Annotated in this window: 47 protein-coding genes and 2 pseudogenes (1 of these 49 running past the window's edge); 19 read left to right on the top strand and 30 right to left on the bottom strand. The window is 43.0% G+C overall.

From position 1 onward, the window contains the following. The 4 genes in view from ccoP to ccoN are tightly spaced (at most 11 nt apart) and all read right to left on the bottom strand, a layout consistent with a single transcriptional unit that may run on beyond the window. Window positions 1-952, bottom strand: the 5' portion of a protein-coding gene (gene ccoP / locus AB6E54_RS09255; protein ID WP_017063857.1) for a cytochrome-c oxidase, cbb3-type subunit III. Its footprint begins 23 nt before the window's first position; only the first 952 of its 975 coding nucleotides appear in the window; it begins with the start codon at window positions 950-952; the stop codon falls past the left edge of the window. Then, complete coding sequence (locus tag AB6E54_RS09250; RefSeq protein ID WP_004733679.1) at window positions 952-1,125, bottom strand: CcoQ/FixQ family Cbb3-type cytochrome c oxidase assembly chaperone; 174 nt, start codon at window positions 1,123-1,125, stop codon at window positions 952-954. Before AB6E54_RS09250 ends, ccoP begins: the two co-directional genes overlap by 1 nt. Window positions 1,126-1,134: 9 nt before the next feature. Then, a complete protein-coding gene (ccoO, locus tag AB6E54_RS09245) occupies window positions 1,135-1,755 on the bottom strand; it encodes a cytochrome-c oxidase, cbb3-type subunit II (RefSeq protein WP_017059643.1) in 621 nt (206 codons plus the stop codon). A gap of 11 nt (window positions 1,756-1,766) precedes the next feature. Next, window positions 1,767-3,200 carry a cytochrome-c oxidase, cbb3-type subunit I gene (gene ccoN / locus AB6E54_RS09240; protein WP_009846707.1) on the bottom strand — a complete coding sequence of 478 codons (1,434 nt, stop codon included), beginning with the start codon at window positions 3,198-3,200 and terminating at the stop codon, window positions 1,767-1,769. 252 nt (window positions 3,201-3,452) lie between these two features. Here ccoN and AB6E54_RS09235 point away from each other — a divergent pair, with 252 nt between their 5' ends. The 4 genes from AB6E54_RS09235 (at window position 3,453) to AB6E54_RS09220 (ending at window position 7,706) form a co-directional block, all read left to right on the top strand. Then, complete coding sequence (locus AB6E54_RS09235; protein WP_372106293.1) at window positions 3,453-3,818, top strand: hypothetical protein; 366 nt, start codon at window positions 3,453-3,455, stop codon at window positions 3,816-3,818. A 114-nt stretch (window positions 3,819-3,932) separates the two neighbouring features. After that, window positions 3,933-5,117, top strand: coding sequence for an FIST signal transduction protein (locus tag AB6E54_RS09230; protein ID WP_017070551.1), 1,185 nt, complete (start codon window positions 3,933-3,935; stop codon window positions 5,115-5,117). Then, window positions 5,117-6,838 carry an ATP-binding protein gene (locus AB6E54_RS09225; protein ID WP_372106294.1) on the top strand — a complete coding sequence of 574 codons (1,722 nt, stop codon included), beginning with the start codon at window positions 5,117-5,119 and terminating at the stop codon, window positions 6,836-6,838. Before AB6E54_RS09230 ends, AB6E54_RS09225 begins: the two co-directional genes overlap by 1 nt. A 445-nt stretch (window positions 6,839-7,283) precedes the next feature. After that, window positions 7,284-7,706 carry a phage protein gene (locus tag AB6E54_RS09220; protein WP_102333346.1) on the top strand — a complete coding sequence of 141 codons (423 nt, stop codon included), beginning with the start codon at window positions 7,284-7,286 and terminating at the stop codon, window positions 7,704-7,706. A gap of 80 nt (window positions 7,707-7,786) precedes the next feature. Here the strand turns inward: AB6E54_RS09220 and AB6E54_RS09215 are convergent, their stop codons facing one another. The 4 genes and pseudogenes from AB6E54_RS09215 to AB6E54_RS09200 form a co-directional block, all read right to left on the bottom strand. Continuing rightward, entirely contained in the window at window positions 7,787-8,086 is a 300-nt protein-coding gene (locus tag AB6E54_RS09215; protein ID WP_229647984.1) for a hypothetical protein, read from the bottom strand. 2 nt (window positions 8,087-8,088) lie between these two features. Continuing rightward, on the bottom strand, window positions 8,089-8,709 hold the full coding sequence (locus AB6E54_RS09210) for a nucleotidyltransferase domain-containing protein (protein ID WP_102333409.1): 621 nt from the start codon (window positions 8,707-8,709) through the stop codon (window positions 8,089-8,091). A 54-nt stretch (window positions 8,710-8,763) separates the two neighbouring features. Further along, window positions 8,764-9,173, bottom strand: a pseudogene (locus AB6E54_RS09205) (hypothetical protein). After that, window positions 9,170-9,418, bottom strand: a pseudogene (locus tag AB6E54_RS09200) (M15 family metallopeptidase); the annotation flags it as partial. The pseudogenes AB6E54_RS09205 and AB6E54_RS09200, both read right to left, overlap by 4 nt. Window positions 9,419-9,662: 244 nt before the next feature. Between AB6E54_RS09200 and AB6E54_RS09195 the strand changes: the two are divergent. Then, the gene (locus tag AB6E54_RS09195; protein WP_102333349.1) at window positions 9,663-10,337 is read left to right on the top strand and encodes a hypothetical protein; all 675 of its coding nucleotides are present in this window, start codon (window positions 9,663-9,665) and stop codon (window positions 10,335-10,337) included. Between the two features lie 449 nt (window positions 10,338-10,786). Next, the gene (locus AB6E54_RS09190) at window positions 10,787-11,389 is read left to right on the top strand and encodes a DUF2971 domain-containing protein (RefSeq protein WP_102333350.1); all 603 of its coding nucleotides are present in this window, start codon (window positions 10,787-10,789) and stop codon (window positions 11,387-11,389) included. A gap of 100 nt (window positions 11,390-11,489) precedes the next feature. Here AB6E54_RS09190 and AB6E54_RS09185 read toward each other — a convergent pair whose 3' ends face one another. The 4 genes from AB6E54_RS09185 to matP all read right to left on the bottom strand — a co-directional run bounded on the left by AB6E54_RS09185 (window position 11,490) and on the right by matP (window position 14,059). Further along, window positions 11,490-12,710 carry a hypothetical protein gene (locus AB6E54_RS09185; RefSeq protein WP_017066879.1) on the bottom strand — a complete coding sequence of 407 codons (1,221 nt, stop codon included), beginning with the start codon at window positions 12,708-12,710 and terminating at the stop codon, window positions 11,490-11,492. A gap of 144 nt (window positions 12,711-12,854) precedes the next feature. Beyond that, window positions 12,855-13,166 (bottom strand): hypothetical protein, encoded by a 312-nt coding sequence (locus AB6E54_RS09180; protein WP_017059671.1) that lies wholly within the window; start codon window positions 13,164-13,166, stop codon window positions 12,855-12,857. 105 nt (window positions 13,167-13,271) lie between these two features. Further along, a complete protein-coding gene (locus AB6E54_RS09175; protein ID WP_017059672.1) occupies window positions 13,272-13,580 on the bottom strand; it encodes a DUF3634 family protein in 309 nt (102 codons plus the stop codon). 23 nt (window positions 13,581-13,603) lie between these two features. After that, on the bottom strand, window positions 13,604-14,059 hold the full coding sequence (gene matP, locus AB6E54_RS09170) for a macrodomain Ter protein MatP (RefSeq protein ID WP_017059673.1): 456 nt from the start codon (window positions 14,057-14,059) through the stop codon (window positions 13,604-13,606). 189 nt (window positions 14,060-14,248) lie between these two features. Between matP and AB6E54_RS09165 the strand changes: the two genes are divergently transcribed. After that, complete coding sequence (locus AB6E54_RS09165) at window positions 14,249-15,901, top strand: Lon protease family protein (protein ID WP_048615970.1); 1,653 nt, start codon at window positions 14,249-14,251, stop codon at window positions 15,899-15,901. A 70-nt stretch (window positions 15,902-15,971) separates the two neighbouring features. Further along, window positions 15,972-16,487 (top strand): bifunctional 3-hydroxydecanoyl-ACP dehydratase/trans-2-decenoyl-ACP isomerase, encoded by a 516-nt coding sequence (gene fabA / locus AB6E54_RS09160; RefSeq protein ID WP_017059675.1) that lies wholly within the window; start codon window positions 15,972-15,974, stop codon window positions 16,485-16,487. A 252-nt stretch (window positions 16,488-16,739) separates the two neighbouring features. Here fabA and rmf read toward each other — a convergent pair whose 3' ends face one another. From rmf to AB6E54_RS09090, 14 genes are all read right to left on the bottom strand, one after another. Further along, complete coding sequence (gene rmf, locus AB6E54_RS09155; protein WP_017059676.1) at window positions 16,740-16,913, bottom strand: ribosome modulation factor; 174 nt, start codon at window positions 16,911-16,913, stop codon at window positions 16,740-16,742. A 161-nt stretch (window positions 16,914-17,074) separates the two neighbouring features. Then, window positions 17,075-18,844, bottom strand: coding sequence for a DUF3466 family protein (locus AB6E54_RS09150; RefSeq protein WP_102333351.1), 1,770 nt, complete (start codon window positions 18,842-18,844; stop codon window positions 17,075-17,077). 9 nt (window positions 18,845-18,853) lie between these two features. After that, the gene (locus AB6E54_RS09145) at window positions 18,854-20,770 is read right to left on the bottom strand and encodes an ABC transporter ATP-binding protein (RefSeq protein WP_102333352.1); all 1,917 of its coding nucleotides are present in this window, start codon (window positions 20,768-20,770) and stop codon (window positions 18,854-18,856) included. Then, on the bottom strand, window positions 20,748-21,008 hold the full coding sequence (locus AB6E54_RS09140) for a glutaredoxin family protein (RefSeq protein WP_019823251.1): 261 nt from the start codon (window positions 21,006-21,008) through the stop codon (window positions 20,748-20,750). The genes AB6E54_RS09145 and AB6E54_RS09140 overlap by 23 nt, the downstream gene beginning before the upstream one ends. A gap of 25 nt (window positions 21,009-21,033) precedes the next feature. After that, a complete protein-coding gene (rlmKL, locus tag AB6E54_RS09135; RefSeq protein WP_372106295.1) occupies window positions 21,034-23,154 on the bottom strand; it encodes a bifunctional 23S rRNA (guanine(2069)-N(7))-methyltransferase RlmK/23S rRNA (guanine(2445)-N(2))-methyltransferase RlmL in 2,121 nt (706 codons plus the stop codon). 507 nt (window positions 23,155-23,661) lie between these two features. After that, on the bottom strand, window positions 23,662-24,210 hold the full coding sequence (locus AB6E54_RS09130) for a cell division protein ZapC (RefSeq protein ID WP_017063848.1): 549 nt from the start codon (window positions 24,208-24,210) through the stop codon (window positions 23,662-23,664). A 206-nt stretch (window positions 24,211-24,416) separates the two neighbouring features. Then, window positions 24,417-25,427 (bottom strand): quinone-dependent dihydroorotate dehydrogenase, encoded by a 1,011-nt coding sequence (gene pyrD, locus AB6E54_RS09125; RefSeq protein ID WP_017063847.1) that lies wholly within the window; start codon window positions 25,425-25,427, stop codon window positions 24,417-24,419. Between the two features lie 330 nt (window positions 25,428-25,757). Next, entirely contained in the window at window positions 25,758-30,599 is a 4,842-nt protein-coding gene (locus AB6E54_RS09120) for an NAD-glutamate dehydrogenase (RefSeq protein ID WP_017066961.1), read from the bottom strand. A gap of 228 nt (window positions 30,600-30,827) precedes the next feature. Beyond that, window positions 30,828-31,046: a DUF2835 domain-containing protein gene (locus AB6E54_RS09115; protein ID WP_081325156.1), complete on the bottom strand. Its 219-nt coding sequence runs from the start codon at window positions 31,044-31,046 to the stop codon at window positions 30,828-30,830. A 219-nt stretch (window positions 31,047-31,265) separates the two neighbouring features. Beyond that, complete coding sequence (pepN, locus tag AB6E54_RS09110) at window positions 31,266-33,872, bottom strand: aminopeptidase N (RefSeq protein WP_102333354.1); 2,607 nt, start codon at window positions 33,870-33,872, stop codon at window positions 31,266-31,268. A 218-nt stretch (window positions 33,873-34,090) separates the two neighbouring features. After that, complete coding sequence (locus tag AB6E54_RS09105; RefSeq protein WP_017059686.1) at window positions 34,091-34,774, bottom strand: hypothetical protein; 684 nt, start codon at window positions 34,772-34,774, stop codon at window positions 34,091-34,093. Window positions 34,775-35,096: 322 nt separating this feature from the next. Beyond that, window positions 35,097-37,091, bottom strand: coding sequence for a carboxy terminal-processing peptidase (prc, locus tag AB6E54_RS09100; protein ID WP_102333355.1), 1,995 nt, complete (start codon window positions 37,089-37,091; stop codon window positions 35,097-35,099). 17 nt (window positions 37,092-37,108) lie between these two features. Continuing rightward, complete coding sequence (gene proQ, locus AB6E54_RS09095; protein ID WP_017057223.1) at window positions 37,109-37,732, bottom strand: RNA chaperone ProQ; 624 nt, start codon at window positions 37,730-37,732, stop codon at window positions 37,109-37,111. 97 nt (window positions 37,733-37,829) lie between these two features. Continuing rightward, window positions 37,830-38,321, bottom strand: coding sequence for a GAF domain-containing protein (locus tag AB6E54_RS09090; RefSeq protein WP_019823239.1), 492 nt, complete (start codon window positions 38,319-38,321; stop codon window positions 37,830-37,832). An 89-nt stretch (window positions 38,322-38,410) separates the two neighbouring features. Here AB6E54_RS09090 and AB6E54_RS09085 point away from each other — a divergent pair, with 89 nt between their 5' ends. The 4 genes from AB6E54_RS09085 to rsmF all read left to right on the top strand — a co-directional run bounded on the left by AB6E54_RS09085 (window position 38,411) and on the right by rsmF (window position 45,760). Then, the gene (locus AB6E54_RS09085; RefSeq protein WP_102333356.1) at window positions 38,411-40,207 is read left to right on the top strand and encodes an ABC transporter ATP-binding protein; all 1,797 of its coding nucleotides are present in this window, start codon (window positions 38,411-38,413) and stop codon (window positions 40,205-40,207) included. Window positions 40,208-40,261: 54 nt separating this feature from the next. Then, on the top strand, window positions 40,262-41,545 hold the full coding sequence (locus AB6E54_RS09080; RefSeq protein WP_102333357.1) for a paraquat-inducible protein A: 1,284 nt from the start codon (window positions 40,262-40,264) through the stop codon (window positions 41,543-41,545). Then, a complete protein-coding gene (locus AB6E54_RS09075) occupies window positions 41,532-44,189 on the top strand; it encodes an MlaD family protein (RefSeq protein ID WP_372106296.1) in 2,658 nt (885 codons plus the stop codon). Before AB6E54_RS09080 ends, AB6E54_RS09075 begins: the two co-directional genes overlap by 14 nt. Window positions 44,190-44,338: 149 nt before the next feature. Continuing rightward, window positions 44,339-45,760: a 16S rRNA (cytosine(1407)-C(5))-methyltransferase RsmF gene (gene rsmF, locus AB6E54_RS09070; protein WP_017063836.1), complete on the top strand. Its 1,422-nt coding sequence runs from the start codon at window positions 44,339-44,341 to the stop codon at window positions 45,758-45,760. Between the two features lie 297 nt (window positions 45,761-46,057). On the opposite strand, the gene AB6E54_RS09065 is transcribed toward rsmF, so the two are convergent. After that, on the bottom strand, window positions 46,058-46,966 hold the full coding sequence (locus tag AB6E54_RS09065; RefSeq protein ID WP_017059694.1) for a S1 RNA-binding domain-containing protein: 909 nt from the start codon (window positions 46,964-46,966) through the stop codon (window positions 46,058-46,060). Window positions 46,967-46,994: 28 nt separating this feature from the next. Here AB6E54_RS09065 and AB6E54_RS09060 point away from each other — a divergent pair, with 28 nt between their 5' ends. After that, on the top strand, window positions 46,995-48,350 hold the full coding sequence (locus AB6E54_RS09060; RefSeq protein WP_017063834.1) for a hypothetical protein: 1,356 nt from the start codon (window positions 46,995-46,997) through the stop codon (window positions 48,348-48,350). Between the two features lie 108 nt (window positions 48,351-48,458). Here AB6E54_RS09060 and AB6E54_RS09055 read toward each other — a convergent pair whose 3' ends face one another. Both AB6E54_RS09055 and AB6E54_RS09050 read right to left on the bottom strand, forming a co-directional pair. Beyond that, complete coding sequence (locus tag AB6E54_RS09055) at window positions 48,459-48,944, bottom strand: PaaI family thioesterase (RefSeq protein ID WP_017059696.1); 486 nt, start codon at window positions 48,942-48,944, stop codon at window positions 48,459-48,461. Window positions 48,945-49,103: 159 nt separating this feature from the next. Then, window positions 49,104-49,991, bottom strand: coding sequence for a putative PEP-binding protein (locus AB6E54_RS09050; RefSeq protein ID WP_017066315.1), 888 nt, complete (start codon window positions 49,989-49,991; stop codon window positions 49,104-49,106). A gap of 207 nt (window positions 49,992-50,198) precedes the next feature. On the opposite strand from AB6E54_RS09050, the gene AB6E54_RS09045 reads away from it, so the two are divergent. Continuing rightward, window positions 50,199-51,257 carry a 3-deoxy-7-phosphoheptulonate synthase gene (locus AB6E54_RS09045; RefSeq protein ID WP_017059698.1) on the top strand — a complete coding sequence of 353 codons (1,059 nt, stop codon included), beginning with the start codon at window positions 50,199-50,201 and terminating at the stop codon, window positions 51,255-51,257. A gap of 12 nt (window positions 51,258-51,269) precedes the next feature. Further along, window positions 51,270-51,752, top strand: a complete 483-nt coding sequence (locus AB6E54_RS09040; RefSeq protein WP_017063832.1) for a YajQ family cyclic di-GMP-binding protein — start codon at window positions 51,270-51,272, stop codon at window positions 51,750-51,752. Between the two features lie 187 nt (window positions 51,753-51,939). On the opposite strand, the gene AB6E54_RS09035 is transcribed toward AB6E54_RS09040, so the two are convergent. Continuing rightward, complete coding sequence (locus tag AB6E54_RS09035; protein WP_017059700.1) at window positions 51,940-52,881, bottom strand: bifunctional precorrin-2 dehydrogenase/sirohydrochlorin ferrochelatase; 942 nt, start codon at window positions 52,879-52,881, stop codon at window positions 51,940-51,942. Window positions 52,882-53,361: 480 nt separating this feature from the next. Between AB6E54_RS09035 and AB6E54_RS09030 the strand changes: the two genes are divergently transcribed. From AB6E54_RS09030 to AB6E54_RS09015, 4 genes are all read left to right on the top strand, one after another. After that, window positions 53,362-54,390: an amino acid ABC transporter substrate-binding protein gene (locus tag AB6E54_RS09030; RefSeq protein WP_017059701.1), complete on the top strand. Its 1,029-nt coding sequence runs from the start codon at window positions 53,362-53,364 to the stop codon at window positions 54,388-54,390. Between the two features lie 71 nt (window positions 54,391-54,461). Continuing rightward, complete coding sequence (locus tag AB6E54_RS09025) at window positions 54,462-55,667, top strand: amino acid ABC transporter permease (protein ID WP_017066316.1); 1,206 nt, start codon at window positions 54,462-54,464, stop codon at window positions 55,665-55,667. Between the two features lies 1 nt (window position 55,668). Continuing rightward, window positions 55,669-56,766, top strand: coding sequence for an amino acid ABC transporter permease (locus tag AB6E54_RS09020; RefSeq protein WP_017059703.1), 1,098 nt, complete (start codon window positions 55,669-55,671; stop codon window positions 56,764-56,766). Between the two features lie 22 nt (window positions 56,767-56,788). Next, on the top strand, window positions 56,789-57,553 hold the full coding sequence (locus AB6E54_RS09015) for an amino acid ABC transporter ATP-binding protein (protein ID WP_017059704.1): 765 nt from the start codon (window positions 56,789-56,791) through the stop codon (window positions 57,551-57,553). Window positions 57,554-57,671 lie beyond the last annotated feature (118 nt).

Below are 57,671 nucleotides of genomic sequence, written 5' to 3'. Positions count from 1 at the left end.
GGCTCCAGACGTAGGCAGAGACGAGCTGAACCTTATCCTCACCGAGGATGTCCTTCCAAGCCGGCATTACACCAGAACGTCCGTACATGACTGTTTCCGTCACATCAGCGCGAGAATCGCCGAATAGCCAGTCGCGGTCAGTCAGGTCAGGGGCGCCAACAGCAGGGTTACCCTTACCATCAGTACCGTGACACGCTGCACACACTACAAAGCGAGCTTTACCAGCCTCTGCTTCACGTGCGTTTACGCTACGACCAGAAAGGCTAAGCGTGTAGCTAACTACTTCTTTTACGCCTTCTTCGCCAAGAGCGTCTTTCCAACCTGGCATTTGACCGACACGACCATGCATGATGGTAGTAACGATAGCTTGTGGTTCACCACCATATAACCATGCGTCATCAGTTAGGTTCGGGAAACCTTTCTGACCACGTGCATCAGAGCCGTGACACTGAGAACAGTTTTGTAGGAACAAACGTTGGCCCACTTTGATTGCATCAGCATCTGATGCAATGTCAGGGACGGAACGTAGACCATTTTCGTCGTGAGCTAGCTTTCTGAATGCTTCACCAAAGTAGGTGTCTGCATCATCAAGCTCTTTCGCGTATGCGTCTAACTGTTTATTTGCTTGCGCAGCAGCGATTGCAGAGCGAGACTCTTCTACGCTACGAACTGTTTGGTTTGAACTCGTCCAACCTAGTAGACCTTTAAAGTTGCCAAGGCCTGGGTATAGAGCTAGATAAACAGCTGCAAACACAATTGTGCTAACGAAAAGGTATGTCCACCATTTAGGTAGCGGGTTATTAAGCTCACGAATACCATCGTATTCATGGCCCATATCCTGACCTTCTTCTACACCTGTTTTATCGTTGGAACACCAACGAAGTAAGGCTGCACAGCCAATCAATGTACCGATTGTGATTACTGTTACCCAAATACTCCAGAATGTACTCATTACTTCGTCACTCCTTGATTTTTATCTTTCGCAGGTGCTTCATCAGCGAACACTAGGTTTGCATCTTCGTCGAAGCGCGACTTACGATTTTTACCGAAAGCCCACCAAACGATGCCGATGAAACAAGCAAAAACAGTAACAGTCCAAACACTTTGAAATGTAATAATGTCCATAATTATTCCTTATTTCATTGCGTGGCCAAGCGATTGAAGGTAAGCGATGATTGCATCCATCTCTGTTTTTCCTTCAACATCTTGTTTAGCGTTAGCAATTTGTTCGTCTGTGTAAGGAACACCAAATTGATTACGGAAGATTTCAAGCTTCTGTTTAGTCAATTTGCCATCAAGTACATTCTCAGCAAGCCATGGGAAACCAGGCATGTTTGATTCAGGAACAAGTTCGCGAGGGTCGATAAGGTGAACGCGGTGCCACTCATCAGAGTAACGATCACCAACACGCGCTAAATCAGGACCAGTACGCTTAGAACCCCATAGGAATGGGTGTTCCCAAACGCTTTCGCCAGCTACAGAGTAGTGACCGTAACGTTCAGTTTCAGAGCGGAAAGGACGAATCATTTGGCTGTGACATACGTTACAACCTTCGCGAATGTAGATATCACGACCTTCCATTTCCAGAGCAGAGTAAACACGTAGATTTTCTACAGGTTCAGTAGTCTGCTTTTGGAAAATAAGCGGGGTAATTTCTACTAAAGCACCAAAACTGATAGCAATAACGATAAGAATCGCTAGTAGGCCAACATTCTTCTCTACCAACTCATGGCGATTATTTGAATTTGAGCTCATTCTAAATCTCCTTAAGCCGGTTGAGGGATAGCTTTAAGGCTATCTTTAGGTGCAGAAACAGTTTTGTACGTGTTGTATGCCATTAAGAACATACCAGATAGGAAGATGAAACCACCTAAGAAACGTACAAAGTAGAACGGGTAAGACGCTTCTACAGATTCAACGAAGCTGTAAGTTAATGTACCGTCAGAGTTAACTGCACGCCACATCAGACCTTGCATCACGCCAGAGATCCACATTGCTACAATGTAGAAAACCGTACCAATCGTTGCTAACCAGAAGTGAACATTGATTAGGGATACAGAGTACATACGCTCTTGACCAAATAGTTTAGGAACTAAGTGGTAAACCGAACCGATAGAAACCATTGCAACCCAACCTAACGCACCAGAGTGAACGTGACCGATAGTCCAGTCCGTGTAGTGAGATAGTGCGTTAACCGTTTTGATTGCCATCATTGGGCCTTCGAAAGTCGACATGCCGTAGAATGATAGAGAAACGATTAGGAAACGTAGGATTGGGTCGTAGCGAAGCTTATGCCACGCACCAGATAGAGTCATAATACCGTTGATCATGCCACCCCAAGATGGAGCAAACAGAACCAAAGACATAACCATACCTAGAGATTGAGTCCAGTCAGGAAGTGCAGTGTAGTGTAGGTGGTGAGGACCAGCCCAGATATACAGAGACACGAGAGCCCAGAAGTGAACAATCGACAAACGGTAAGAGTAAACAGGGCGACCAGCTTGTTTAGGAACGAAGTAGTACATCATGCCTAGGAAACCAGCTGTCAATAGGAAGCCTACCGCATTGTGTCCGTACCACCATTGCACCATTGCATCGATCGCTCCGGAATAAATCGAGTACGATTTAAACGCAGAGACAGGAACAGCTAGGCTGTTAACGATGTGCAACACGGCAACCGTGATAATGAAGGCTCCGAAGAACCAGTTTGCTACGTAAATGTGCGATGTCTTACGTTTAATCATGGTTCCGAAGAACACGACCGCATAAGCTACCCACACAAGAGTAATAGCAATATCGATTGGCCATTCAAGTTCTGCGTATTCTTTACCAGAGGTTAAACCTAACGGTAAAGTAATTGCAGCGGACAGGATAATCGCTTGCCAACCCCAAAAGGTAAAGGCTACGAGAGGGCCACCAAAGAGACGCGTCTGACAGGTACGTTGTACAACATAATATGATGTTGCAAACAGCGCACTTGTACCGAACGCAAAAATAACCGCATTAGTATGCAGGGGACGTAAACGACTGTACGTCAACCACGGCGTATCAAAGTTTAGCTGTGGCCAAACTAATTGAGCGGCAATCAAAACACCAACGCCCATACCGACAATACCCCACAAAATTGTAACTAGGGTAAATTGACGGACGACCGTATAGTTGTAGTTTTGTTCAAGCTGCTTTTCTTGGCTCATTTGCATGCTTCCAATTTCTTATTTACTACACTTTACTTCCAACACGACTCACGTCGTAATGCCACCCAAATTAGAAAAGGAAATTCAGCCTATTCAGGGCTTTATTTCCACTTGCTGATTTTAAAAAAAAGTGGCATTTTCAACGCGACACTATACTTGAATTAACAAATCAATGACAGAGTAGTAACCTTACGCTTGGTCTGGAATTGGATTTTTATTTAAAAACTTTGAACTTTGTAACAAGGAGTAAAGATTATAATGGCGGCACAAAAGCTAACAAAAGGCAGGCTTGTTCAAATTATCGTCATGTTGGTTATTTTAATAGCTGCATTTACTTGGAGAACAGTAACATACGATAATAACGAAACAGTAAACTGTATAGTTTCAAAACCTTGTAAATTTCGTATTGATAATCATAATGTTTCAGTTTCAAGCAATAACCTAGGGTATTCGATCGAAACATCTAAAACTGGCAAATTTATCATTAGCTATAATGAAAGCGGAATTCTGGAAGAAAAAGGACCATCAAATTGGCTGTTACAAACTAGTGATAAGACCTCCTCAATAACGGTTACATTTCCACAACAGGTGAGCACGTTTTCTGTAAACCTTTCTAAGGAGTAACAGAGAGAAACTGGGGCACACCTCGGTTCTTTTGATAGAAACATGTACCAAATCAGTGAAACACAATGCATTAAAGTGTTATAAAGAGAGCATTAATAAAGTTACCCAGAATCTATGAAATTTCTATCAAAAGTCTCTTACTCCCTAGACGATAAAATCGCAGTAGATGAGTTGCTCAGCGGGGTGGAAAACCCTGACGATATTGCTTGTCTTATTTGCTACTGCACAGAAGAGTATTCGACACTCGCTGTGCAGAGATATTTCGTAGATGCTCTCCCGAACACTCCCATACATGGCTGTACTACTTGTCACGGCATTATGACCGAAACTGGTTTTCATTCTGGTCCAGTCATTGGCGTCCTCATTATTTATGACTCGGGGATCAACGCCTATGGTACGGGAATCGAACATTTCAGCGACTCCATAGACCGCAGTACCTTCAGCGCGATAGACAAAGCACTCAAGAACGCCAACCGAGAAGGTGAAATTCCTGATCTTATCTTGCTGCATTCCACACCGGGTAACGAAGAAAAGGTGATGGCGGCTATCGATAAGAAATTTGGTACTGAAGTGCCAATTATTGGTGGCAGTGCTGCAGACAACCAGGTTTCCGGAAATTGGAGTATCTTCACCGAAGAGTCGCTGTCTATAAATGGTGTGTCTTTAACGGTAGTGTTTGCGTCTCAGTCCATCTATTCCTCTTTCAGCGCGGGTCATACGCCTACGCGGTATTCAGGCACCGTGACCAAAGTAAGAAACCGAATTTTGTTGGAGATAGACCACAGGCCAGCCGTCACCGTTTACAACGAATGGACTAATTTCCACTTAGATGGCAGTGATGATGGCTACATATTCGAAAAGTCGTCAGTCTACCCATTAGGCAGGAAAGTCGGCTCTTCTTACGATTACCCATATTTCAAATTGTCTCATTCGATCAGAGAGACGGAGTGTAATGGGATTGAGCTGTTCACAGACATCAGTGAAGGCGACACCATCTACCTGATGCAAGGGTCTAAGCAGCAGTTGATTAGCCGCGCCGCGAATATCATTCACTCCTCATACTACAACGACATGGATCTTGAAGAGAAACTAGGGGCGATCAATATCTTTTGTGCAGGCTCAATGTTGAACCTTAAACAAGATATGGATGAGGTTTGTGACCAAATAAATCAAGCACTTAATGGGCTCCCATACATATGTCCATTTACGTTTGGTGAACAAGGCAGGCTCTCTGGTGGCGAGAATGCACACGGGAATTTAATGGTATCGTCTGCAACGTTTTATAGGTTGAAAAAGTAATGGGTTCTGAAGGTCAAGAAGCGCTGCAAGAAGCACGTATTGAACTGCAAAAACTAAAAGCCCGTGAGCGAAAGCTGGCTGAAGAGAACAGGGTGATCTTATCAACCATCTCTGCGATCAGTAAGGCAAGTAACATATCTGAGATATTCTCCAGTCTCGAGTTCGTGCTCAAAAAATACATTAAGTTTGATGACTTTATCGTGGTATCAAGGGTAGGGAACGAAGGCAGTTTCAAAACCCTGCTAAGCAATAACAAAGTCTTCGAACAGATGAATTGGAGTGATTGTGGCAAGTTATCTCGAGTGATCAATGGAGAATGCGCCATCCTTTTTGAACCCAAGTCTCTGGGTGAATTCAATTCCTTACATCCCATTATCCTCGATCAAATCAACTCTGTTCTAATTACTGGTATCGATAGCGGACTAACACAATCCGTCATCATCTTTATCCACTCGAATACCAAGCACTTTAGTATTGAAACTAAGGCCACACTAAACCGTTTTCGACCGTTGATAGAGCGTGCTGTTTTCGATATTGAGAACAAAGAAAAGCTTGAAGCAACCGTTCGAGAACGTACCGCAGAGCTTGTCACAGCAAGAAAAGACGCAGAAAGAGCCAACAAGGCCAAGTCTGAATTCCTCGCGATGATGAGTCATGAATTAAGAACACCGCTAAATGCCATAATTGGCCTAATAGACGCCCTAAAATCCACATCATTGAACGAAGAACAACAGTCTATACTGCTTAATATGAGCACATCATCTGAGCTATTGCTGGCAATTATCAGTGACGTATTGGATTTTTCTAAGATTGAATCAGGGTGTTTCTCGTTGGCTCCTCGATGGAGCAACGTAAGAGACACTGTAACTTTTGTATTATCTGAACAAAAGAAGACAGCAGACGATAAAGGTTTGCCGCTAACAGTAACTAGCGATATCCCTGAAGGTGAACTTCATTACATCGACCCAAGTCGCTTGGCACAGATCCTATTTAATTTGATCGGTAACGCGATTAAGTTCACTGAGCGTGGGCATGTCCATGTTTCTATAAAGTACCAGCAGAGCTCTTTCTATATAACGGTGGAAGACACAGGGATTGGCATTAGCTCGCAACAACTTTCGTCGCTGTTCAGTCCATTTGTGCAAGCTGATAGCACAATCACACGTAGATTTGGTGGCACAGGTTTAGGCTTGGCCATCACTAAAAGACTGGTTGAACTGATGCGCGGGCGCATATCGGTAGAGAGTGAGCCTGGAAAAGGCTCCAAATTCGAAGTACAGTTGCCAGTGCTTACTAGAGTTACGAATAATCTGGCTAACAAAGAAGACGAATCTTCACGAGAGTTAAGAAGCCGTTATTCCGTGTTAGTTGTCGAAGACAATCCAACGAATCAAATGGTGATAAAGTTAATCCTTACAAGACAAGGCCACGAGGTTTTCATCGCAAGTAATGGTGAAGAAGCGATTGGCTTTATTGAAAGAGGCAACGAATCAATAGACATTATCTTAATGGATGTGTCGATGCCGGTCATGGATGGATTAACCACAACCAAATACATGAGAGACGCAAACATCAAAACACCAATCGTTGCGCTAACAGCACACACATCAGTAGAAGACAAATGTTCGTGCTTAGATGTCGGCATGAATGATTTCGTGACCAAGCCAGTAAGAACTAAAGAGATCACAGAAGCAATTGATCGATTAATGCTTGAAGTCTAATAAACGTATTCTTAATCGAAGATTAGGAAATATGTTTATTAGGTATTTTATGGTAAATAGCCTTACTGTTAAATAGAACATCGATTTGGTAGATAAACAAGAGGCAGGGCATCGCACAAAGATACCTGCCTTATAAATACCAAACACCATTTAACATAATATACATAATACGCAGTCACTGTATGTGAAATCTGAGGGGTTTCAATGCCTTAGTCCTTGCAGATTTTGCACACGGCGCCGGACTAAGTCCTTAATGTCGTTGGTTTTATGGATTTTATCTGCACGTTTATGCATGTTGAGTTCAATATTGTTGGCTATACTTTGTTTTCGTGTCTCTGATTTTTGCGCTCACGTGTTGCCGTTTCCAGAGACTTTCTACTACAAACACACTTTATAAGGAGAAAAAAAACTTTGCGCGCTTGTCTTAATTTTTGAAGGAGATCACATGCTCACGCCACACTTTGCGGATCTCGTGCACGATCACTTTGGTGATATCCACGACGCCGCGGCCTTTTTTCACGTTCAACCAATCACAGTCCAACGATGGCTCTCAGGTGAAGTCCCTGTGAACCCGATGGCCGAAAAATTGATGAACATCCACGCTCGCGGTTACTTGCCGTTAGACTATCGTTGGAATGGATTTAAGGTGCACTTTGACCGTGCTACCTTGATCACGCCTGAACGACGCGAGTTTAATCCGAAAGAATTGCTCAGTTTTGCGTATTGGCGCGACGAACATCGTCAGCTCGTTGAACGCCACGGCCGAATTGATTCCCCAAAGTTTTACCCACCTAAAGAGCATCCTTTGCCATTTCGTGGCGGTCGTCGTATGCCAGCGAAGCCTTGGGTGCCTACCAAATTCAAATAACAACAACACCCACACGTGATAAATTTCTCGCTCTCCAAGGAGTAATTCTCGACATAATGTAAAGTTGTTGACTTGCCAGCCTATGCTAAGCGCTTCATTTCTTTATTTATTTCTGTAAAAATCAGTTCAACATCTTTCGAAAGTTTTTTGTAATCTTCAGTGATTTGTTCCTGACTTTTGTTAGCTAAAAAGAACAATTTCTTAGATGCTTGCATAATCAAATCCACATGTTTAGCTTTAGGGTCGATCAAATTAGCGGAGGTCCATCTTATTATTGACTTTTCGGTAAGACTAAAAAGAGGCTCTTTATATAAATTAAAACTATTCACGATTTTTACAGCATCACGCTGAGATTCAATTCTATTTTTAAATTCACTCATGATCACTTGATTCTACTTATTAAGGACTTCATCCATGTTTCTATCTGTGGGATGACTTCAATTGCGATATCGATTTGAGATTGAGTAAGGTTTTCCCCTACTCCTCTGGTGCATAATATTCTAGCTGATTCCAATATACTAAAAGCTTCTTTGTCTATATCTAAACTTGACGCCCCTAGATTACTGCTAGAGCGCCTCGAAAAATCTGGCTGATCTGAATATCCAAGGGAATAACATGTAGCAAAATTTCTAATTGAAAGAAAAATTGTCGAAAGATCGAAGACTAAGGACATTGATGATTCACATATTGAATCACGAGCTGAGTTAAAAATGTCATAAAACTTAAGACAATCAGCCTTACCACTATCATATAGGTTAGGTTTACCTAGCTCATGAAGAAAATTGGAGCCATCTTGCGAAAATACTAACTTCGACTCCAAATGTAAGTGCCATGCAAAAGGGTTCCCTTGCTCCCACAGTTCTTGGATTCGTTCATATGAATAAATGGAATAGTCCGAAGGGTTAACATGTTCTAATTGACCTTTTGCAACCATTAACATGTCAACATCAGAACCTAAGTCAATATCTCCCCGACACACGGAACCAAAAGCATAAATGTGCACAGCTTGAGACTCCACCTGTGATCAAAGCGATGATTAACGCATCGAGGTACTCCATCACTTCGTTTTCCATCGAGATGCGTAGTATTCAAGTAGGTATCGCAGCATGGCGCGCATGCCTAGCGTATCAACACAACAGCACCGACTACAAACCAATAAGGGTTAGGGATGTTCTGCAGTGCATTGAAGCCTTGTTCGACGTATGGCGCGTAATTAGGAATGAAAGACAAGATGAGAGGCACGAAGACGACTAACAGGATAAATTCATCCTTAAATCCCCTATCTCGAATGCTGATGTCATCAAGGTTACTGGCCTGCTCTTCGCCATTTTGTAATCGACGTACCCTCGCCTGATGCTTCTCATTTTCGAGTTCATCTTTACGCTTTAACGCCTCAGCTTTGTTTTGATTGAGCTGCTTATACGTCGCTACGCCACCGGTCACAAGATTCAATAATGCGCCAATCATGGGTACACCAAACGATTCAATTCAACATGTGGACCATCTCTAAGGCTTTTCCAGTCACCGCCCCAAATGATAGAGACATCAAGCTCCCTAGCCGCTTGTTTAAAGGCTTTGCTGATGGCTTCATAATACTTAAAGTCCCATGTCACCTTGCTATTTTCATCGTAAGCCACGAAATCAATCGCATGCCCGGATTGATGGCGACTTGGACGTTTGTGGCCGTCTAATTGGCTCAAGCCTTCCTGATAGAACTAATGTTGGTTGGTGTAGAGAACCTAGGTCATAAAGAGACATTTTCAGAACACTATAAAAGCCGATTGACATAAGTCGCACAGAGCTTGACTGAGAAACACCAAATACACGGCTTTTTTGCTCATCAAGCTAATCAAAATAACTGATTGGATAGTTAAAATAACCATTTTAAATCAATGATATAAAATTATTTGCAAGTTTCATCTATACTCCGCGCCTTTATTAAACGGAGCCCTAACTTTGCAAACAAACAATTATCAAAAACAAGCGATGATCTTATTTGCACTATTAACAATTGGGTCGGCTTTCGTTAACGCTTACGGAATGAACGCGACCATAGGTGAACAGCTCATAGCCTTCATTTCGTCGCTTATCAGTTATATTGTTATTGTCTCTCTGTTCTTAAGGTTCGCTAACGTAGACGTTATTAATTCCAAATATCGAACCTTGATTGGTGCAAGTTTTGTTTGCATAACCATCTTAGAGAATGTTTATCCTATGGTAATATTCAGCAGCCATGCACTTACTAGAGAGTACTATGTCATTTTTTCCATTAAGCTAGTCGTCAATAGCTATGTAGCGAACGTGATAGTTAATGAAATCAATGTACTTGGCCAGTTTTTAAAGGCACCACTATTAGATTCCATACTAATAAAGATCAAAGCACGTTTAGACTCAAAAGCGGATGCTAGTCGAGTATATAAAAAGCTATACCCTGTATTAGAGGTGCTTCTTGAGCAAGGCTATAGTTTTGATTCACAAGAAGTGAGTAGGATTGTCAACGTGTTGGGAGAACTGCCGGCATCAGGAACAAAACGAAAGAACTTCGCCAATTTATACTTAAGAGATGAAATCACTTTGCGTAAGTTGCCTCGTGATCCTTCATACTTCGACGGCCAAGCCCTTTGGCATTAAACTTCTTAAAAAAACACGCTCGATGTTCATGTGGTGGTTGATTTATAACTCGTTGAATTTGAGGGATTGATGTTTCTGTTAATAGCTATCTAATGGCAAGGAAAGATCTGAGCTTCGCCTTTTTATACAAAACTAATCAACTTAAACCTTATTCATAACTCCGTAATGGACAACATTCACCTCACAACTTTCAAATGCTGAAACTCAAGCAGTTAAGCCAAACATAAAAGTTACGTTGTATCTTATTTTCAACAAGCGAATGTTAGATTACTGTCGCTCAGCTGCCAGATAAACCACTTAAACAGGCTACTATTTCATGTTTAAATTTTGATCTATCAAACAGTTATATGAATATATTTGGTGATTAGGCAATCAAATGCTATGCACTCAGGTATCAGCTATGAATTAAAGTGTTAACATCAGGCAATTTTGTAAACTAGGTGTTTGATATGTTGCCTAAACTTTATAAGTTCAGATCCCTCCATGATAGAAACATACAGTCGATTGCCGAGTGTTCGCTGTGGTTCGATTATGCTAAAACTTTCAATAACCCTTTTGAATCTAACCACATATTCAAGAATGAACTTCAAAACAATTTCAAGGTTATGTGTTTTTCTCAATCCAGCGACCACCCTATACTATGGTCTCAGTATGGCGACAACTTTAAAGGTATGTGCATCGAGTATGACCTCAACTGCTATAACGGTGAGGCCAACCTCAACTGTTTCGAAGTCCAATACGAAGATGAGCCAAGCATGTTCCACTCAGCATCGTTGGGGGAATTGCAAGGAGCTGAATTGGGATCTGAAATGTTCAAGGTTAAGCACTCTAATTGGTGCTACGAAAAGGAATACCGCTGGGTATTACCTGATGACGAGATGATCGGAAATAAACTCTACCTTAATAGAGAGTGCCTAAGCTCGGTGATTCTGTCAGAGCACGCTCCTGCCGACAGGAAATTGAAAGTTCTGATGACTTGCCAGCGCCTTGGTATCCCTGTTAAACACGCAATAGCAAAGCAAGAGTCGTTTACCTTCGAAGTGGTCAGTTAAGTAGAGTGTAATCCTACTGTTTAGCGCCAAAACAAGACATTCACATAAAGTTACAGCGCAACAAAAAAGAGAGCGACATTAATGAGACTCTCTCTTTTTATTACATGTTCACCGTAAGCTTTCCCAATCCTTTATCTTGCATCTGCTCAATCGTCGCGATAGACATTTGAACAGTTGAAAACCAATAAGGTCGGTGCTTAACGTTAAATAGTTCACTATTATCTAACGCCTCGAAAACAGAATATTTTCTACCTTGAGCCAAAGCTGCACCATAAACCGTTCGCTCAAGTACTGGAATGTCATTCACTTCCTCTAGAAGTGCCCTCTTGATGAACTGATTTCCAGGGCTCCAATCTATAAATTCAACGAGGTTTTTTAGTAGCTTAAGCTCTAGCTGCTCGACCATTGATTCAAGAAACTGTGTGTTTGGCATCACCTCAGTACAAGCATAATATTCGTCATGCTTGTCACTTGCTTCACGATAACCAAGCATCGTTTTTACCAATGCGTCTTCAAACGTTGAAGAAAAGTGGTTACAAATTAAAAACAAAGGCAGAACTCTCAACACACCAAGTAAAATGCCTACGTTAGGATCTTTAACCGACGTTTCTTGAAGTCGAATTCGAGTCGCATTTGACGTCACGACCAAGTGTTGCCAAACCTTAGGTGTGATGTGTTTAATGTTGCCATCATTCCACTTAATCAGCTGTTGACTCATTAACAATGGGAACAATAAACGACAATTTTCTATTCCTATTTGTCGTGCTGCAACTTTTGGATCGAGAATTACCTTAGATTTCTTTCCATATTTATCTGCAAACTCTTGATTGGAAACAAACTCGATTAAACTTGAGCTCAATGGCCTACTTTTCGCGGATATTTCATGGAGTTTGGAAAAGTTTAAAGATGGCGAATACGCAACACTAGCGAACTGATTGTAATCGGGTAAGTCTGAAAACAACGAACTTATTAAGGTACCTTGAAGCTTCTCAAGCATTAGCGCAGAAGCGGCATTGCTGACATCATCGATAACGTATCGTAAGGTTTGTTGCTTCGCGTCGACTTTTTCACGATGAGCATTGACTCTATCCTGCTCGCAGCGCAATAAAATACGTTGATTGTGAGATATGCGGTCAGATTCATCAAATATGACACTATCACAATACCTATTTTCCAAACTTAGTAACGTGTCTACTGTAGATTGTGCGAGCTTATATTCAGGTGAGATTAACCATCGATTAAAGCGAGCTTCAACATTGATTGAGACCTTCCTTGAGATCTCAACTACTTCAGGGGTATAACTTTTATTTGCTAACAACAACCGTGACTTTCCTTTGCCGTAAATGCTCTTGTATCGGCATATCCTGCCTTTATAACAAAACTAATATTAATAGAAATTAGAGATTGGTTCACGAAATTGTTTCAATAAAATTAAGGATATTTAGTTATAGTGCGTTGAGAGTGGCTAGTGTGTGATATGTAGCCGGATATACTTTTCTGGAAAGCTGTATTTGAACCTTTTCTTCGTCGGTAGGTGTTTTTTCGCCTGCTTGCAAACTTTACTATCTCCAGACGTTCTCACCTTTTTGATTCTTGCATAACCTTTAGAGTGCTTCATCTCAATCATCAGATCGCAATAACCCTCGAAATCAACATTACTCTTGTTGAGCCCTTTCATGACGGTGACTTTTATCTTTTTAGCTACAGGATTAACCAATGCATCGTCGGGAAAAGCGACTGGGGATAAAAAACATAATAGTAATACTAGATATCTCATACTGCTCTCTCTTTGTTGAGGGTGAGAACAGTATGCGGAGATTTAAGAGAAATGAAGGATTAACTTAGTATGAGGATTGACCAGCTAACGCGTAACTCTCAACGATTACGCTTTCTTTGAGCCTTTAGACTTAAAACCATTATGCGGGAACACGTTACGAATACGTTGCTGTACGTTTTTAGGAACATCTTTAGTGAACTTGAGATTGTAACCAGAACGTTTTGCATACACTTTTAGCTCGCCTTTAAAGGTATTGTTATGACCAATCTCTTGAAGGTTGTGCTTAAAGCTCGGTGGAAGATGCCCTTTAACTTGTTCGATCGCCCCGTCGCTAAATTTAATTTTCAATACCGGTCGGTCGACTGCTACTAACCAAAAAACTAATACCGCACCGATTAAGATTACGTACATCATAATGTCACCACTACTGTTGATGGTTATTTATCGTCAGAAAGGAGCTTGCTTAAGTCTTCTTTGAGGCTAGTCACCGTCTTGCTGGCCTGCTCACTACGAGACGCTTCGCTAACCAAATACTCGATGGCATCTGAGAGCGTACAACCTAGCTCGTTCGCACGTTGAGATAGCTTTTCCCATACACGGTAATCAAGGTCGATTGATTTCTTCTTTGTATGAACTTGTTCAGCATTGAAGTGGCGTTTTCGCTTAGCTCTGATCGCTTGTTTAAGCTTGTTATCGAGCTCAGGAGACATGTTGTTAGATATCCACTCAAGGACACCTGTAGGTTGGTGTTCAAGCTTCAATAAGGCTTTAACAGCAACGTCAGCTTCACTTGAATCTATGTGGCAGGTGATCGACTCGCCTTCTTTCCATTTTTTGACCAGATAGTTCCATTTCCAACCACATTCCAAGTTTTCAAGTTGCTGATATTTCATGTCTAATCTCGAGAGTTAATCCTAGTGACAGCGTAACCCAAAATAGGCTATTTAACAATTATGATCTTGAAAGAATAGACCAAGATCATACTTATATTAGCTTAGTGATTAGTAACTACAACATAGAGCTACAAGCGAGATCGGTTTTTCTATATACTCCCTACCTCATTATCATAATCAGAAACTTAAATGACTCAAGTAGATTGGCGACATGTTACGCCTCAGTACGACGAATATAGCGCTCAATTAGAGCAATTCCCTGACATCTCGCCTTTCCCGTTTTCAGATATTCAACATAGATTCAAAGATGCGTTAACCCGCTTTGTCCGTTTGTCTAACCTTTCGCGTGTTTTACTTGTAAACGCTCCAGACAATTCGATCTATCGTCAAATGATTGTTGAATCTCTAGTCACTGCTTTAGATGATCACACTCTACCGGTTATAAAAACTGAGTCTTTAAATGCTGTCTCTCTGTTTGACCAAGTTCAGTCAAAAGACGGTAAGGTTGTAGCGACAAAGCCCGGCCTACTGGCTAGAGCAAACAACGGCTATCTGATCGTTTCAGCAAACTTGATCTTGGCAAACCCTGGAAGCTGGTTACTACTTAAATCAGCACTGCTTGGTGAAGCCGTAGAACCAATCAGCAGCAATCCAGAGCACTTGAACCAATCCCCGACTTTGCCTTTGACTTACAACATTAAGTTGATTGTTGTTGGAGACAGAGCTCAACTAGGTGACCTTGATTACCTGGACAGCGATATTCAAACCGGTTTTTGCCTATTTAGCGAAATTGAACAAGATATCAAGCTCTCTGAAGAGACTTTGACTCAATATCTTGGTTACCTTAAGTGGCTTCAACAACGCTATGAATTGCCAACCATCACGCAACAAGCGTTGACGGGCATTCTTACTGCCGGAGCAAGAGAAACGGAAGATCAAAGCTATATTCCATTATGCCCTATTTGGCACAATGCATTATTGAACGAAGCTCTGATTGAAGCCGACAATGGTGAGATTGATATTCACCATATCCAACAAGCTCAACAGCACAAATATAACCGCGAATCTTACCTACCAGAACGCGCCCTTGATGATATTCGAGATGGCCAAGTCATTATCGAAACCGAGGGCGAACAAGTTGGTCAAGTTAATGGTCTGACGGTTATCGATGTTCCAGGACACCCGATCTCTTATGGTGAACCTGCACGAATTTCCTGCGTTATTCACTTTGGTGATGGGGATATTGCCGACGTTGAGCGCAAAGCCGAGTTGGGTGGTAATCTTCATGCTAAAGGTATGATGATCATGCAAGCATTTGTGAGCAGCGCACTAAACCTTGAAGATCCGTTGCCATACGCTGCTTCTGTTGTGTTTGAGCAATCGTATTGCGAAGTAGACGGCGATAGTGCTTCTCTTGCTGAGCTTTGTTCTCTGGTGAGTGCTTTGTCTGAATACCCTATCAATCAACAAATTGCGGTTACAGGTGCAGTTGACCAATTTGGACGTGTGCAAGCTGTTGGCGGGCTAAACGAGAAAATCGAAGGCTTCTACCATGTGTGTAAGCACAACGGCTTAACAGGCGAACAAGGTGTGATCCTTCCAAGATCGAACTTAAGGCATCTTGCACTAAAGCCTGACCTTATTGAAAGCATTAAGAATGAAGAATTCCATATTTGGTCTGTGTCTAATGTAGACGAAGCAATTCCTCTCATTATGAACAAACCATTTAGAGACGATGAACAAGAAAGCGTTCTGAGTAAAATCGCGGAACGTATTGAAAACTTTGAAAGACATGAGCACCCTATTGGAATCGTTGGACGCATTAAAAACTGGTTTGTCTAGTACTGATCGGACTTGTTTAGCGTACACCTGTTTACTAATATGCACCTATCAAAAATCGGAGTAATTGATAATGCAAAACAAACGTGATTCTTACACTCGCGAAGAGCTTCTAGCATCAAGCCAAGGCGAACTATGGCCACAAGGCCCTCAACTACCAGCACCGAACATGCTAATGATGGATCGCATCACTAAGATGTCTGAAACTGAAGGTGATTACGGTAAAGGTTTAGTTCTTGCTGAGCTGGATATTACTCCTGACCTATGGTTCTTCGATTGTCACTTCCCAGGTGACCCTGTAATGCCTGGTTGTCTAGGCCTTGACGCAATGTGGCAGCTGGTTGGTTTCTACCTTGGTTGGGTTGGCGGCGAAGGTAAAGGTCGTGCTCTAGGGGTTGGCGAAGTGAAATTCACTGGTCAAATTCTGCCTACAGCGAAAAAAGTAACTTACGAGATCCACATGAAGCGTGTTGTTAACCGTCGTCTAGTTATGGGCCTTGCGGATGGTCGCGTACTTGTTGATGGTAAAGAGATCTACGTTGCTAAAGATTTGAAAGTTGGCCTTTTCCAAGATACGTCAGCATTCTAATCTAATAGTTAGATTTTTAGTAAAGCAGCCTATGGCTGCTTTATTTTCGTTCCAATAAATTTAGTTATAGTGCATTAAAGTATCCCGTATTAAGCTTGAAACAGGATAAATCCACCAGCGATACGCTTATGATAGCGAAACTAGAATGCTACATAGCTCTGGGAGTCTTTGTGTTGTTCTGAAACTAACAAGGCTCCAGCCGTTGTAATCAACAGACAATGGAGCCCTGACCTTGAATTCTTTACGCCCTATCTACTTATAGAGACCTGATTGCTTGTCATCTTTGGCGTCACGCCATCCACCTAACCAATAAGACCGAGAATCCATTTGGCTATATGGGCAAGCTTCTTGCGACCGTCCATTTAAACCAGCCTTGTAGCCTTGAGATTGTGCTCGTTCTAGTCGATCACGCTTTTGTCTCTTCATAGTGCAGTCCTCATACGGGTGTTACATTTACTAACATACAATGATTACAACTTTACGGAGTTTTTGTGACTCCAACTTTAAGAATCGAACAATTTTTTACTTTTCTCAAGGCGAAAAAAAGCCCGAATTCAGAAATGTGAACTCGGGCTCAAGAGATAAAATTATTTAAATTTTCTACGGAACCCTAATAGACCAAGAACAGTCAAAGTTAACCAACCTAGACTACCACCTTGACGATCAACTTTTTCTGAGTCGGCACTACGAGTTTGAATATCATCTTTAGTCGCACCTGCAATTGGAACCAGTTTAACCGCAACAACCTCTTCTACCGCATTAGATGACGCACCGGCACAGTATGAGTTATGAGACGTTGTATCGTAGGCTTGTTCCTTATCTCCTCTACCATCTCCATCTGTATCAAGCATGCATTTAATAGCTGTCGCAGAAATCACACCGGCATCATTAATATCTGTCGCATCAATGATACGGAAATAGTTATTAGCGTCAGAGTAATCTTGCCCATCTGCGTTTGCACCGTTTGTTAGATCATCTATCCACCAAGCTTGGCCATTAAAGATGTCTACACGACGCTCATCTTTCGAGGAGTCGACATTGTATGGGTAGATAAAGCCTCTATGTCTACGCTCACTGCCATCAACCTCACGAGTGGTTTCTGCATCTATTTGACCGACAAACTCATTGAAGTTGTTAACGGCTTTAGCTTCACCACTTGAGCCACCAAAGAAGATACCACCAGACAGGTATGTTGCCGTCGGAGTCACTGCAGATGCATCCGTAACAACGAAAATCTTGTTACCTGCACTACCGCTCTCTGGTACATAACCATTACGCTTAGAATAACCCACAGCAAACAAGTTATCGTTGATGTCAGTAGCAACGGAGTTACTGTATCTCGCATCATCGTTAGATGAACCAGACTTAACCTCTGCACCGCTGATAAACTTGTTATCCCAGGTTACTGTCGATAAATCGACATCGTTCGTAAAATCAATCTGGCTACTAACAAAAATGTTCGCATTCATATCACGCAAATCACCATTTCCGTTAACTGTATTATAACCAACGCCATAGAAATGATTGTTTACTTCTGTTATCCCTCTCATGCTGCCCTGTGAAAAATACTGATCTTCTCTAGCAGAAACACTATTTCCCCAATCAAGTTTCTTAGTGTAAGAGGCGTCCCAAATGGCAGCTTTAGAAGCAAACGCCTTATCTGGTTTAGAAGTATCTGTCGGCTCAAACTCCTCAGATACGCTACCTATATTATAAACAGTACCGTTGCTTGCAGTTAGCGCTTTCCATGCTCGAGTTTCTGAAGTGCCAGTAGGCGCAGCTGTCGTCGTAAACAACGCATTATTACGGATACCACCTTCAGATTTAACGCCAACAGGTTTAGCATCGTCATCTAAAGAATTGATTACCGTATTGCGAGTTTCAAAAGTATCCCCACCTTCAACAAACGCTTTCGCATTTACGTGAGTAAGGTCATTTCTTTCCTTACTCCAAGTGTCATTCCAACGGTTTTCAGCCCAACTTTCACATGTAGAATATCTCAGCTCTCGATAACAATAGTTTTCGAAATCATCACGCTCTTGAATGTACTGAAATGGTGCATCCATTGCGAATGGTACTTCTTCACGATAACTTACCGCTTCAAGCGTATCGCGAGTCTCACCAGCAAGTTTAAATGCACTATCGGTACAGTTGGTTGCAGCTGAATCGAAGCAACCTAACGCAAGCTCATTCGTTCCGTCTGTCGCAACACCAGGTTGAATCGCCACACCATAGATTTCAGAGGCACCTGTAATTGAAGGAGTGACTTCAACGACCTTGTAAAGCGCTGCGTTAGCATGAGTTGCCGCCAAAACTAGGGCTGCAACTGTAGTTAATTTAAATTTAGTACAAGTCATTATTACTTCTTAACTTTCCTGTTGTAGTGCCTCGAGCTCTTCCCAGCGCTCAAAAGCAACTTCAAGCTCCTGCTCTGCTGCAGATAGCTTATCTAATACTGGTTGTGTCTGCTCTACAGATTTCGAAAAGAAGCTTGGATCGTTGACTTCTTCCTGAAGAGTTTCAATTTGAGTTTCCAATTCTTCTAAACGCATTGGTAGCGCTTCTAGTTCTCGTTGTAGCTTATACGATAACTTCTTAGGTTTAGCCTTAACTGGCGCAGTTTTGGGAGTTTCCTCAACTACTTTCTCAGGCTTTGATGGCTTTTCAACCTGTCGGTACTCTAATGCTTGCTTTCTTTGCTGTTGAGCATCGTGATAGCCACCAACAAATTCTTCAATCACACCGTTACCTTCGAAGATCCAACTTGTCATAACCGTGTTATCAACAAACTGACGATCGTGGCTTACTAAAAGAAGCGTACCCTGATAGTTGGCAAGCAAATCTTCTAAAAGTTCCAAAGTTTCGATATCTAGATCGTTGGTTGGCTCATCGAGAATCAGCAAGTTGTTCGATTTGAGGAAAATACGAGCTAATAACAGACGGTTTTTCTCACCACCAGACAGCGCTTTAACAGGAGTACGAGCACGTTTAGGCGAGAATAAGAAATCTTGTAAGTAGCTAAGCGCATGACGCTCACGACCGCCTACTGTGACTTCTTGCTTACCATCCGCTAGGTTATCAATTACAGACTTCTCAGGGTCAAGGATCTCGCGGTATTGGTCAAAGTACGCCACTTCAAGTTTCGTACCGCAATGCAGACGACCTGAATCAGGTTTTAACTGGTCAAGTAGCAACTTAAGAACGGTACTCTTACCACAACCATTCGGGCCGATAAGAGCGATACGATCACCACGCATGATGTTGAAGCTGAAGTCCTTAACAATTTCTTTGCCTTCAAAGCCAAAGTTAAGATTCTCAGCTTCAAATACAATCTTGCCTGAACGCTGGCCATCGTCGATTTGGATAATCGCTTTGCCCTGCACTTCACGACGGTTCAAACGTTCTTCACGTAGCTTCTTAAGCGCACGTACGCGACCTTCGTTACGAGTTCTACGAGCTTTAATGCCCTGACGAATCCATACTTCTTCTTGAGCAAGCTTCTTATCGAATTCAGCGTTTTGCATCTCTTCGACACGTAACGCTTCTTCTTTATCTAATAGGTAGTTTTCGTAATCGCCAGGGAACGAGCTCAACTTACCACGGTCAAGATCAACAATGCGTGTTGCCATCGATTTAATGAACGCACGGTCATGCGAGATAAAGATGATTGAACCACGGAAGTCTTTGAGGAAGCCTTCTAACCATTCGATTGTCGCAACATCCAAGTGGTTGGTCGGTTCGTCGAGTAGAAGCACGTCTGGGTCACATACAAGCGCACGAGCAAGCGCCGCTTTACGCTGCCAACCACCAGATAAATCAGTCAGTTTTGTTTCAGCCGTGAGTTTAAGCGCAGCCATTACGTTACTTACGCGATCTTCAAAGCGCCAGGCGTTCGCATGATCCAGTTGCTCTTGAACGCGAGTAAGGCGGTTTAGGTTCTTTTCACTCGGGTCAGTACCGATGAGATCCAGAAGATCATGGTAGATCTTCAGCTGTTCGCCGATTTCCGCTAAACCACCAGCAACGTAATCATAAACGGTGCCTTCTTCATTACGCGGTGGATCTTGCTCAAGGCGAGATACAACCACATCTTGTGTGATTTGCATCTTGCCGTCGTCCATAATGATGTTCCCAGACAGGATTTTCATCAATGTCGACTTACCAGCGCCATTGCGCCCTACTAAACATACACGTTCGTTTTCTTGCAGCACGAAGTCCGCACGATCTAATAATGGGTGATCACCAAACGCTAATTGCCCATTATGAATTGTAAGTAATGCCATTCTTCTTTAACCAATCATTAAGTTCTAACAAGCCAAATGGCCAGTTAAGCTCTGAGCTTTGAGAAAGGTCAGAGCTTTCAAATTTGAGCACCGGAATAGTGACCCCGTAACGGGAAAAGAGCTCATCATCAAATGCAATGTCAACAACGTTGACGTGATGGCTAATGTTTAACTGTTCCGTGAGTTGGAATGCCATCTCACATAGATGGCACCCTTCTGTACTGTAGAGAGTCAGCACTATATATCCTTATACGATCTCTTAACTACTTATGTGTAATCAACCAGCAGTTATGAATGTGCTTATTGCGAGAGAAGTCCAATGGAAGTGTCTTCGCTGAGATATTCTGAGCCTTAAGACCTAACTCATCTAGAGCTTCCAAGTCCATTTTGAAGTGACGCTTGTTGTTAGAGAACACAATCGTGCCTTCTTCACGAAGAAGACGTTTAAGGTTTTCCATCAGCTGAATGTGATCACGTTGAACATCGAAAGATTGATCCATACGCTTTGAGTTAGAGAACGTAGGTGGATCAATAAAGATCAGATCATAAGAACCCTGCTCTTTAGCTAGCCATTGTAGACAGTCAGCTTGAACAAACTGATGTTGACGACCAACACGACCGTTAAGCTCCATGTTCTCTTTCGCCCACTCTAGGTAGGTATTAGACATATCAACAGTAGTTGTAGAACGAGCACCACCCACAGCAGCATGAACAGATGCACTTCCTGTATAAGCAAACAAGTTTAGGAAATCCTTACCTGCGGCCATCTCACCGATACGACGACGAGTGATCTTATGATCTAGGAACAACCCGGTATCTAGGTAATCATGAAGATTAACAATCAGCTTAACGCCATACTCGTTTACTTCTAAGTTCGATGAGTCTTGAGCCAATTTCTGGTATTGAGAACGGCCTTTCTGTTTCTGACGAACTTTAAGCACAACGTTGTTTGCTTCTACGCCTGTTACTTGAATAGAAGCACGGATGATATCGGTTAAGCGACGTTTTGCCTTCTCTTCCGGTACATCTTTAGGCGCTGCGTATTCTTGAATCACAAGATGACCTGGGTATACATCAATCGCTACATTGTATTCTGGTAAGTCCGCATCGTAGATACGGTAACAATCTAATTGCTCTTTCTTAGCCCACTTGCCAATTTTACCGATGTTCTTTTTAAGACGGTTTGCGAAGTCAGGAGCAATTAACTGTTCTTGCTCGCCCGTTGGACGTTCTGACATCGGACGATCTGAAATTGAGTAGTTCTTTTGGTGACACGGTAACGCACCGTTATTCAATTTGAACTGTTTGTCTGCACGCATGCGTAAGCAGCTTAGTAGCTCGTCTGAGCTAGAGAAGATAGATGCGTTACAGCCACCAAATTCAGCTTTGAGCTGTGCACCGAATGCTGTGTAAAGTGCAATAAGACCCGGCTCGGTACCAAGACGCTCACCGTAAGGCGGGTTAGAAACAATCACACCATCAGTAAACTCTGTAGGACGCTTAAGCTTTGCAGCATCGCCTACTTCGAATTCAATCAACTCTTCAACACCGGCACGACGAGCATTGTCACGCGCAGTTTTGATCATACGTTCATCATTGTCGTAGCCATAGAACTTACATTCCACTTTCTTAACACCACGACGACCTAGAACGTTCGCTTCTGCTTTAACTTCAGCCCAAAGCTCAGGCTCGAAATCTTCTAGTGATTCAAAACACCACTTCTGACGTTTAACACCCGGTGCTAGGTTTGCAGCCATCATTGCAGCTTCAATCACTAACGTACCTGAACCACACATAGGATCTAAGAAAGGTTTCGTTGTATCCCAACCACTACGAAGAAGGATTGCAGCAGCTAGTGTTTCACGCAGCGGAGCACGACCTGATTCTGGACGGTAGCCACGTTGGTGAAGACCGCTACCCACCATATCAACACCAAGAATCGCTTTATCACGGTGTAAACGAACGTGGATACGAATGTCTGGGTTCTCTTTGCTAATAGAAGGACGAGGTAAAGACTTCTTCTCAAAGCAATCAACAACGGCATCTTTTACTTTCATCGCACCGTATTGGCTATTACGGATTTCGTTGTTCGTACCATTGAAGTCAACAACAAAACGCTTAGAGCTATGGAATTGATTTACCCAGTTAACCGCAGTGGTTGATAGGTACAAATCCATGTCGTCCATACAAGTGAATTCAGAAAGGACACGTACAAATCGAGAAGCCAAACGGCTCCACAAACAACAACGATAAATTTGCTCATTGGTCGCTTTGAATTTAACACCTGCTTGAACAGGTTTTGCGTTTGTAATCCCTAGTTGGGTTAGTTCTTCAACTAATAAATTCTCAAGGCCGTTTGAGGTAACCGCTAGATATTGATTCATAGTGTTCTTTTATTGATAAAAATGAGTTCGATTATACCTGAATTTGTAACTAGAGCATCACACTAAACACGTCTTTTCATTGAATCTTTCGACTAACTGGCTAGCAAATGCACAGTCTTGAAGCGATCGCTTACCCACATCCCCTTAGAACATAAGACCTATCAAACCAACTTCATTTCTGACCACTTATTAACCAAAGTAGCAATGTGAATTTATATTCACCTCAAAACTGGTATATACCAAAGGAGATTTATGGATGAAATTTAGCTACAAAAGACCAAAAACAGGGAATAAAGACGGTAGATTTACTCTTCTGGCGATGAAAACGGGCAGAAATTAAGGTGAAAAAATAGTCGTAAGTTCACTATTTAAATGGTTAAGCCGTGATGTATTTATCAGGATGAGGTTTTTTAGGCACAAAAAAATCGGCTAATGAGCCGATTCTGAGGAAGGTTTATACGTTTGTGTGCTGCGATGCGTGGTTGAAATGATGTGCTAGATTAGAGGTTAACCTACCATCGCTATGTGTGTCTGATGAAGGATAGCGTTCGCGTCTACCATTCTATCGTGCATCACCTTGATTGAGTCTCCAAATCGCAGTCCTTTTGAAGGCGTTAACAGGAACTCTTCTAGGTCAACAAATGCACATAGGCTCGCACACTCTCCCACTTCTAATACAATGAAATACCCTAAGCTATGCTCGTTATTCATTTGTACAATATCCCCTTCTTGAGGATATTCATGGCCAGTACCTTGTGAGTCGAAGAACCAACTCTTAGGCTGTACAGGCTTATGGAAACGCTTTGCTGCCACACAATAGAGTGCTAATTCAGCTTGACGAGGCTCAGACAGTTCTAAGCCAGAAATTTGTTCTTTGAAGGTTTGGTATGAAGATGCGTCATCAACGGTGAATTCATTATCTCGAAACGCGCAGTCCACCAGCTTATTGCGGACCAGATTCGTTTTGAAAATCATATCCTCTCCGAGGTTTAGCATTAATGAACATTGCTGCTCATCGTAATACCAACTCCATGTATCGCTAGGTTTAAGCATCATTTCGTCTCACACTGTTGAACCATTCCATTAGGTAAAACGCAAAATTACCTTCAATTACAGTAATTTTACTGAGCAATAGGCAAAAAAAAAGAGGAAATGAATTCCTCTTTCTTGTCGCTTTTCTCTACAACTCAGTGAGTTACAGTGTCTCTTTTATTAAGACGATGCCAGATTGTCGCTTTTCAGAAATAAAAGCGTCTTGCCGTTTAAAGATTTTTAACGATGTCACCTACAAGGCCTGGACCTTTGTAAATGAAACCAGAGTAAACTTGTACAAGCTTAGCGCCTGCCATCATTTTCTCTTTTGCAGCAACATACGAGTCAACACCACCTACTCCAATGATCGGCAGTTTGTCACCCAGCTCTTCGTGAAGTTTACGAACTACTTCAGTACTACGAGATTGAACAGGACGTCCACTTAGGCCACCCGCTTCATCACAATGTTTCATACCTTCAACGATTGAACGATCCAATGTTGTGTTTGTTGCGATCACACCATCGATCTTATTTTTGATCAATGATTCACAAATTTGGCGAATTTCGTCGTCGCTTAGATCCGGAGCAATCTTAAGAGCAAGAGGAACATATTTACCATGCTTCTCTTCCAGTTCAGATTGTTTCGTTTTAAGTTCAGACAATAGATCGTCTAGAGCTTCGCCGTATTGTAGAGAACGAAGTCCTGGAGTGTTTGGTGAAGAGATGTTCACAGCAATGTAACCAGCGTATTGATATACCTTCTCCATACAGATCAAGTAATCTTCAGCGCCCTTTTCAATTGGTGTGTCTTTATTCTTACCAATGTTAATGCCTAAGATGCCATCGTAGTTCGACTTCTTAACATTCTCAACAAGGTTGTCGACGCCTAGGTTGTTAAAACCCATGCGGTTGATGATACCTTCAGCTTCAACAAGACGGAATAAACGAGGTTTGTCGTTACCCGCTTGCGGACGTGGAGTCACTGTTCCTACTTCTACGAAACCAAAACCCATTGCGCCAAATGCATCAATACATTCGCCGTTTTTATCTAGGCCAGCAGCAAGGCCAACTGGGTTTTTAAAAGTAAGACCCATGCACTCTACAGGTCGGTGAGGTAATTGTTGGCGATACAAAAGATCAATAGGTGTGCCTGTGAAGCGCTTGAAATTTTGAATTGCAAGATCATGTGCCTTTTCGGCATCAAGTTGGAAAAAGCCAGTTCTGGCTAGACGGTAAAGCATTGTGCCTCCGATAGAAAAAAGCCCCGTGTAAACGGGGCGCTATTATTTACTTATTTACCCAACTATTCAATCTATTACTGTCTGTAAGGGTAAGATAATCAAGTTTGCTAACGAATGAGGTTCATTATTAAGCAAACGTTATCGTTTCTTCAAGTTATTAAGCCATTTCTAATCTCAACCTTAGTACAGCCATCAGGTCACTTAACAACAAACAACGTTTGCGTCGAAGTTTGTTCTTCAAAAGTCGTTAGGCCTATTGTTTCCACTTTACCGAAACGAAAAAGGCAGACCTTTTGGCCTGCCCTTATACTTTTTCGTCTTATCTAGTAACTAGTCTTTTGACATGCAGTTTAGATTCAACAGCATCAATTCACGCAGTGCTACTGAGAACTTAGCAAACTCATGAACAGAACCTACTTTGAATTCGTTTAGGATGCTTTCCCAACGATGTAGAGAAACAGAGTTACTTTCCATCCAGTCATCAAGCGCTTTAATCACATCGATATCTGAAGCACAACCACAGTTAAGTACTTGACCAGTTAACTGGCGTTGCTGCCAATCCAGATCTTCTCTGAATGCTGCACGCGCCAGTGCTTGCCAGTTGTTGTCTATAGCTTGGCCATTGATTTGCTTCAAGAACCAGTGCAGTGACAAACGGTCGCCTAGGTTGAAGTAAAGCTTAGACGCTTGCTGTACTGTTTTACCTGTTTCACGAGCCACTGTAGATATATCCAGTGCTGAGTACAGGCTAGACAAACGAGCCACTGAATTAGCCAGCTCAGCGTTTACACCTTGGTCAATCCATACTTGAGCCATTGCTTGATGCTCTTCTACTTCTGAAGCCACTAGGTTTTCATCCAGCTTCTCAGTAATTGCGACGACATCACCTTGGTAAAGCTCAATCAATGCATTCACTGACTGTTTACCGGTACGGTTTCTTAGCAACCAGCGTGCTAGACGACGAAGCGTACGACGTACATGGTAAAGCAATTCGTATTGAGCTTCAGAACTTGAGATGTTGTCCAGTTCACGGATGCTCTTCAATACCTTACCCAGGCCGTAGATTTCACGTGATGCCGCGTAAGCATTCGCAATATCAACAATGTTCGCGCCCGTCTCTTCTTGCAAGCGAGTCACGAAGTTACAGCCCATCTCGTTAACCATTTGGTTAGCAAGCGCAGTCGCAATGATCTCTGCACGAAGTGGATGGTTATCCATGTGCTGAGAGTAGTTACGGCGTAACTCTGTTGGGAAGTATTGCATCAGTTGTTGAGCATGGAACTCATCATTCGCAATGTCATCACTCACAAGATCTTCTTTTAGAACCATTTTACCGTAAGCGATCAATACTGATAGCTCTGGTCTTGTTAGTGCTTGGCCCTGCTTCTCACGTTCTAGCAGCGTTTCGTCATCTGGGATGTATTCCAAACCACGGTCTAAGTACCCGGCTTTTTCCATTGTGTGGATAAAGCGGATTTGCTCTTTCACTAAGCCTACACCTTGATGCTCAGTAACAGAGATAGACTCAGCTTGGCAGTAAGCGTCGTCTAGTACGATTTCACCTACTTCATCTTCCATAGATTCAAGAACTTGGTTACGTTGCTTAACGGTAAGATCACCATTAGACACCAAGCCATTCAAGAAGATCTTAATGTTAACTTCGTTATCCGAGCAATCTACACCACCAACGTTATCGACAAAGTCAGTATTAACTCGACCGCCCGTTAGAGCGTATTCAATACGACCCAATTGAGTCATACCCAAGTTACCGCCTTCACCAACAACCTTAGCTTTCAGGTCACGGCCATCGATACGTAGCACGTCATTTGCACGGTCACCCACATCGGTATGAGTCTCACTAGAAGACTTAACGTAAGTACCAATACCGCCGTTCCAAAGTAGATCAACTTTCATAGACAAGATCGCTTTGATCAAGTCGTTTGGTGCCATTGATGCTTTCTTGGTACCCAGCATTTTCTGAATTTCAGGTGTCAAAGAGATAGACTTCGCTCGGCGAGAGAAGATGCCACCACCTTGAGAAATCAGGTCTTTATTGTAATCTTCCCAACTTGAACGAGGCAGATTAAACAGACGGTCACGCTCTACCCAGCTTGATGCTGATTCTGGATTCGGGTCAATGAAGATGTGCATGTGGTTAAACGCAGCTTGCAAGCGAATGTGCTTAGATAGCAGCATACCGTTACCAAATACGTCACCCGCCATATCACCCACACCAATGGCAGTGAAGTCTGTGCTTTGACAGTTAATACCCATTTCGCGGAAGTGACGTTTAACCGATTCCCAGCCACCTTTCGCCGTGATACCCATGGCTTTGTGGTCGTAACCGTTAGAGCCACCCGATGCAAACGCATCACCTAGCCAGAAGTTGTACTCTTCAGCTACTGAGTTCGCTAGATCTGAGAATGTCGCGGTGCCTTTATCGGCTGCAACAACCAAGTATGGGTCATCTTCATCGTGACGAACAACGCTCTTAGGTGGGATAACCTCACCTTCAATGATGTTGTCTGAAACGTCTAGCAATGCACGGATGAAGCGCTTGTAACAACGTTGACCTTCAGCAAAGATCTCGTCTCGGCCAGACATCATGTGTTGACGCTTACAAACGAAACCACCTTTAGCACCAACCGGTACGATAACCGTGTTCTTAACTTGTTGCGCTTTAACTAGGCCTAGAATCTCAGTACGGAAGTCCTCTTGACGGTCTGACCAACGTAAACCACCGCGTGCTACTTTACCGCCACGTAAATGCACACCTTCAATGTCTGGTGCGTAAACGAAGATCTCAAACGCAGGAACCGGCGCAGGGATATCTGGAATCTCGCTTGGTCTCATTTTCAGAGCCAACCAAGGTTTAGACTGCTTATTCTCGTCTACTTGGTAGTAGTTAGTACGAAGCGTTGCAGTGATCATTTCCATGTAGCGACGAATGATACGATCATCATCCAAGCTTTCTACATGATCCAACTGTTCAGTGATCTTCTTAATAAGATCTTGTTGGCCTTTTACGCTGCCCTTCAGTTTCGGGTCAAAACGCTTGCCGAATAGGCTCACTAGCCCTTTCGCTAATTCTGGGTAATGAGACAATGTGTCTTCAATGTATTGTTGGCTGAATGGGAAACCAACTTGACGCATGTAACGAGCATAAGCACGTAAGATTGAGATTTCACGGCCAGAAAGACCAGCGCCAAGTACTAAGCGGTTGAAACCATCGCTGTCTAACTCACCCGCCCAGATTGCCGCAAAGGCTTGTTGGAAAAGATCGCGAGCTTCACGAAGATCAATGGTCTTATCGCTCTTGTGCAGCATAGAGAAATCAAGGATCCAATAGGTCACACCGTTGGTTTTACGCACTTCATATGGAGATTCACCGATAACGCGTAGGCCAAAGTTTTCAAGCATTGGCATAACATCAGAAAGGTGAATTGGCTCATCGCTGTGGTAGAACAACTTCAAACGAACGGCTTTTGAATCTGCCGCTTCTTCTTGAGGACGGTAGAAAAGCATACCCAGTTTGTTGTCTTCACTTAGCGCTTCTAAACGTTCAATGTCGGCAACAGCAGAACCTGGCATCATGTCTTCTTTGTACGAACGTGGGAATGCACGCATGTACTCTTTCGACAATGGAAGACCTTTGCTTTCACCGAAGTTTGCAATGATAGATTCAGACAGACGGTCATCCCACGTAGACGATACTTCCATTAAATTTTGCTCAATTGTTTTCACGTCCACATCCATGTTGTTGTTATCAACACGAACAATATAGTGCGTTCTTGCTAGCGGGCTTTCAGAGAAGTACGTTGTAAATTCAACCTCTTCTTCACAACCAAAGTACTGTTTCAAGATGCGCTGTGTTTGGCGACGAAGCTCAGTGTTGTAACGATCTTTTGTTACGTAAACCATGCAGCTAAAGAAACGACCAAACGGGTCTTTGCGAACAAACAAACGCAGGAGATCGCGATCTTGCATTTGTACTACGCCCGTACCGACTTCTAGTAGCTCTTCTTCTCGAGCTTGCAGCAGTTCATCACGTGGGTAGTTTTCAAGAATGTTGTGCAGCGCTTTGTAAGAGTATGAACCTTCACGGTAACCACTCGCATCCAAAATACGTTCTACTTTCTCGCGAACAAGAGGAATCGTTTCAACGGTTTGGTTATAAACGGCAGATGTGTAAAGACCAGTAAAGCGGTGCTCACCAATGACCTTACCGTTCTTATCGAACTTCTTAATACCAATGTAATCGTTGTAAGCTGGGCGGTGAATGCGTGAAGCCGTGTTGCCCTTGGTTACGATAAGCACATAAGGCTTTTTCGCTTCAAGACGTGCCGAATCAGAAAACTCAGATAGCTTAACGTTACGTACACGATCTGAGTTCGCAAACAAACCAAGACCTTGCTCCTTGGTCGGTTGCAGTTCAGTGTCGCCGTTAACTGAAACTAGGTCATATTCCTTATAACCCATGAATGTAAAGTTGTGTTGGCCTAACCAACGAAGAAACGCCAACGTTTCATCAAAGCGCTGGCCGTCTACTGGAATGCTCTCTTTTTGCTGTTCAACTTGATTGGTCACTTCTTCAAGTCTTTCAACCATCTTCAACCAATCGTTCACGACTAAGCTAGTGTCGGTAAAGATATCCAGCAACTCCGTTTTAAGTGCTGTCATTTCAGCTTTACTACTCAGACGGTCAACTTCGATATGGAAAAGCGATTGGAATGCACCTTCGTTATTGCTTACACCGACAACACTGCCCTTATCTGAGCGAGAGATTTGTGTTGGGTTATGAAGCATAAGGTGAGAAGAAAGGTCTAGGCGAGTCAATGCCATTTTTACGGAATCAACAAGGAATGGACTGTCTGGAACGACTATCTCAACGATAGTATGAGTAGACTGCCAACCTTGACGACTTACCGTCGGGTTGAATACGCGTACAGAGATTTCGTCGGCTTTCTTTTCATTGATGTGATGCCATAAGCTAACTACAGCACCATATAAATCGGATTCGTTTCTCTGAGTTAGATCGTCGTGAGAAACGTTACTAAACAAGTGTTGAGCAAGTTGAGTTACGAGAGGTCGATGAGCAAGGTCAAGTTTGTCTTGAATCAGCTTGTAAACTTTTTCAAGTAAAACTGGAACCACAGTTTCACGTGCGGTCATAGTCACACTCCACAATTAGAATTATATTTTATTATTAGGGGGATCACTTAATCTGGTGTTTGAAACGTGCCGTTGAGCGCTTTTCTACTAACGAGTTAAGCAAAGGTAATGCATTCATTTATTGTAAAAGCATTATTGAAAAATAGTTAATTGTTTTGGAGGTGGTAAGAGCTGAAATGTTTGATTATGTGATTAAGATTCCTTTTAACTCACTAGGCACGCCAAGGTTTACAGAGCTTCTAACTTAATAAACTTATTTTTTTGGTCAGTTGTCAGCCTAAACTGCCCTCTAACCCCTATTTGTGTAAGAAATGGTCTGAACCGAGTTGCAGGTAACTGTAAGCGTAAACCTGTTGTTGTTATCACTTGAACTTTACTTGCCGTACCAGAATAGCTGGCCAAAAACTGCTGATATGAGATGTTAAGTTGGAAAATATAGCGATTCATACGATACCTGTATAAATATACAGTGCCAGTGTTTTTTGGCACTTTTAGATGTCTGACGGTGAAACTGAACTTGAAGCTGCTCTAGCTTATCGAAAATTCGATGAACCAGAAACAAAAAATCAGTGGCAGATATTCTCTACCACTGATGACCTTTCGTTGTAGCAAACAGTTTATTAGTAAACCGCTTATTAGCAAACAGTTACCTGAATGCGCGCTGACTTAAGCCTCTAGTGCTTTCGTCACTTTCTCAAACAAGTCTTTTGCTAGGTTGTCCATGTTCTTTAACGTCTCTAGTTCTTTTTTGATCAGAGCTTGGCGTTCATCGTCGTACTTACGGAATTTAAGAAGTGGATCAATCAGACGTGAAGCCACTTGCGGGTTGCTGCTGTTCAGTTCACGTAAGATCTCGCCTGCAAATGCATAGCCTTGACCAGACTTGTCGTGGAATTGAACCGGGTTCATGTTTAAGAATGAACCGACCAAGTTACGGGTACGGTTCGGGTTCTTCAAACTGAACGCCTGGTGCGACATCGACGCTTTGATCACTTCAAGTGCGTTTGAACTTGGGTTTGTACCTTGCAATGCAAACCACTTATCCATAACAAGACCATCGTGTTTCCACTTGTCACTGTAATCCACCATCAAGGTTTCACGACATGGTAGTTGTGCACTGTTTGCCGCGCCCATTGCTGCCATCGTATCTGTCATGTTGTTTGCTTGCTGGTACATCGCAACAACCAAGTCATTACCCTGCTCTGTATGTGCTAAGTAACTTAGGCAAACTTTACGTAGAGTACGCTTACCAATCGAATCGTGATCGACCGTGTATTCTGTTAGTGCGTGGCTGTGATAAACCGCCGCTAACTCGTCTTCAAGTTCTGCAGCTAGTGTGACTTTCATTGAGTTAAGAACCGATGCGACCGCATCAATATCAACGCGCTCGTACCAACCCGATACTTCATTGTGGCTTGGTAGAGAAAGCATTTCTGCAATAAACGCAGGCTCTAGTGAATCACTCAGCAGTACGCCACGGAATGCATCAACAACAGAATCAGAAAGCTCAAACGCTTGACCCTGCTGAACTTTCTCCACGTTACTGCGGATGTACTTCGCTAATAGCATTTGACCCGCATCCCAACGAGAGAATTCATTGCGAGCATTCACCATCAAGAAGATCAGTTCTTCATCTGAGTAGTCATATTCCAATTTCACTGGCGCAGAAAATTCACGAAGTAATGATGGGATCGGTTGCTCAGAAACGTTTTCAAACACGAACGTTTGCTCTGCTTCTTTCACATCTAATACATTATGAACTGGCTTACCGTTACATTGTAACTCAACAACTTCACCCGCAGCTGTGTACAGCTCGATATCAAGAGGAATATGCAGAGCCTGCTTTTCCGTTTGCTCATGAGTTGGCGCTGTTACTTGGCGAGTTGTTAACGTGTACTGTTTCTTCTCTGCGTCGTACTTACTTTCAACAGACAGCGTCGGCGTACCAGACTGGCTGTACCATAAGCGGAACTGAGATAAGTCAACGCCCGACGCATCTTCCATTGCCGCGACGAAGTCTTCACATGTTGCAGCCGTACCATCGTGACGTTCGAAGTACAGCTTCATGCCTTTTTGGAAACCATCTTCGCCCAACAATGTGTGGATCATACGGATCACTTCACTGCCCTTTTCGTACACTGTCAAAGTATAGAAGTTATTCATTTCTATCACTTTTTCTGGACGAATTGGATGAGACATTGGGCTAGCATCTTCTGCAAATTGTGGACCGCGAATGATACGTACATTGTTAATACGGTTTACTGCGCGAGAACCAAGATCAGATGAGAATTCTTGGTCACGGAATACCGTTAAGCCTTCTTTCAGACTTAACTGGAACCAATCGCGACACGTCACTCGGTTACCTGTCCAGTTGTGGAAATATTCATGGCCGATTACTGCTTCAATACCTAGGTAATCTGTATCCGTTGCAGTTTGGTCGTTTGCTAGAACGAACTTCGAATTGAATACGTTCAAGCCTTTGTTTTCCATCGCACCCATGTTGAAGAAATCAACGGCTACGATCATGTAGATGTCTAAGTCGTATTCAAGATTGAAACGTTCTTCGTCCCACTTCATTGAGTTAATCAAAGAAACCATCGCGTGGCTCGCACGGTCTAGATTGCCTTTATCAACAAAGATTTCTAGGTCAACTTTACGACCCGATTGTGTAGTGTATGCGTCACGAAGTACATCAAAGTCACCCGCTACTAAAGCAAACAAGTACGCTGGTTTTGGATGTGGGTCTTGCCACTTCACCCAATGACGACCGTTTTCAGCTTCACCTTCATCTACACGGTTACCATTACTTAATAAGAATGGGTTCTCTGCTTTGTCTGCAATTACCGTTGTAGTGAATTTCGCCAACACATCTGGGCGATCCATGTAGTAAGTGATACGGCGGAAACCTTCAGCTTCACATTGAGTACAGAACGCGCCACCCGACTTGTACAAGCCTTCAAGTGCACTGTTCCCTTCAGGGTTAACTTCGGTAACGATGGTTAGAGTAAATTCTTTTGGAAGGTCATTCAGCGTAAGTTGAGTTTCAGACTGCTCGTACTGAGTCCATTCGTTGCCTTCAACCAAAACAGAAACCAACTTCAAGCCTTCACCATCAAGTACTAATGTCGTGCTGTCTTTCTCCTGCTTAACACTAGAAACAGCCGTAACAATGGATGCTGAATCGTACAAATCGAAAGTAAGATCGATTTCAGAAATCGTGTGAGATGGTGATTGATAATCTTTACGATACTTGGCTTGAGGTGTATGTGCCATGACGGGTTCCTTTTGATCGTTATACGTAATTATTTTTTAACTGTATATATCTAAAGGTTGAGCGCCAATAAAACAAGGGGAATATTAAAAAAAGGAGGCATTGTAAGAAAATGCCTCCATGTTTTGCTATTTTATCAATCAAATCAGACAGGAACGCCTAAGAAATGAACTGTGCACAATATTATCAACGAGTACGCCGTTACTGCTAAAACTCACGATTATCGAATGCGATTGAGTACCGCAAACATATCTCCCTCTTCACCTTGCAGCGTTAACACATCGCTGTTCAGTGTATATCGAGTGCCGTGTTCACCGTTCTCATAAAGTAACACTAGTTGATCGCCTTCTGTGTAATACACCCCGCGACGAATGACTTCACCACCTTCTTCATCTGATACTCGGAACATGAATATAAAGTCCGGCTGAAGGACTAAATCCATTTTTTGAATGTTACTCGCACGTAGATCGCTTCCAGACAGTTGGGCACTGGACCAGATTCCCGCCAATGCATTTGGCAAGGCCTTGGTGAACATAACACCGTTAAGATTCAGCATGTTGTGATTACTGCTGTACGCGTAAACCTGAGGTTCTGAGGTATTCAAACCCAAAATAATCGTGTCTTCATTGGCGTTATACAAACCTTCCCAATGATCGACACTGTAGTCTTTCTTTTGGATATCGATAGTGAATGAGTAGTTTGAATCAAGAGTGAGCTTGATCGCTCTAAAGTTTTCAGTGCCTTGCTCAGGATCAGGATTCATCAAATACCAATCACCAAGCAGCAAAGGAAGGTCAAAATGAGATAGATTACTATCACTTTTTGATTGTTGGCTACTCGAAGCGACCTCGCTCCCAAAAGCCACAAAACTTAAACAAGATAAAAATAGTAGAATCCATTTCATAAGCGTCCCCTCGTTTTCTTTAAGCTTAGGCACGTAATGAATAGAAAGCGAAAAAATATGATCTAAGTCACTAAATTTTAAGTGCGAAGTAACTTAAATGTCATTATCACTCGAAAAATAATACTTAAGTTTAGTTATTTTTACAGTGTACTTCACAGCCGAAAATCAAATAACAGTGGTTCTGCAGCAAGTTAAAAAGCGAGGAAGCATGCCGTTAACATGACATTATTCGAGGCAAGAACACAGATACAAAAAAAGCGAGCCTAAGCTCGCTTTTCAAATAGTACGTCTTTAAACAATCACCTTATAACAGGTATTTTGTTTATTTCTTGATCATATCCAGCATGATAGCAACTGATTCATCAAGATAAGCATCCGGGGCTTCGTAGTCTTTTGGAATATCATCCAACGTTTTAAATGCCTCTAACTTAGCGGCTTTTTGACGTTGGTTAATACGCTCTAGACGAAGCGCATCCGCATCATCACTCTCTTGTTGACGAACCTTTTCATTCAGAGAAAGGTCATTGTCGTCTTTATCTGCCTTATATTTTTCAATATCTTGCGCGATAAAGCCAAATTCCATGTCTGTTGCGATACGAGCTTCGTGTTTAGCCGTCAACGCTGCGATCTGCTCATCGTTACGCTGTAACACTGAGTACTTCGCTTTGTCGATGCTGTCCCAAGGAAGAGCGTTGTCTTCAACACTTTCACCAGTATCTGCAGGATCAATTGGCGTTGGGTAAGCAATATCAGGTACTACACCCTTGTTTTGCGTACTACCACCATTGATTCGGTAGAATTTTTGGATTGTGTATTGAACGTAGCCTAACTCTTTATCGAACAAATCATAAATATGATTCAAAGAGCGATGCTGTTGCACCGTACCTTTACCGAAAGAGTTTTCACCCAAGATAATTGCACGGCCATAATCTTGCATCGCTGCTGCAAAGATTTCAGACGCTGAAGCACTGTAGCGATTCACCAATACCGTTAACGGGCCTTGGTAACTGATTTGACCATCAGTATCGCTGTTCACTTTGACACGACCGTAGCTATCACGAACCTGAACAACAGGTCCTTCTTTGATAAACAAACCAGAGAGTTCAGTTGCTTCAGTCAGTGCACCACCACCGTTGTTTCGGAGGTCAACAATAATACCTTCAACACCTTGCTCTTTAAGCTCGGTGATCAGTTTATCGGTATCTTTAGAAAGGCCAACGTAGAAACTTGGTACTTCTAATACACCAATTTTCTTGCCGTCTTTCTCGATCACTTCTGATTTAACAGCGCGGTCTTCTAAACGAATCTTATCGCGAACAATTGTGACAACGTGACTTTTTGCATCTTTACCATCTGGCAAGATCTGTAGCTTAACTTTGGTCCCTTTAGGGCCTTTAATAAGTTGTACTACATCGTCTAAACGCCAGCCGATAACATCAACAATTTCTTCGCCATCTTGACCAACACCAACAATGCGGTCTCCATCACTCAATTGTTTGCTGTTTGACGCAGGGCCACCAGCAACTAAAGAGCGAATAACGGTGTAGTCGTCTGTCATCTGAAGCACAGCACCAATACCTTCTAGAGATAGGTTCATCTCAGATTGGAATTGTTCTGCATTTCTTGGAGAAAGGTAACTTGTGTGAGGATCAACTTCACGCGCAAATGCGTTCATGTAGATCTGGAAAGCATCTTCATTATGCGATTGCGTAATACGCTTCATCGCATTGTTGTAACGCTTTTCCAAAACTTCTTGAATCTCTGGCCACTCTTTACCAGTAAGTTTTAGATTCAACGCATCATATTTAACGCGTTTTCTCCAAAGCTCATTCACTTCAGCGATATCTTTTGGCCACTCAGCTTCACTACGATTGAGCTCAATACTTTCATCGGTATCAAACTTAATCTCTGTATCTAGCAAAGACAATGCATATTGAAAACGTTCAAAACGCTTCTGCATAGACAAATTATAAACATCGAATGCAATCTGGTTATTGCCTGCTTTCAGTTGATCATCAATTTGTATAGATGACGCAGCGAAAGAGTCAATATCAGCTTGAGTGAAGATATTACGATTATAATCCAGCATCTCTAAGTAACGATTAAAGATAGCTTGAGAGAAATCATCGTTGAGATTGAAGTGTTTATAGTGAGAACGAGTAAATCGAGAAGTAACACGTTTACTAGCAGTTTCGTGTTGGACCTCAGGAGCGAGTAGAGGTAAATCGTCCTGATCTAATTTGGCTTCAAGAGCCTGAGCTGAAGCTGCTAGCCAAAAGCTAGCAGCAATCAGTGTCAATTTTGAACGGCATTTCATGCGTAGGAGTATCTCCTTTAAGCGCGCAAGTGCTCCGCTTTAACAACCATTTGTAGGCCGTTTGCTAACTGAACACGCACATCTTCCTTATTGATTTCAACAATGGTCGCAGCCATGTTTCCTTTACCCATGTTCACATTTACTTCTTTGCCAGCGATGAATTCGTCAGCGTTCAAAGCGCGTGTTTCTACAGGCTTTTCTACTTTTGGTGCTTTAGGCGCTTGACGACGAGGCTGTTGAGCTTTCTTCGCCTTAGGTTTCGCTTTGCCTTCTTCACGAGCTTTTTGTGCTTGTTCTTTACGACGAGCCTGAACTTTCGCTTTGCTTTCAGCAAGTGTAGCTTTAGCGTGTTCAACGTGCTCTTCTTCTAGTGTGCCACACGCGTTGCCGTCTAGGTCAACACGTTCTGCGCCAGCTTTTACGCCGTGCAGGTAACGCCATGATGATGTGTACTGTCTTAACGCTGCACGAAGCTGAGTCTTACTTACTTTTTCGTCTTCATTTAGACGTTCAGCAAGATCTTGAAAAATACCAATTTTAAGTGGCTTCGCTTCACCTTCTAGAGTAAAGCATTTAGGGAAACATTCAGCAATATATGCGATAACTTCTTTGCTGTTTTTTAACTTTTCAGTGTTTTCCATGTGGGTTCCTGGTTTTTGCGGTTTTCCGCGAGCATTAAGAAAATATTTTTACGTATTATAGAGAGATGCTTGGGAAAAACCACAGTAAGAGAATAATTTATGCCTTGTTCGCGTGCGAATTAAGCAGCTTTTCCACTTCTGCCATGAAAAATGTCAATCCGTCCTCGTCAATTTGAGAAAAACGACCAACATTTGGGCTATCAATATCAAGAACGCCCGCGATTTTTCCGCCAATCGAGAACGGAATAACGATTTCTGAGTTACTTGCAGCGTCACAAGCGATGTGACCTTCGAACTCATGAACATCATGAATGCGCTGAACTGTATTCGTCGCAACCGCAGTTCCACACACTCCACGCCCTACCGGAATTCGCACACAAGCAGGTTGACCTTGGAAAGGACCCAGTACAAGTTCGTCTTTTTCCTTAGCTTGATCCTGCTTCATTAAATAGAAACCCGCCCAATTCAATTCATCCAATTCCATGAATAATAAAGAACTGATATTAGCAAGATTAGCAGTTAGATCGGTTTCTGATTCAATTAATGCAACGGCTTGTTTGGTTAAGCGTTGGTAATGTTCTATTTTCATATTAACTTCCAATTAAATTGAGACTTCCATTATCAAGAGAACGCAGTAGAATGCGGTCATCAAACTAAATAGGACTTATTCTCATTACAATGAACAATTCAGAAGACACTATTAGCCGTTCTTGGTTAATAACTCAAGTAAAAAAACACAAGTCCAAATTACTGTTTGCTAACATTATTGCCATACTTGCAACTCTCATCAGTGTCCCTATCCCGTTGCTCATGCCATTAATGGTTGATGAAGTATTACTTGATAAGCCTGCTTCTGGCTTAGAGATGATGAACCACCTACTTCCATCTTCATTACAAACACCGACTGGCTATATAGCACTAACTTTGTTGTTAGTGATTATCATGCGCTCCGTTAGCCAAGCGTTGAACATTCTGCAAGGGCGTCAGTTTACGCTTGTGTCCAAAACAATTACCTATCAAATGCGCAGCAAGATGATAGATAAGCTTGGTCGCATCAGTATTAGACAATACGAAACCAAAGGCAGCGGCGGTATCAACGCCCACCTAATAACAGACATAGAGACAATAGATAAGTTCATTGGCTCGACTCTTTCTAAATTTATCATCAGCTTCCTGACCGTGTTCGGTACAGCGATCGTGCTGTTGTGGCTAGAGTGGCGTTTAGGGTTGTTCATTTTACTGGTCAATCCTGTTGTGATTTATTTCTCCCGTAAACTAGGCAGCAGGGTCAAACACCTTAAGAAATACGAAAACCAATCTTTTGAGCGCTTTCAAAACCGTTTGGTGGAAACCTTAGATGGCATTTACCAACTGCGCGCGGCGAATAAAGAGCGTATCTTTCTCGATGAGCTTAAGGTTCAAGCAAACCAAGTAAGAATCGACGCCGACAAATACGCTTGGCAATCTGAAGCTGCTGGCCGTGTTTCGTTTCTACTCTTCTTATTAGGTTTCGAGCTTTTCCGTGCCGTCGCGATGCTAATGGTGTTATTCAGTGACTTAACCATTGGTCAGATTTTCGCGGTATTTGGCTACTTGTGGTTCATGTTAGGCCCAGTTCAAGAGCTACTAGGGATTCAATTCTCTTGGTATAGCGCGAAAGCGGCACTGCAACGCATCAACGATCTTCTTCAGTTAGAAGAAGAGAAGCGCCCTATCAGTAAAGTGAACCCATTTACTGAAGATCAAGAAGTGACAGTCGACATCGAAGACGTTACATTCTCTTACACATTAGAAAACACTGTTTTAAATAGGCTATCGCTGCACATCCCTGCAGGTAAAAAAGTCGCTTTGGTCGGTGCGAGTGGAGGGGGTAAATCTACGTTAATCCAGTTGCTGATTGGGGTTTACCAAGCAGACTCAGGTTGCATTCGCTATAACGGTGAAACAACCGATGACATCAGCTTTGATGTAATACGCAATCAAATTGCCGTTGTTTTACAACAACCTATACTCTTTAACGATACATTAAGGCATAATCTGACCCTTGGTGCTGAATACGACGAAATGTCGTTGTGGCGTGCGCTTGAAGTCGCTCAAATGCAAGATGTCATCAAGCAACTGAGCAATGGCTTAGATACACAAATTGGTAGGAATGGCGTTCGACTGTCTGGTGGTCAACGACAACGCTTAGCAATAGCTCGTATGGTGCTGAGCAATCCTAAGTTTGTTATTCTTGATGAAGCGACATCTGCACTCGATACAGCAACAGAGTCAGCACTGCATAAAGCGTTGAGCGAGTTTTTGAAAGATCGCACAACTTTGATAGTGGCTCATCGATTATCAGCGGTGAAACAAGCCGATCTAATCTATGTTTTAGAAGATGGACAAGTCACACAGACGGGAACACATGGTGAATTGGTTGAACAACAAGGACTCTATCAAACACTCTACGGCAGTGTGCAATCGCACGCCTGATGTTTGCGGCTCTGAGTCTTTAAGTCGGGTTGCTAACCTAACTTACGTTTCAACTTGGGAGGTCGCGTGACCTCCCCATCCGTAACCAACCCTTTATCAACAAAACACCAATGCGACAGCAGTTCAGTGCGTCTTTGCCAGGGCTGCGAACTTCCCGTAGATAAAATGGACATCCCTTTAGGGAAATCAGCTTACTGCCCAAGATGCGGAACTCAGCTTTATAGAGGCGGTACCCCTAGGCTCTCTGGAAACCTAGCAATCGCAATTACCTGCTTATTGCTGTTTATCCCATCGCACTTTTTTGAATTCATCAGTATTCGCCTGATTGGCGTCATGATACCCGCGACGTTACCATCGGGTGTTTTTACCTTAATGGGCGAAGGCTTTCCTCTACTTGGTTTGCTGATCCTGTTCTGCAGTTCGATCGCTCCGTTGCTCGTGTGCACCTCGGTACTCATCACTCATGCATCACTGCGTCTTAAGATCTTTACACCCTTTCGTTATGCATTAGCCATTATTCAGACTCTCAAACATTGGATGATGTTGGATGTGTTTCTGGTAAGTTTGGCGGTCTCATGTTTCAAACTGCAAGATTACTCTGACATTTTCGTCGGCCCTGGTTTGATTGGCCTGATTCTTCTGCAGCTTTTCAGCGTATTACTAGTAAGCCGTATCAGTGTACGTCGCTACTGGGAAGCTTGGGCAAAAGAATCCGAATACTCTTTTGCTGAGAGTAAGAACGTACACTGTCACAACTGTCACCTATCTCAGCCTGACGGTCATACTTGTGTGCGTTGTCACCATGACTTATATCACCGCAAGCCCTACTCTATACAGAAAACTTGGGCTCTGCTATTTGCCGCATCCGTGGCTATTGTGCCAGCCAACGTCATTCCGATTTCTATCCTTATCACCAACGGACAAAGGCTAGAAGACACAATAATTTCCGGTGTCGCGTCGCTAATAAATAGCGATATGTATGGCATTGCAGCGATCATTTTCATTGCCAGTATCGTCGTTCCCGTCGCGAAAATACTGGGCCTCGCGTACATCTTAATCTGTATCAAGATGAAGCGTACGATTTACCACAGACAACGTATGACCATCTATTTCATCGTGAAATGGGTGGGAAAATGGTCGGTTATGGATCTATTCGTTATTTCGATCATGATGACCTTGGTCGACCGCGGACAAATTTTAAACTTTACACCAGGTTATGGTGCAGTCGCTTTTGGCGTCGTGGTTGTTCTCACGATGCTAGCAGCGGAAAGCTTAGATCCTAGGCTAATTTGGGATAACTACACCTCTAAAGATGAGTCAGTGAATGAACAACGATAACCAATCACAAACGTCATATTCACCAGAAGTAAGGAAAAACAAAGGCATCTCACCTTTGTGGATTCTGCCGATATTAACCGTCGCCTTAGCCGGTTGGTTGGTCATGAAATCGATACACGATGCTGGACAACGTGTGCAGATATACTTCTCAGATGCCGCAGGTTTAGTCGCAGGTCGAACAACGATTCGTTACCAAGGCTTAGAGGTGGGTATGGTGCGTGACATCACTTTATCCAAAGATCTATCGAGCATCTATGTCGATGCTGACATCTACCCAGAAGCGAAGAAGCTACTCTCAAAAGGCACACGGTTTTGGCTAGTAAAACCAACCGCTAGTTTGTCGGGTATCTCAGGATTGGACGCGCTTGTTTCAGGTAACTATATTGCTATCCACCCGAGCGAAACCAAACAAGACCCAGAAACCGTTTTCCAAGCGTTAGAATCCTCCCCTTCTGATTTACTGGCTTCTGAAGGTTTGAATATTTCACTGACGACCAAAGATCTGGGTGGCGTATCTGTTGGTTCTCAAATCGTTTACCGTAAAATCCCAATTGGTGAGGTTTACAACTACCAGTTAAACGACAACGCGAAATCCGTTACGATTCAAGCGTCGATTAAAGATGAATACAGCCATATCATTACCGACCAAAGCCGTTTTTGGAATGTCAGTGGCTTAGGTGCCAGTATTGGCTTTTCTGGTGTTGATGTTCGCTTAGAGAGCCTAAGTGCATTGCTTGGCGGTTCAATTGCGGTCGACTCTCCAGGAGAAGGCCAACCGGTTGAGATGAATACTAAGTTCAAACTCTACCCAGATCTGAAAACAGCGGGTCGAGGTATCTCTATCAAGATTGCCGTTCCCGATGATAATAAAATCAGTGCAACGGGTGCTCCGATCATGTATCGCGGCATTGAAATCGGTCAAATCACTGATTTATCGCTAAGTGAAGGGCGTGAAAACGTCGTTGCATCTGCCGCTATCCAACCGGCATTCAGTGACTTTTTAAACAGCGGCAGTAAATTCGTTCTAGAAGAGGCTGAACTGTCGCTTACTGGCATGAAAAACATTGCCAATTTAGTGACAGGTAACTTTTTAACCTTGGTACCGGGTGAAGGTGAAAAGGCGCGTCGATTTACTGCAATCCGCAAAAATGAATTCAGTCAGGAACAAGAGAAATCCGTTGCGATTCGCTTAACGTCGAACAATTCGTTCGGGTTAGATGTCGGTACACAACTTCTCTACAAAGGCATTGCCGTTGGCTCTATCATCCATGTGGGATTAGTTGATGGTGTTGGTACGGGCTCTGATAAACACGAAGTCTTCATGGATGCACTTATCGATAATGAGTACGCGCACCTTATCAAAAGCCACAACCGTTTCTTTGTGACAGGTAGTGCGACTGCAGAGCTAACCGAATCAGGCTTGAGTGTTACGGTCCCACCAGCAAAACAGCTTCTTACCGGCTCGATTAGCTTTGTGAGTGAAGGTAAATCTGAAGCTCGAACGGACTACCAACTTTTCCAAAGTAAGTCGTTAGCAGAAATTGCTAAGTTTAATCAGTCTGGTTCAAAGACACTTTCTTTGTTTGCCAGTGAGTTACCTTCAATTTCTAAAGGCAGTCCACTCCTCTACCGCAACCTACAAGTGGGTAGTATTTCTGATTTTCAGCTTGCCGACGGTGGCGTAAGAATCAAAGTCACAATCGAAAATCGTTACACGCACTTACTCAACAAGCACACTGTTTTCTGGAACCGATCAGGCGTTGAGGTTGATGCGTCGCTATCGGGTATCAGCATTAAAGCGGCACCAGTTAAAACCCTTATCCAAGGCGGTATTGCTTTTGACTCTCTGCCAGGAATCGACAACAAACTCGGCGATGTGTGGAAGCTTTATAAAGATTCGAAATCCGCTCGAAAATTTGGCCGCGCGATTACTATCACCTCTTCTGGCGATCAAGAAGTCAACAAGGGCATGGCGATCAAATATCAAGGTGTCACTGTTGGTGAGGTTACTTTGGTGATTCCGAACTTCAACAAGGGCGGCATTGAAATTACTGCGCGTATTTTACCTGAGTACGTCGACAAGATTGCCGTGACGAACAGTCACTTCTGGTTGGCAGAACCTGAGATTGGCCTTAATGGCATCAAAAACGTCTCTGCGCTGCTCTCTAAACACATCAACGTAGACCCGGGCAAAGGTGAAAGAAACACGAAATTTGAGCTTAGCAAAGGACCTGTGCAGCCTGAAGGCAAGATATTCCAACTGCAAAGCGAAACGCGCGGCTCAGTATCTGAAGGTACACCTATCCTATTCCGTGAACTAGAAATTGGCAGTGTTATAGATGTTCAGCTGGGCGAGTTTGCTGATCGCATCATATCTACGATTCAAATAGAACCTGACTACGCGTATCTAATCCGCGCAAACACCGTGTTCTGGAACGTGTCGGGCGTCGATGTCTCTATCGGCCTGTCAGGCGCAAACATCAAAGCCGGAACGGTAGACAGCTTGTTAAGAGGTGGTATTACCTTCTCAACGCCACCGACAAATGAACTTCAACCAGTAGCAAGCGAAGATCAGTCTTTCTACCTCTATCCTCAAGCCGAAGATGAGTGGAAATCATGGAGAACCGCAATTCCTCGTCCATAGAGTGAACTCTCTGACGTTTCTGGAAGATTAATTCTTCATCAAAATGCAGCCATTAGGCTGCATTTTTGTTGTTTGCTGCAAATATGGTTTAGGACGGCCTCATTTTGCTTTAAACTCCCCGCATTAATGCAATAAATCGAGATACTCTTTTGCACGCTAACGTATATATTCCTGAAGAATTCCTAACGCACATCGAAGCAATCATGCCTAGTCATCTAGATATGGCTTCTTTTGTTGCGTCATGCCAAAAACCACTTCGTAAAAGTATTCGAATCAACACATTGAAAATCAGTGTTGAAGACTTCCTAGTACGAGCAAAAGAGAAAGGCTGGGAACTGGAACCTGTACCTTGGTGTGAAACGGGCTTTTGGATTACAGCGGACGAAAGTGAAGCGCCACTAGGTAATACGGCAGAACACATGTCTGGTCTTTTCTACATCCAAGAAGCCAGCTCGATGATGCCACCCTCGGCACTTTTCCAAGGCGAAGCTGATTACCAAGCGGTGCTAGACACTGCGGCTGCACCCGGCTCTAAAACAACGCAAATCGCTGCGCTAATGAATAATCGCGGTGTATTGGTTGCCAATGAGTATGCAGCAAGCCGTGTGAAAGTCCTTCACGCTAACATCGAACGTTGTGGCGTTCGTAATGCCGCTCTAAGTAACTTTGACGGTCGAGTTTTTGGTGGTTGGTTACCAGAACAGTTTGATGCTGTGTTGCTAGACGCACCCTGCTCTGGCGAAGGCACCATTCGTAAAGATGCCGATGCGATGAAGAACTGGACGTATCAATCAGTGGTCGACATTGCCGACACGCAAAAAGATCTGATTGAAAGTGCATTCCATGCTCTTAAACCTAATGGTGTTTTGGTTTACTCAACGTGTACGCTTAGCACCGAAGAGAACCAACAAGTGTGTCATCACCTAAAAGAAACCTTTGGTGATGCGGTTGAATTCGAATCTCTGGAATCACTATTCGACAACGCAAAAGCAACCACGACAGAAGAAGGCTTTCTTCACATCTTCCCACAGGTCTATGACTCTGAAGGTTTCTTTGTTGCACGTATCCGTAAACTAGCGTCTGTTACTCCACCAGAAGTTAAAAAACGTATGGGTAAATTCCCATTTGAAAAAGCATCAAAGAAAACTCAGCAAGAAGTCGCTGAACAACTAATGAGTACTCTCGATATCGAATTGCCAAGCGATACTCAGGTTTGGATTCGCGACAAAGACGTTTGGCTATTCCCAGAAGCGCTAGAGCCGATGATCGGTGAGTTCCGTTTTTCTCGCATGGGAATCAAGATCGCTGAAACCCATAAAAAAGGTTACCGCTGGCAGCACCAAGTAGCGACAACGCTCGCAACAGGTAATGAAGCTAATGTTGTAGAGCTTAGTATTGAAGATGCTCGTGAATGGTTCATGGGCCGCGATGTTCGCCCTGAAAACTTGTCAGGAAAAGGTGAAGTACTAGTGAAGTACAATGGTGCAATCATCGGCCTTGGTAAATGGGTTGGCAACCGAGTGAAGAACGGTTTACCACGCGAGTTAGTGCGCGATAAGAACCTATTCTAAAGCTTTCTCCCTGTATACAGCTAGATAAACAAAAGCCCAAACAACGTTAATTGTTTGGGCTTTTTCTATTCTATCGGCCATATAAGTCAGTGTGCGAGCACTTGTAAATCAACAGCTAATTATATAAATATCAATTCAAATCACTATTTCCAAAAAGAAAAATCGCATTTTAGAGAATCTAAACTAGACTTCAATCTAACAGTCAAAAGATTAAAACGATTAGCGTAGGCTCTTCGGAGCCCTTTCCCCTAAGCCCAAACAGGAAGGTTTGGGCTTTTTTTTGACCGAGAGGATCGCTTATTTAACTAAGCTAATACCTTCTTTGTCGATAGTGATCTTGCCAGATTTGTATAGACCACCAATTGTCTTCTTGAACGTACCTTTGCTGGTTCTGAATGCAGAGAAAATAACTTCAGGAGAAGACTTATCATTCAAAGGCAGGTAACCGCCTTTCTTCTCAAGCAGGTCAAGAACCTTAGTGCTTAGGTCATCCATCTTAGCCACACCAACCTTCTGAAGAGACAAATCAATCTTACCGTCTTCTTCACGAACGTTTTTAATGTAGCCTTTTAGTGTTTTACCAATGAACAGCTTACCGATGATGTCAGATGGGAAAATCATACCCCAGTGTTCACCGTTCACGATCGCTTTGTAACCTAACTGGCTGCGCTCAGCGATAATGAGATCGACTTGCTCATTTTGCTTATAAGTCGCAGGCGTGTTGTCTAACCATTTGTTGAACTTCGTTGTACCAACGATACGGCTCGATGCTTTATCGATATACACATATACTAAGATTGACTGACCTTCGTTTAAACGGCCACGCTGCTCGCTGAAAGGAACAAGAAGGTCTTTACCTTTCACGCCCCAGCTCATGAATGCACCAGTGCTGTTAACACCTTCAACCGTCATCAAACCAAACTGGCCTACTTGAGCTATTGGTTTTTCAGTCGTTGCAGCGATCTGGTTGTCAGAATCTATGTATAAGAAAACATCTAGCTTTTGACCAATTTCAACACCTTCAGGAGTAAATCGTTTCGGCAGCAACACGGTTCCATAGTCGCTCGCGTCAAGGAATACACCGAAGTCTGCTTGTTTTACTACTTCTAAGTTGTTTATTTGACCAATATTAATCATCAAGGTTGTCTCTACTTTAAATTTGGCGGAGATTATACGTGATCTCTGATATGCTTTCGCTAGTTTCATTCATATTTTTACATTCTAGGAGACATCGTTGATCACCGTTGATAAACAAGATGCGATAACACTTAAAATTAACCATGCCATGGCTAAGACCAAAAAGCTCGACATGGACGTTTATCTATTCATTCCCGGTGAACTTGGACTGACTCCTGAAGTGCTTTCTGAAAGTGCCTTTTTCTACAGCTCAATCACTCAAAAACGTGCCTACTATAGTGACAAAACACTTTTACCTTTGGTACACAGTCGCTTGGCAAAACGTGGACGCTTATCTACAACACAGTATCGTGTCAGTTTGAGTCTGTTTGCCTACCAATATGTTATCGCGTTAGATAAAGCAGTCAGCAGCTTAAATAAAACTGATAGTGACGACGTAACGGCTGATGAAGTAGATGAAGTCATTGAATTGGCTTTAGATATCTTGAAGAAGCTACGCCGAAGCATCCCTTACGAAGAAAATCTCAAGCGCTACTACGCTAATATCGATAACTACCTATCTTGGTATACCGAGCAAAAGTTCCTATCGCTAGTTTCACACATGCCACGAGGTAGTGAGTATTCAACGATTAAAGAACGACTCTTAACGCTTTGTGATAAAGAGACCGCGCACCGTAAACTGAACCGCTACAACTCAGCAAGAGTTCGAGAGGACGTTACCCGCTTGAGTAACAAGATGCGTTTGCTGCGTCGTTTGATTGAACACCCTATCGTGCTTAAAGAAAAGACAACGTCGATGGGTAAGAACGTTAAGCGTGCCGTGAAAGGCATCGCGACCGGTTTGGTGATGGTTGTCGTGACCACTACTGTGATCTTGGCTCGTGACTTTCTTGGTGAGATTACCGCCTCTTTCATCGTGGCAATGTCTTTCATTTACGCACTGCGTGAGATCTTTAAAGATGACTTGAGAGACATCCTTTGGCGCTGGCTGCGTAAAGGCAAGCCAAAATGGAAGCGTCGTTACTATGATCCAACGACCAACAAGTCAGTAGGCCATAAACTGGAATGGTTGGACTACGCAAATTTTTCTAAGCTTGCAGATCGCATTCAGTCGATCCGTAAAAAGCGTGTGGTACAACGTGAAGAGCAAATCTTGCATTACCGCTCTCATACTGAGATGTCGACATCGACCTTTATGAGTGGTTATGAGGAGACTCGTGAAACGTTATCGATCAGCCTAAGAGCGCTGACACGGTTGATGGATAAAGGCTCAAACAAGATCTACCGCTTGAATGAAGGACAAGTGAGCCGCGAATCAGTAGAAAAGCGTCATCTTCTCAACCTGATCATTAAAGAGAACAACCATGATAACGAACCAACCTACTACCGTTGGAAGATCGTTATGAACCGTTCAAAAATAGTTGATATTGAGCAGATCACTCAAGAGTCATAGAGCCGTTATAAAGTTCTCTATAACGGTATGTGGAAACCATTCACATACCGTTGTTTTATCTCTTCAACGTTACCCATGACTTCTAAACCAAAATCTATTATTTAATCGCTATTTTCTTGAAGGGACTTTCTTAATTGAAAGCGTAAGCGTGAACTCCGCCATCGGCTCGTCACCATGTAAAGATGGGCAAGTCGCGATAATGGTTACGGGTTGATTGACCCGTTCTCCGGTCGACATGGTTTCTGCCAGCATAGTGTTGATCAGCTCACCGTCGTTACAAGTGAAATGCACATCACCTTCAGGGCGCTTCAAAAAGTTACCCGTCACCTCTTTAAAAGCCAACGAGATCTTTTCACCTTGCTGCTGAGATTTGCTCATCGCAAGAAACCCACCCGCGACATCCGCACCTACAGCCAAAACGCCAAAGTACATACTGTTAAGGTGATTCTTAGTACGCCTTCTAAGCGGGATTTTCACTTCAACATGTTGGTTGTCCAACGCGAGTAGTTTTGGTCGGCACAACCAGATAAGTGGGACTTTGAAAAAGCCAAACATGCTTAAGTAGAAATTTGCTTTTTGTAGAGGGGTCAACATTCGAATTACCTAGCCAAGTCAGTCATCAGACCAGTTAATCGACTAGCGATAAGAATGTCAAAAAAATGTTACAAAAAAGAGATATCATCGCACAATGATATCTCTTTCATTCTCAAAGCATTAGCGCCTTAAGTCGGCTTATCAGGCAAGCTAATCGATTTACGCAGTCACGACCGTTTCTACGCATTCAAGATCAGCTATGTAACCTTGTAGACGTGGGTAATCCACTAAGCCTTGAGTTACTAGCAGCACTGGCTTCTTCGCGTTCAGGGTTGCTTTAACAATCATATCCAACAAGGTAATAACCGCTTCGTTTTGTGGATCAAAAGCGTGCTGCTGAGCTTCATTGTGTTTGTCTACGCCTAAAGTGAAAGACGCTAAGCTATCAACGTTTACCACTACACCATCGAAGTAATGCAGTAAACGTTCGCTCAGTAGCACTGCAGACGGCACATCACACGAGAACAGTACTTTCAAACCGTTAAGGCCGCGTGGTAGCCCTTGCTCGGCAAGCAGGTCAATAATCTTAGCGGCATCGCTTAACGCACGAACGTAAGGCACAACTACTTCAACGTTGATGCCCTGCTCACGTAATGCCTTAATAACCTGACATTCTAAAGCGAAAGCCTTGCTGTATTCTGGTGTCGCGTAACGAGCAACGCCACGAACACCTAGTGCAGGGTTAATCTCTTCTGCTTCACAGTTCCCGCCAAGCAGCGAACGGAATCCATAGCTGTCTGCACTGCTTAATGCGATACGAACAGAAGTGTGATTTGGCTGAACGGCAGCTTGAATGGCAATCACTAAGGTCGAAACAAAATGCTCATCGACTGTTTTATCGCCAAGGATCGCTTCTAAAGACGTTTTTTCAATATCAGTCAAAGTATCTAAGTGACTCTCGATACTTGGGTGGTAGAAGACACGATCCATCACTAATTCTGATAATGAAACGTATAAGTGGTTAGAATTATTATTATCGTTGTAAGAAGGCAGCACATCACCTAAGACGAGTTCTGGGTGCAAAGTGCTTTGATTTTCTTGAGTCATTGCTGCTCCAGCATTTTTATGTTGTGTTCAAACGAAAATACCGATAGCTGCCTGTTAATACAAGTGAAAATCCCTTATTTGACGCTGGCCTGCTGATAAAAATAAGAATATTAGCAATAACTGAGATAACTTTGACTCAATAGAGTTTATTCCTCTGTTCAATTCCGTTATCTTAACCACTTCGCAATAGAATAAAAAAGCTATCACATGCCATTAAAAACTGATGAGTTGAGAACCCAAGCTCTGGGTCCTATGCCAACTCCTGCCGAACTAGGCAATGCACACCCTATTACTGACGACGTTGCTGAGCGCATTAAAAATTCTCGCCGCCAAATCGAAGATATCCTAACTGGTCGTGATAACCGCCTATTAGTTATCGTAGGCCCTTGCTCTGTTCACGATACAGATGCGGCACTTGATTACGCTGAGCGCCTAAGCAAAATTCAAGACCAGTACAAAGATGAACTGTTCGTTGTAATGAGAACCTACTTCGAGAAGCCTCGTACTGTTGTAGGTTGGAAGGGTTTGATTACAGATCCTAACCTTGATGGTTCATACGCACTTGAAACAGGCTTGAACAAAGCTCGTAAGCTTCTGCTAGATATCAACAAGCTTGGCCTAGCTACCGCGACTGAATTCCTTGATATGATCACAGGTCAGTACATTGCAGACCTTATCACTTGGGGTGCGATTGGCGCTCGTACAACTGAATCTCAGATTCACCGTGAAATGGCTTCTGCACTGTCTTGCCCTGTTGGCTTCAAGAACGCGACCAACGGCAACATCAAGATTGCTATCGATGCAATTCGTGCAGCACATGCTTCACACTACTTCTACTCTCCAGATAAGAACGGCCGCATGACGGTTTACCGTACTTCTGGCAACCCATACGGTCACGTTATTCTACGTGGTGGTGATAAAGGCCCTAACTTCGACGCTGAATCTGTAGATACTGCATGTAAGCAACTGGCTGAATTCGATCTACCTCAACGTTTGGTTGTAGACTTTAGCCACGCTAACTGTCAGAAGCAACACCGTAAGCAGTTAGAAGTTGCACAAGACATTTGTGAGCAAATTAAATCTAACAAGAACCAAATTGCAGGCATTATGGCAGAGAGCTTCATTATTGAAGGCAACCAGCCAATGACAGACATTAACAACCTAGAATATGGCAAGTCGATTACTGACCCATGCCTAAGCTGGGAAGATACTGCAACAATGCTAGACATGCTTGCAACAGCAATTAAAGATAGAAACTTAGCTTAAGGAAACAACACAATGCCATCATTTGACATTATCTCTGAAGTAGAAGCAGTAGAACTGCGTAACGCAGTAGACAACGCAAACCGTGAACTATCGACTCGTTTCGATTTCCGCGGCGTTGACGCAAGCTTTGATTACAAAGATGAATCAGTAAAATTGACTGCTCAAGACGATTTTCAACTGAAGCAAATGCGCGATATCCTTCGCAGCAACCTAACGAAGCGTAATGTTGATCCTAACGCGATGGAAGCGAAAGCGGCAGACCAAACAGGTCGCACTTGGCACCAAACGGTTATCTTTAAGCAAGGCATTGAAACTGATGTCGCTAAGAAGATCGTTAAGCTAATCAAAGACAACAAAGTTAAAGTTCAAGCTTCTATCCAAGGCGACAAAGTTCGTGTTACTGGTAAGAAGCGTGATGACCTACAAGCTGTTATGGCTCTAGTTCGCGGCGGTGAACTTGGTCAACCTTTCCAGTTTGACAACTTCCGCGACTAATTTTTGAGTTTGAGTGACCGCCTATTTGGGTTGCTCATTCATCAGCACAATGTCGTGTTTGAAATAGCAAAAAGCCACTTCTTTTGAAGTGGCTTTTTATTTATCTGGTCCAGCTTTAGTTTTATTCCGAGCCTCTAGCCGATTTCAAACAACCAGAAAGCTCTCATTTCAACTAGAAGCAATTACCTCAACTGAGTACTTGGGCTGCTGACAATTTTAGGTCTTTGCCGACCAACAGATTAAACTCTACGCTTGCTGGTGGAATAAACACACACACTCGTAATTTCTCTGCTCTTGCTTGCTCAAGCTTTGTTGATAGCTCTCCGCTGTTGGCGTAGCTCTCTCTTTCTGCATCTCGGCGGCACAGGTCGATAAATTCAAATGGACAATCGCTCGGTGAAAGTACGAGCTCTGCCTCCTGCATCAAACGTAAAGCCTTCATAGACAACAGCTCGACATCTTGCTCGAATTCAATCCAAGTGACCTGCCCTTCGCTATCAATGCCTTCGGTTAGCGCTTGCTGGTAGTAAGACTCTAACTGCTCTCTGTCATTCACCTGCTCGATAAAGCTGGATGACAAGAAACGCTCCCAAAATTTACGACGCTCGTCGACGGTTGGGAATGACTCTTTGATTGAATTGCGTTTTGATGCACCGAAGTCTGCTATCAAACCTATGTTTTGTGGCAATACCGTTTCGAGTTTTTCTCTGATATTTCTTACTAAAACAGGTGATGCCCCGCCACTAGAGATGGCAATTTGGATTCTGCCGCGATTTATCATCGAAGGTGTGATGAAGTCGCAGTAAGGAAGATCGTCAACCACATTGACTAAAATGCCCAGTTTTTTCGCATCATTATACACTTGGTGATTCAAGCTTGGGTTGTCTGTTGTGGCCCAAACCTGCAAGTAATTTTTCGATATGATCTGTGACGAGTAAAAGTTTTGAACCCAGTGAAGCTTGTTCTCGTCCACAAGCTGCTTTAAGTAAGGCGCTACCTTGGGAGACACCAAAGTCACATCCGCTCCCGCTCGTAGTAAGCTATCGACTTTACGGCAAGCAACCTCACCCCCACCAACCACTAAGATTGGCTTATTTTCTACATCCAAAAACATTGGGAAATAACGCATGTTCTTCCTTGAGACTACTTCAATAACTATTCAGCCATGCTACCAAATTTGGAGCATATTCATAACTATCGAAGTGTAATAAAAATATTTATTGACCAAATTTCAACATTTCTTAAGTTTAATATTTCATCATTGTGATGTTTATTCAGAATATTTATCTAGTCGATTATCAATATAAAAATCTAAATCTCGTTGCACCAACAGTGTGAACCGTTGCACTATTTACATTCACTTAACATTTGGTCATTCTAATTGTGTTCGGATTTGTGATTTCATTCAAAATTCTTTTTAAATTATACATTTGTGAAACTACGGATCCTTTCCTAACCTTATAAACAGTTGTTTAAATCGCACACAGTTTCATTTGCAAAATGCAACTCGTTTAATTTGAACAACAAGGTCATAGAAAACGCAACACATAAGAGAAACTCAAACGAGCACGAGTATCAGGTGTCACCTGGTTAACAAGGAAGGATACAAATGACAAATAAACTAACACTTCTTGCTTCAGTAGTAGCTGCATCAACTGCGATGATGGCAACATCGGCATCAGCGGCAGAAAGCACTCTGGACAAAGTCACATCTCAAGGTTTTCTAACTTGTGGTGTAAGTACCGGTCTTCCAGGGTTCTCTAACCCTAACTCAAAAGGTGAATGGGAAGGAATTGATGTTGAGTATTGTCAAGCTCTTGCAGCGGCTGTACTCGGTGACAAGACTAAAGTTAAGTATGTACCTCTAACAGCAAAAGAGCGTTTTACTGCGCTTCAATCTGGCGAAATCGACGTACTATCTCGTAACACAACATGGACATTACATCGTGACACTGCTCTAGGTCTGAACTTCGTAGGCGTTAACTACTACGATGGTCAAGGCTTCATGGTTAAGAAAGAACTTGGCCTAACAAGTGCTCAAGAACTTGATGGCGCTTCTGTATGTGTTCAATCAGGTACAACAACTGAACTTAACCTAGCCGATTACTTCCGTAACAGTGGCATGTCTTACAAGCCAGTGGTATTCGATACGGCAGCACAAACATCGAAAGGTTTCGACGCAGGTCGTTGTGACGTACTAACAACTGACCAATCTGGTCTATACGCACTTCGCCTAAACCTAGCTGATCCTAAATCTGCAGAAGTACTTCCTGAAATCATCTCTAAAGAGCCTCTAGGCCCTGTTGTTCGTCAAGATGATGATCAATGGTTTAACGTTGCTAAGTGGACACTTTCAGCAATGATTAACGCGGAAGAATACGGCATCTCTTCTAAAAATGCAGACGAAATGCTTAAGTCAAAAGATCCAAACATCAAACGTATTCTTGGTGTAGACGGTCCTAAAGGTAAAGGCCTTGGCATTCGCGACGACTGGGGTTACCAAGTAATTAAGCAAGTTGGTAACTACGGTGAGAGTTTTGAGCGTACTGTTGGTACAGGTTCTCCACTTCAAATCTCTCGTGGTGTAAATGCATTATGGAATGCGGGCGGCTTTATGTACGCTCCACCAATCCGTTAATAAATTTTCAAGCATCAATTAGGGCGGAGTTTTCCGCCCTATTTATTAAATGGATTTGAGGTTATAGTAGTATGAAACCTAATGAAACTATTTCTCCAGCTCAGGCAAAGCCACAGCCCAAAAGTGCCAACTTATTTTACAACCCCACTTTTCGCTCCATCATTTTCCAAATTATCGCCGTCGGGGCGCTTTGTGCTTTCTTTTACACGATTGTAAATAATGCACTCACAAACTTAGATTCCCGTGGTATCACCACTGGTTTTGATTTTCTCTCCCAAGAAGCTGGTTTTGGTATCGGCTTAACACTGATTGAATACGACGAGACCTTCTCATACGGTCGTACATTCTTTATCGGTCTTCTCAATACCGCTTTGGTTTCAGTACTCGGCATCATGCTAGCGACAGTGCTGGGCTTTAGTATGGGTATCGCTAGGCTCTCTTCAAACTGGCTAGTTAGCCGATTTGCAGCTGTCTACATTGAGATATTCCGAAATATCCCTCTGCTATTACAAATCTTTTTCTGGTATTTCGCCGTTCTACAAGCCTTGCCTTCTGCTCGTCAAAGTATGAGTCTAGGTGAAGCAATTTTCTTGAACGTACGCGGGTTGTACTTCCCTGCTCCAGTCTTTGAGCAAGGCAGTAGCATTGTCATCGCATCATTGATTGTCGGTATTATCGCTACGTTTATTATCAACATCTGGGCTAAGAACAGACAGAAACTGACCGGCCAACAAACACCGATGTTGCGAATTGCAGCTGCGTTGATTTTAGGCTTACCGTTGATAACTTACTTTGTTATGGGCATGCCTATCTCTGCAGATTACCCTGTGTTGAAAGGGTTTAACTTCAAGGGTGGTGTTACGATAATCCCTGAGCTTGCTGCATTGATGCTCGCTTTAAGTATCTATACAGCAGCGTTCATTGCTGAGATTGTTCGTTCAGGTATTAACGCGGTAAACCATGGGCAAACTGAGGCTGCGATGTCTCTAGGCATCCCACGTTCTAGAACTCTAAAGCTTGTCATTATTCCACAAGCATTAAGAATCATTATCCCACCACTAACCAGTCAGTATCTAAACCTGACCAAAAACTCATCACTTGCGATGGCCATTGGTTATCCTGATCTTGTCTCTGTATTTGCAGGAACAACACTTAACCAAACTGGACAAGCTATCGAAGTAATCGCGATGACAATGGGCGTCTACCTAACCTTGAGCCTATTAACGTCCGCTCTAATGAACATATACAACCGCAAAGTAGCGTTGGTGGAGAGATAAGATGAGTACACATCAATTTCAACCTGATCTTCCGCCTCCAGCGAATACCGTTGGGCCAGTCGGTTGGTTAAGAAAAAATCTATTTAATGGACCTATTAACAGCGTCGTCACTGTGATTCTTGCTTACTTTGCTTTCACCCTATTATGGGCAATAGCGGATTGGGCATTCATCAGTGCCGACTGGATAGGAACCACACGCGATGCCTGTACTAGCGAAGGCGCTTGTTGGGTTTTTATCAGCGTTCGTTGGGACCAATTCATGTATGGCTTCTACCCAGAAGCTGAACTGTGGCGACCTCGCCTCTTCTACGCAACGTTGGCCATTTTTGTAGCCTTACTGGCTTATGAAAAAACACCTAAACGTACGTGGATTTGGTTGTTCTTCGTCAACATCTACCCATTTATCATTGCCGGCTTGCTATACGGTGGCGTCTTTGGGTTAGAAGTTGTTGATACCCATAAATGGGGCGGCCTATTGGTTACACTGGTCATCGCACTTGTTGGTATTGTAGTGTCACTCCCTATTGGTGTTGCACTTGCTCTTGGGCGTCGCTCAGAGATGCCGATCATTCGCAGTATGTGTACCGTATACATCGAAATTTGGCGTGGCGTACCGCTCATTACAGTTCTATTCATGGCTTCAGTAATGCTGCCACTCTTTTTATCAGAAGGGACAGAAACCGATAAGCTCATTCGAGCACTTGTAGGGGTAGTTCTATTCAGTGCAGCCTACATGGCCGAAGTAATTCGAGGTGGTCTACAAGCAATACCAAAAGGCCAATACGAAGCAGCTGATGCTCTGGGGTTAAGCTACTGGAAAAAGACTGGGCTTATCATTCTACCTCAAGCTCTTAAAATCACGATTCCTTCAATTGTGAACACCTTCATTGGTTTGTTTAAAGATACCAGTCTTGTTTTGATTATTGGTATGTTTGATGTACTAGGAATTGGCCAAGCCGCGAATACCGACCCTGAATGGCTTGGGTATTCAACAGAAAGTTATGTATTTGTCGCGTTAGTGTTCTGGGTGTTTTGTTTTGGCATGTCGAGATATTCGATATGGCTAGAAAACAGACTTCACACCGGTCACAAACGATAATTAACAAGATCAAGGACGTATTATGACGCAGCAGACAGAAAACAACTCTCAAGGTCTTATGATCGAGTTGAAAGACATGAACAAGTGGTACGGTGAATTCCACGTACTTAAGAACATCAATTTAGAAGTTAAAAAAGGCGAGAAAATCGTTATCTGTGGCCCTTCAGGCTCTGGTAAATCAACGATGATCCGCTGCATCAACCGATTAGAAGAGCACCAAAAAGGTCATATCTTCGTTTCAGGTAATGAATTAACGGAAGACCTAAAGAACATCGAAGCCGTGCGTAGAGATGTCGGCATGTGTTTCCAACACTTCAATCTGTTTCCACATCTGACGGTATTAGAGAACTGTACTCTGGCTCCAATCTGGGTCAAAAAGATGCCAAAAGAAGAAGCCGAAGCGATTGCAATGAAGTACCTAGAGCGCGTAAAAATCCCTGAGCAAGCGGACAAGTTCCCAGGTCAGCTTTCAGGTGGTCAACAGCAGCGTGTAGCTATCGCTCGCTCTTTGTGTATGAACCCTCAAGTGATGCTGTTTGATGAGCCAACGTCGGCGCTCGATCCAGAAATGGTTCGTGAGGTGTTAGACGTAATGGTTGAGCTTGCAGAAGAAGGCATGACGATGCTTTGTGTAACGCACGAGATGGGCTTTGCTAAAGAGGTCGCGGATCGCGTTATCTTCATGGATGCCGGTGAAATCATAGAAGAGAACAACCCTGTCGATTTCTTTGAAAACCCACAATCAGACAGAACGCAGAACTTCTTAAGCCAAATCTTACACCACTAATGTGTTATGATGCATAAACTACAGAGGCGGCTTAGGTCGCCTCTTTGTTTTCAGTGTTATAATTAGGGCGTGTTGATCTTTCGTGAGTGTTTTTTGAACAGCATGGTAAAGAGTTATA

This window comes from Vibrio sp. 10N.247.311.49 (assembly GCF_041467655.1).
GTDB lineage: Bacteria > Pseudomonadota > Gammaproteobacteria > Enterobacterales > Vibrionaceae > Vibrio > Vibrio crassostreae_C.
This window is presented reverse-complemented; position numbering and strand designations above follow the sequence as displayed.

Excerpts from the sequence above, each read along its gene's own strand:
- AB6E54_RS09250 (WP_004733679.1), bottom strand. The coding sequence starts at position 1,125 with ATGGACATTATTACATTTCAAAGTGTTTGGACTGTTACTGTTTTTGCT.
- ccoO (WP_017059643.1), bottom strand. The coding sequence starts at position 1,755 with ATGAGCTCAAATTCAAATAATCGCCATGAGTTGGTAGAGAAGAATGTT.
- ccoN (WP_009846707.1), bottom strand. The coding sequence starts at position 3,200 with ATGCAAATGAGCCAAGAAAAGCAGCTTGAACAAAACTACAACTATACG.
- AB6E54_RS09235 (WP_372106293.1), top strand. The coding sequence starts at position 3,453 with ATGGCGGCACAAAAGCTAACAAAAGGCAGGCTTGTTCAAATTATCGTC.
- AB6E54_RS09230 (WP_017070551.1), top strand. The coding sequence starts at position 3,933 with ATGAAATTTCTATCAAAAGTCTCTTACTCCCTAGACGATAAAATCGCA.
- AB6E54_RS09225 (WP_372106294.1), top strand. The coding sequence starts at position 5,117 with ATGGGTTCTGAAGGTCAAGAAGCGCTGCAAGAAGCACGTATTGAACTG.
- AB6E54_RS09220 (WP_102333346.1), top strand. The coding sequence starts at position 7,284 with ATGCTCACGCCACACTTTGCGGATCTCGTGCACGATCACTTTGGTGAT.
- AB6E54_RS09215 (WP_229647984.1), bottom strand. The coding sequence starts at position 8,086 with ATGAGTGAATTTAAAAATAGAATTGAATCTCAGCGTGATGCTGTAAAA.
- AB6E54_RS09190 (WP_102333350.1), top strand. The coding sequence starts at position 10,787 with ATGTTGCCTAAACTTTATAAGTTCAGATCCCTCCATGATAGAAACATA.
- AB6E54_RS09180 (WP_017059671.1), bottom strand. The coding sequence starts at position 13,166 with ATGAGATATCTAGTATTACTATTATGTTTTTTATCCCCAGTCGCTTTT.
- AB6E54_RS09175 (WP_017059672.1), bottom strand. The coding sequence starts at position 13,580 with ATGATGTACGTAATCTTAATCGGTGCGGTATTAGTTTTTTGGTTAGTA.
- matP (WP_017059673.1), bottom strand. The coding sequence starts at position 14,059 with ATGAAATATCAGCAACTTGAAAACTTGGAATGTGGTTGGAAATGGAAC.
- AB6E54_RS09165 (WP_048615970.1), top strand. The coding sequence starts at position 14,249 with ATGACTCAAGTAGATTGGCGACATGTTACGCCTCAGTACGACGAATAT.
- fabA (WP_017059675.1), top strand. The coding sequence starts at position 15,972 with ATGCAAAACAAACGTGATTCTTACACTCGCGAAGAGCTTCTAGCATCA.
- rmf (WP_017059676.1), bottom strand. The coding sequence starts at position 16,913 with ATGAAGAGACAAAAGCGTGATCGACTAGAACGAGCACAATCTCAAGGC.
- AB6E54_RS09150 (WP_102333351.1), bottom strand. The coding sequence starts at position 18,844 with ATGACTTGTACTAAATTTAAATTAACTACAGTTGCAGCCCTAGTTTTG.
- AB6E54_RS09145 (WP_102333352.1), bottom strand. The coding sequence starts at position 20,770 with ATGGCATTACTTACAATTCATAATGGGCAATTAGCGTTTGGTGATCAC.
- rlmKL (WP_372106295.1), bottom strand. The coding sequence starts at position 23,154 with ATGAATCAATATCTAGCGGTTACCTCAAACGGCCTTGAGAATTTATTA.
- AB6E54_RS09130 (WP_017063848.1), bottom strand. The coding sequence starts at position 24,210 with ATGATGCTTAAACCTAGCGATACATGGAGTTGGTATTACGATGAGCAG.
- pyrD (WP_017063847.1), bottom strand. The coding sequence starts at position 25,427 with ATGCTTTACCGTCTAGCCAGAACTGGCTTTTTCCAACTTGATGCCGAA.
- AB6E54_RS09120 (WP_017066961.1), bottom strand. The coding sequence starts at position 30,599 with ATGACCGCACGTGAAACTGTGGTTCCAGTTTTACTTGAAAAAGTTTAC.
- AB6E54_RS09115 (WP_081325156.1), bottom strand. The coding sequence starts at position 31,046 with ATGAATCGCTATATTTTCCAACTTAACATCTCATATCAGCAGTTTTTG.
- pepN (WP_102333354.1), bottom strand. The coding sequence starts at position 33,872 with ATGGCACATACACCTCAAGCCAAGTATCGTAAAGATTATCAATCACCA.
- AB6E54_RS09105 (WP_017059686.1), bottom strand. The coding sequence starts at position 34,774 with ATGAAATGGATTCTACTATTTTTATCTTGTTTAAGTTTTGTGGCTTTT.
- prc (WP_102333355.1), bottom strand. The coding sequence starts at position 37,091 with ATGAAATGCCGTTCAAAATTGACACTGATTGCTGCTAGCTTTTGGCTA.
- proQ (WP_017057223.1), bottom strand. The coding sequence starts at position 37,732 with ATGGAAAACACTGAAAAGTTAAAAAACAGCAAAGAAGTTATCGCATAT.
- AB6E54_RS09090 (WP_019823239.1), bottom strand. The coding sequence starts at position 38,321 with ATGAAAATAGAACATTACCAACGCTTAACCAAACAAGCCGTTGCATTA.
- AB6E54_RS09085 (WP_102333356.1), top strand. The coding sequence starts at position 38,411 with ATGAACAATTCAGAAGACACTATTAGCCGTTCTTGGTTAATAACTCAA.
- AB6E54_RS09075 (WP_372106296.1), top strand. The coding sequence starts at position 41,532 with ATGAACAACGATAACCAATCACAAACGTCATATTCACCAGAAGTAAGG.
- AB6E54_RS09065 (WP_017059694.1), bottom strand. The coding sequence starts at position 46,966 with ATGAAACTAGCGAAAGCATATCAGAGATCACGTATAATCTCCGCCAAA.
- AB6E54_RS09055 (WP_017059696.1), bottom strand. The coding sequence starts at position 48,944 with ATGTTGACCCCTCTACAAAAAGCAAATTTCTACTTAAGCATGTTTGGC.
- AB6E54_RS09050 (WP_017066315.1), bottom strand. The coding sequence starts at position 49,991 with ATGACTCAAGAAAATCAAAGCACTTTGCACCCAGAACTCGTCTTAGGT.
- AB6E54_RS09045 (WP_017059698.1), top strand. The coding sequence starts at position 50,199 with ATGCCATTAAAAACTGATGAGTTGAGAACCCAAGCTCTGGGTCCTATG.
- AB6E54_RS09040 (WP_017063832.1), top strand. The coding sequence starts at position 51,270 with ATGCCATCATTTGACATTATCTCTGAAGTAGAAGCAGTAGAACTGCGT.
- AB6E54_RS09035 (WP_017059700.1), bottom strand. The coding sequence starts at position 52,881 with ATGCGTTATTTCCCAATGTTTTTGGATGTAGAAAATAAGCCAATCTTA.
- AB6E54_RS09030 (WP_017059701.1), top strand. The coding sequence starts at position 53,362 with ATGACAAATAAACTAACACTTCTTGCTTCAGTAGTAGCTGCATCAACT.
- AB6E54_RS09025 (WP_017066316.1), top strand. The coding sequence starts at position 54,462 with ATGAAACCTAATGAAACTATTTCTCCAGCTCAGGCAAAGCCACAGCCC.
- AB6E54_RS09020 (WP_017059703.1), top strand. The coding sequence starts at position 55,669 with ATGAGTACACATCAATTTCAACCTGATCTTCCGCCTCCAGCGAATACC.
- AB6E54_RS09015 (WP_017059704.1), top strand. The coding sequence starts at position 56,789 with ATGACGCAGCAGACAGAAAACAACTCTCAAGGTCTTATGATCGAGTTG.